This window comes from Rhodococcus sp. BH5, from assembly GCF_027583855.1.
GTDB classification, from domain to species: domain Bacteria; phylum Actinomycetota; class Actinomycetes; order Mycobacteriales; family Mycobacteriaceae; genus Rhodococcus_F; species Rhodococcus_F qingshengii.
The window spans coordinates 1-57,671 of sequence record NZ_JAJHVW010000001.1 but is presented as its reverse complement, the minus strand read 5'-3'; the positions used below and the strand labels follow the sequence as shown (position 1 = coordinate 57,671).

Genomic DNA, 57,671 nt, shown 5'->3' with positions numbered 1-57,671 from the left:
GACGCCGGTGGATTCTCGGAGACGAAGTGGGATCTGCGCACCACCGAGCACGACGGCGATCCGGTTACCGCGCTCGTCGACCTGGTCCACGACGCGGGTGTCGATCTCCTGATCGTCGGAACACGCCGGATGTCCCCCATCGGCAAGTTCCTCCTCGAACGCCCGCTGCAGCGTCTCCTACTCGAAGTGGAGGCTCCGATCCTCGTCGTCAAGGAACCCCTCCCCGCCGAGTGACCTCGGTCACATCACTTTCGGGTGCTCGTTTGTAGGCTGGCTCCATGACTGGAACCTCGCCCGCCCGAGAACTCGACATCATCGTCTACGGAGCGAGCGGCTTCGTCGGTAAGCTACTCGCCGACTACCTCGTCAAACATGCTCCCGAAGGCACGAAGATCGGCCTCGGTGGCCGCTCCCTCGAAAAGTTGGCAGCCACTCGCGCCGATCTGGGTACTGCCGCTGCCGATCTCCCCTTGATCATCGCCGACGCCGACGACGCAACCGCACTGAAGGCACTCGCCCAGCGAACCCGGGTCGTCGCCACCACGGTCGGCCCGTATGCCAAGTACGGCCACGCCCTTGTTCACGAATGCGCCTCCGCCGGAACTCATTACGTCGACCTGACCGGTGAGGTGCTGTTCCACCGCGAGAGCATCGACGACAACCATGAGCTGGCGGTCTCGACCGGTGCCAAGATCGTCCATTCCTGCGGATTCGATTCCATCCCTTCCGATCTCGGAGTTCACGTCCTGCACGAGAAGGTCGCCGCCGACGGCGCCGGCGAGCTCACCGACACCACCCTGGTGGTCACGGCCCTGCGCGGCGGCGTGAGCGGTGGCACCATCGATTCGCTTCGCAACCAAATCGACGTGTCGAAAGACGATGCGCGCCTGCGGAAACTTGCTGCCTCGCCGTACTCGCTGAGCCCCGATCGTGATCGGGAGCCCGAACTCGGACGCCAGAGCGACGTGAGCGTAATCGACGGCAAGAAGATCGATCCGTCGTTGAAGGGGTGGAAAGCGCCGTTCGTGATGGCGTCGTACAACACACGAGTCGTCCGTCGCAGCAATGCGCTCCGAGAGTGGGCGTACGGCAAGAAGTTCAAGTACAGCGAGGTGATGAGCGTCGGCTCATCGGTGGTGTCACCGGTGATTGCGGGCGGCGTGGCGGTCGGCCTCGGCGCGCTGGTCGCCGGACTCGCTCTACCTCCGACACGTTTCCTTCTCGACAAGGTCTTGCCGGCTCCCGGTGAAGGTCCGAGCGAGAGCACCCAGAAGAAGGGCCACTTCACGCTCGACGTGTTCACCACGACCACGACCGGCGCCCGATACACATCACGAGTGAAGGCGAAGGGCGACCCGGGATACAGCGCGACGGCGGTAATGCTCGGCGAATCTGCGTTGTCGTTGGCGAAGGACCAAAAGGCTCTTCCCCCGGCCACCGGCGTTTTGACTCCAGCGACAGCGCTCGGCGACGTCCTGGTCGAGCGTCTACGCGCGGCTGGTTTCGAGATTTCCGCGCGCAAACTCTAGACAGAACGAATTTCACTTGATCGTTTCAGCTCTTCGCGCCCGATTATCGCAGCTCAGGGCGCGGACAGCGGTGGGAATACTCCCAGGTAACATTGATGTTGGTTCATGGCATCCATATGTGATGCTCCGCTTTCGGAAAAGTGAGGCTATTCATGACTGAGCGCGTTCAGGTCGGCAGTCTTCAGGTTGCCAAGGTTCTCTACGACTTCGTGGTCGAGGAGGCTCTTCCCGGCACCGGTGTAGACGCCGAAACGTTCTGGGCCGGCGCCGACAAGGTCATCACCGAGCTCGCACCGAAGAACCGCGACTTGCTTGCCAAGCGTGACGATCTGCAGGCTCAGATCGATCAGTGGCATCGCGATCACGCCGGCGCTCCCATCGACGCCGCCGCGTACAAGGCGTTCCTGCAGGAAATCGGCTACCTCCTGCCGACGCCTGCCGAGTTCTCGGTCACCACCGCGAACGTCGACACCGAGATCACCTCGACGGCCGGCCCGCAGTTGGTCGTGCCGATCCTCAACGCGCGCTTCGCACTCAACGCGTCCAACGCCCGCTGGGGTTCGTTGTACGACGCGCTGTACGGCACCAACGCCATCTCCGAGGAGAACGGCGCCGAGAAGGGTTCCGGCTACAACAAGGTCCGCGGCGACAAAGTCATCGCCTGGGCGCGTGAATTCCTCGATGCGGCAGCACCTCTCGCGTCGGGATCGCATGCAGATTCAACCAAGTACGTTGTCGACGGCAGTGAACTGAAGATCACGTTGGCAGACGGTACTGTCACCACGCTCGCCCAGCCGGAGAAGTTCGTCGGCTACCTCGGCGAGAAGGACGCACCGACGAGCATCCTGCTGCTCAACAACGGATTGCACGCCGAGATCCAGATCGACGCCTCGTCCCCGATCGGCAGCACCGACGCCGCCGGCGTCAAGGACGTCGTTCTCGAATCCGCCGTCACCACGATCATGGACTTCGAGGACTCGGTCGCCGCTGTCGACGCCGACGACAAGGTTGTCGGCTACCGAAACTGGTTGGGTCTCAACCGCGGTGACCTGTCCGAGGAGATCAAGAAGGGCGCCAAGTCCTTCACCCGCACGCTCAACGGCGACCGTAAGTACACCGCAGTCGACGGCAGCGAACTCAGCCTGCACGGTCGTTCGCTCCTGTTCGTCCGCAACGTCGGTCACCTCATGACCAACCCCGCGATCCTCGACGCCGACGGCAACGAGGTCCCCGAGGGCATCCTCGACGCCTTGATCACCAGTGCCTGTGCAGTGCACGGCCTCTCGATCAGTGACGCCAACGGACCGCTCGACAACAGCCGCACCGGCTCGATCTACATCGTCAAGCCCAAGCAGCACGGTCCCGAGGAAGTTGCCTTCACCACCGAACTGTTCGGCCGTGTCGAGCAGGTCCTCGGGCTTCCGGAGAACACGCTCAAGGTCGGCATCATGGACGAGGAGCGTCGTACGACGGTCAACCTCGCCGCCTGCATCAAGGAAGCCGTCGACCGCGTCGTGTTCATCAACACCGGCTTCCTCGACCGCACCGGCGACGAGATCCACACCTCCATGGAAGCCGGCGCGATGGTGCGCAAGGCCGAGATGAAGAAGCAGAAGTGGATCGGTGCGTACGAGGACTGGAACGTCGACACCGGACTGGCCTGCGGCCTGCAGGGCAAGGCGCAGATCGGCAAGGGCATGTGGGCCATGACCGAGCTGATGGCAGACATGCTCGAGCAGAAGATCGGTCACCCCAAGGCCGGCGCCAACACCGCATGGGTACCTTCGCCGACCGGCGCAACGCTGCACGCGACGCACTACCACCGCGTCGACGTATTCGCAGTTCAGGACAGCCTGAAGGGCAAGCCTCGCGCGAGCGTCGACGACATCCTGACCATCCCGCTCGCTCCCAGCACCGACTGGACGGACGCGGAGAAGAAGGAAGAGCTCGACAACAACTGCCAGTCCATCCTCGGCTACGTGGTCCGTTGGATCGACGCGGGCGTCGGCTGCTCCAAGGTTCCCGACATCCACGATGTCGCGCTCATGGAGGATCGCGCCACGCTGCGCATCTCGAGCCAGCTGCTCGCCAACTGGCTGCGTCACGGCATCGTCAGCGAGAGCGACGTTGTCAGTGCACTCGAGCGCATGGCCCCGGTTGTCGACCGTCAGAACGAGGGCGACGCCGAGTACCGCAACATGGCACCTGATTTCGATTCCAACATCGCGTTCCAGGCTGCCAAGGAACTCATCCTCGAAGGCGCGAAGCAGCCCAGCGGATACACGGAGCCGATCCTGCATCGCCGCCGCCGCGAGTACAAGGCCGCCAACGCCTGATTTCACCTTCTTCGAACTCGAAGCTGAACCCGAACAGCCTCGGCACCGCTCCCGGTGTCGAGGCTGTTCGCGTAGGCCCCGAAGTTTCGTCACTAGACTGGCCGAGGACACAGTCCGTTCAACAGACATTCTTCGAGTGACCAAGGTAGGGCAAGGTACGTGGGCGAACATCGCGGCGGGTCAGGCGCCAGAGGTATCAGTAAGGGGCCGATTCTCGTCGTCGTGCTGATCGTCTTGATCGTGGCAGGCTTCTTCGGATGGAAGGCCCTCAGCAACCGGATCGACGATCAGGGACAGCAGGCAGCCGGTACGTGCGTCGAGGGCAACAAGACACTCGACGTCACCGCGGATCCGTCCATAGCCCCACAGGTCGAGGAACTGGCGAAGCGGTACACCCAGACCTCGCCGGTGGTGCGTGATCACTGCATCGCCGTCGTGGTGCACGGTGCGCCGTCCGCGTCGGTCTCGACGGCACTCGAAGCCGGTCCGGCGGCCCCCTGGGACGACGCAGCATTGGGACCGCGTCCCTCCCTGTGGATCCCGACGAGTTCGTTCGAACTCGCGCCACTGTCGGGCAAGGCCGTGATCAACGGTGATCCTCGCTCGCTCGCGAGTTCCCCGATCGTTCTGGCAGCCGGTCCCGAGACCGCGGCAGCATTGGCCGGCGCAGCATCGAGTTGGAAGTCTTTGCCTTCCGATCTGACGGTCGCCCTGCCGGTCGGAAGTACCGAAACCTCGATGGCTGCACAGGCGATCGCTGCCGACGTCGCCGATGCGGGTGCCGGCCCGGTCACGACGGATCAGGCGAAGTCCGCTCAGGTCAACGCTGCGCTCAGTGCACGGGCGTTGCAGTTCCAATCCTTGCCGACTCCCCCCTCGTCCACCGCCGAAGCCCTCGGAGCACTGAGCGCCGGAACACCGGATTCGGTGAAAGCCGTTCCGGCCACGGAACAGTCGATAGCGCAGAGCGCGAACGCGGCGATGACGACGTACTCCCCCGCCGGCGCAACGCCAGTCGCGGACTATCCGGCGGTCATCGTCTCGGGCAGCGGGATCGACGAAACCGCGTCGCGCGCAGCGGCACAGTTTGCCGATTTCATGCGTGAGCCGAATCAGTCACAGTTGTTCGTCGGCGCCGGTTTCCGGGTCGAGGGCCAAGACCTTCCCGATCTCGGGGCGGTGTCCCCGGCCAAGATCTCGTCCACGTTGAAACCGGCTTCGGCGGAGACCGCAGCGGCGCTCGGTGACATAGTCGCCAACCCGGTCTCGCCGCGTAGTGCCACCATCCTGATGGACACGTCGGCGTCGATGGGTACCGACGACGGTGGCACTACCCGCTTGGCGAACGTTGCCTCGGCGGTGAATACCCAATTGGGTCGCAGCCCTGACGCTTCGGACATCGGCCTTCGCGAGTTCAGCACGGGCACCGACGGAAAACCGTCCGAGCGCATCCTGGTTCCGGGCGGTTCACTGTCCGAGCCGAATCGGCGTGCCACGATCACCGATTTCCTCAACGGGCTTCGGGCCGGCGGAAAGACCTCCAAATACCCGGCGCTTGCCAGCTCCTACAAAGCCGCCGTGGACGGTTTCGACGCGGGGCGAGTCAACTCGGTGCTGCTGATCACCTCGAGTACGCCTGACGAATCCACCACGACGCGAGCCGAACTGCTCAGCGCGATCGCCGCTGCGGGCAATCCGTCGCGTCCGGTACAGGTCGACGTGATCGTCGTCGGTGCGGGCGACGACGTCTCCACACTCCAAGACGTCTCGGATCGGACGGGCGGCACATTGGTTCGGGTCGATTCGACGTCCGACCCCGCTCTCGCGGCCGCAGTGACCAAGATGCTGTCCTGATGGGGCGCGTCGCGGTTTTTGCAGTCCTTCTCGCCCTTCTGACCTGGTTCCTGCATCGCCGACTCGTTCGCGCCACCGGCATCCCGAGGCGATGGGCTCGTCTCGCCGACACTGCGCTTGTCGTCTTGGCGGTCTCGACGCTCATCGGGGTCGGCAGCGGCGAAGTCTTCTCGACGTCCTGGGCGCGACCGATCGGATTTGTCGGATGGGTCTGGCTGGCTTCGTGGCTGTATCTGATTCCCGGACTGCTCGTGATCGGCCTGTTCGCCGGGATCGGTCGACTACGTGCACGCCACACGGATACCACGACCGAAGTCGACCCAGCCAAGCGTCGTACGTTGCAGTTGGCTACGGCAGCAGTCTCTCTCGCGGCGATCGGCACCGCCGGCTACGGCGTCTACGAGGCGTCGGGCCCCAAGATTTCTCGCGTCCGGGTGCCGCTCGCTCGTCTACCTGAGGGCTTCAACGGATACCGGATCGCCTTGATCACCGACCTGCACGTGGGACCGGCCCGCGGGGTCGACTTCACCCGCAAGGTGGTCGATATCGTGAACTCGCAGAATGTCGATCTGATCGCGATCGGCGGCGACCTCGTGGACGGAACCGTCGCGAAAGTTGCTCCCGATCTTGCTCCGCTCGCCGATCTTCGGGCGCCCGACGGAATCTTCGGAGTCAGCGGAAACCACGAGTTCTACGCCGACGACGGCGGCAAATGGCTCGACGTGTGGGAGACATTGGGGATCACCACACTTCGCAACAGCCGCACCTCGATCCAGCATGGCGGCGATACCATCGACATCGTGGGCATCCACGACTACACGTCGCCGGCCCCGTACGAGCCGAACCTGACTGCCGCGCTCGCAGGTCGCGATCCGAATACTTTCGCCTTGCTTCTCGCGCACGAACCGCGTCAAGCGATCGAGGCATCCGAGATGGGTATCGATCTGCAACTGTCCGGGCACACTCACGGCGGTCAGATGTGGCCGCTGCGGTATCTCGTTCCGCTGCAGCAGCCTTCGGTGCAAGGCTTGGACAGGGTCGGAAACACAGTGCTGTACACGACGCGTGGCGCCGGGGCTTGGGGTCCGCCGGTACGCGTCGGCGCCCCGCCGGAGATCACCGTTCTCGAACTCGTACACGAGAGGTGATGATCTCCGGCGGGCACACGCCTTAGTTGCCTGCGAACGCTTCGATCGGCGGGCAGGAGCAGACCAGGTTGCGGTCGCCATGTGCACCGTCGATACGACGCACGGACGGCCACACCTTCGGGCGAGCCTTGCCACGCGGGAAGACGGCGATCTCACGCGAGTACGGGTGATCCCACTGCGCTGCAATGCTTCCCGCAGTGTGGGGAGCACCGCGTAGCGGGTTGTCCTCCACCGTCCACTCGCCCGCTCCGACGCGATCGATTTCGCCGCGAATGGCGATCATCGCCTCGCAGAACTCGTCGATCTCTTCGAGGTTCTCGCTCTCGGTGGGCTCGACCATCAGTGTGCCGACCACGGGGAAGCTCATGGTCGGAGCATGGAAACCGTAGTCGGCCAGACGCTTTGCCACGTCGTCGACGGTGACGCCGGTGTCCTTGGTCAACCCACGGAGGTCGAGGATGCACTCGTGCGCGACCATGCCGTTCTCGCCGGTGTAGAGAACCGGGAAGTACTCGTCGAGTCGACGCGCGATGTAGTTGGCCGACGCGATGGCGGTCAGGCTGGCGCGGCGCAGGCCCGCAGCACCCATCATCCGGATGTAGGTCCAGGTGATGGGCAGAATGGACGCACTGCCGTACGGCGCTGCCGAGATCGTTCCTCTACCACCGAGTTCGGGGGCCATCGGGTGTCCGGGTAAAAACGGCGTCAAGTGTGAGCGCACACCGATCGGGCCGACGCCGGGTCCGCCGCCGCCGTGCGGGATGCAGAAGGTCTTGTGCAGATTCAGGTGGCTGACGTCGCCGCCGAATCGGCCCGGACGGGCAAGGCCGACAAGCGCATTGAGGTTGGCGCCGTCGACGTACACCTGGCCACCGGCGTCGTGTACCGCTGCACAGATGTCGGAGATCTCGTGCTCGTAGACACCGTGTGTTGAAGGGTAGGTGATCATGATCGCGGCGAGACGCTCGGCGTGATCGGCGATCTTCGCGCGCAGATCGTCGACGTCGACGTCACCGTTGGGACGGCAGGCGACAACCTCGACGCGCATCCCGGCCATGACGGCAGAAGCCGCGTTGGTGCCGTGAGCACTCGACGGAATGAGGCAGGTGTCGCGGTGGTCGTCGCCCCGGCTGAGGTGGTAGTTGCGGATCGCGAGCAGGCCCGCGTATTCCCCCTGGCTGCCGGCGTTGGGTTGCAGGCTGACGTTGTCGTAGCCGGTGACCGCGACCAGCCAGTCTTCGAGATCCTTGATGATCTTCAGCAGACCGGGCGCATCCGATGTCGGCGCGAACGGATGGATCGCGTTGAACGCGGGCCAGGTGATGGATTCCATCTCGGCGGTCGCATTGAGCTTCATGGTGCACGAACCCAGCGGGATCATGCTGCGATCGAGGGCGATGTCCTTGTCGGACAGCGCGCGCAGGTAGCGAAGCATTGCCGTTTCCGTACGGTAACGGGTGAAGGCTTCGTGCTGCAGGTAGTCGGAGGTGCGCTCCTGAGCAGCCGGAACCGAATTGCCCTCGGCTTCGATGGCGACAACAGCATCCTCGATCCCGAACGCGTCGAGCACGGCAAGGACGTGGTCGGCGGTCGTGGCCTCGTCGCAGGAGATACCGACATGATCGGCATCGACCAGACGCAGGTTGATCCCGGATTCCTTGGCCGCAGCGACGACGTCGGCCGCCTTGCCCGGAACCTGAGCGAGCACGGTGTCGAAGAACGAATCGTGGACGACGGTCACGCCGCCTTCGCGCAGGCCGTTTGCCAACGCGTGTGCGCGGGCAGCGACGCGCAACGCAATCGCCTTGAGTCCCTCGGCGCCGTGGTAGCTCGCGTACATCGCAGCGAGGATGGCGAGGAGCACCTGAGCGGTACAGATGTTGGACGTCGCCTTCTCGCGGCGAATGTGCTGCTCACGTGTCTGCAGCGCCAGGCGGTACGCCTTGTCTCCGTCTGCGTCGATGGAGACGCCGACCAAGCGGCCGGGCAGCTGACGCGCATGCTTGGAGTGCACGGCCAGGTAACCGGCGTGCGGTCCGCCGTATCCCATGGGAACACCGAAACGCTGGGTGGTTCCGAAGCACGCATCCGCGCCGAGCTCACCGGGTGAGGTGATGAGCGTCATCGCGAGGAGGTCGGCGCCGACGGCAACCAGTGCGCCGCGCTCGTGAGCTTCCGCGATGATCGAGGTGTAATCGACGACTCGTCCCGAGGCACCTGGGATCTGGGCGATGACGCCGAAGAAGTCACCTTCCGGAAGACCAGCGGTGAGGTCCGCGGAGACGATCTCGATGCCGAGCGGCTCGGCGCGAGTCTCGATGACGGCGAGGGTCTGCGGGTAGAGATCGGCGTCGACGACAAATCGTGGGGACTTGCTGCGGTTCGCGCGGCGCAGGAGCGTCATGGCTTCGGCAGCGGCGGTGGCCTCGTCGAGCATCGACGAGTTTGCCAGTTCCATGCCGGAGAGATCGGCGACCATGGTCTGGAAGTTGAGGAGGGCTTCGAGACGGCCCTGGCTGATCTCCGGCTGATACGGGGTGTACGCGGTGTACCAGGCCGGGTTCTCGATGATGTTGCGCAACAACACCGGCGGCGTCAACGTGTCGAAGTAGCCGAGGCCGATCATCGACGTCGCGACGGTGTTCTGGGCTGCGAGTGCAGTCAGTTCGGCAAGTGCCTCGTGCTCTCCGACCGGAAGCGGCAGAGCGTCGAGTCCGGCAGCGATGCCGTTCGGGGCAGCGTCGAGGATGACGGAGGGAACGGCCTTGGTTGCCAGTTCGTCGAGTGAATCGACCCCGACGAGTTCGAGGATGCGCGCGAGTTCCGCGGCGTTCGGACCGACATGGCGGTCGGCAAATATACGGCTTGCAGCGTCGATCACGACAACTCCCAGACAGATCGGAGGATCAGGACACACACCGAACTGCGGTGTGTTCCTCCCCCTCTGTCGCATGCTCGATTCCCGAGCGCCTGAGAGATTCGGTAGTGATCCGCCGAAGGCGGAAGCCACAGCCTTTCCCCGTCGGCGGGTGGGTTGTCCCACCGCTTTCCAGAGGCGTCGGAGCCCGTACGGTCCTTGGTGCCTGAGAGATTGACGGGGAGGTATTGCTCCTTCGGCGCCCTGATCCCGCTCACGACTGACCTTTGAGACAAAGACTGAAACAAAGACAAGTTCGGTGAATCGGTATCCGAGGCTCTCCCGTACGCCGGCGACGCAGGCTCAGTCTAGTTGACCGAAACGCCTACCTGCACCGTGGCATCCTCCAAAGAGATGTGACGTACGTTATCCGGTTTTGCGGCTGGCGCGATTCTTGCGTCGCGAAGCCAACTCGTCTTCCGGGTTGGGATCACTTTCGCCGCCGTCGGCCCGCTCGGCGGGGAAGTCGGCGATCGTTCCGGTGAGTTCACGCATCGCGCCACTGACTGCGATGCCGAATACGCCCTGCCCACCCTGGAGGAGGTCGACGACCTCTTCGGGGGACGTGCATTCGTACACGGTGGTGCCGTCGGAGAACAGAGTGATGTTGGCAAGATCGCGGACGCCACGCTTACGGAGGTGATCGACGGCAACGCGGATGTTCTGCAGTGAGATGCCGGTATCGAGCAGACGCTTCACGATCTTCAGAACGAGAATGTCCTTGAAGGAGTACAGACGTTGGCTTCCGGATCCGGCAGCGCCACGGATCGACGGAACAACCAACGACGTCCGTGCCCAGTAGTCGAGTTGGCGGTACGTGATCCCGGCGATCTGGCACGCACTGGGTACTCGATATCCGACGAGGTCGTCGGGGATGGAATCGTCCGGGAACAAGCCCGGCTGCAGCTCTTCGGAAGACATTTCTGCAGTCGCGGCACTACCGGCTATGCCCGTCCCGCGCTCATTCGACTGTTCTTCCACTGCCGTCTCCCTCTCGCTTCGCCATCATGTAACCAACCTGTGCTATCAGCAGTCACGAGAATCCCGTGCCGACCGAACTTTCAGATGTGAATCCAAGGCAGGTAATTCCATGAGTGGACTTACCCAGAGTACGCCTCGATCGACAAGGCGAGAAGATCTCCACCGCACGCAACGGTAAGTCCAGGAGGGTGCATGGTCAACGCAACACGCCGACCGAAACTCAACCTCTACTTGAGAGTTGAAGACTAAAGTCCGCAACCAGTCAATTCAGGCTAACCATCAGTGGCTTTGAAATCGTCCGGCGAGATGGTGTCGAGGAATTCCTTGAACTTCTCGACCTCGTCTTCGCGCTCGTCGGGAATGACCAGACCGGCCTCGGCGAGAACAGCCTCCGACGCGAAGATCGGAACGCCGATGCGCAGGGCCAATGCAATCGAGTCCGACGGACGTGCCGAGACAGTGGTCTGCTCGTCGAAGACGAGATCCGCGTAGAAAGTGCCCTCTTGCAGGTCCACGATCCGAACTTCCTTGAGGCTCCGACCGAAAGATTCGATCAAGATCTTGATCAGGTCGTGAGTCAGCGGCCGCGCCGGCTCGACTCCCTGTTGTTCGAGAACAATCGCGGTAGCTTCGGTTTGCCCGATCCAGATCGGCAGGTACCGATCGCCGTCGGACTCTCGCAGCAACAGGACCGGCTGATTCTGAGGCTGCTCGACACGAACTCCGATCACACGCATTTCGCCCATCGAGCTTGCCTCCAACCTGACGTGATCCAGCCGACCGACTCCGATGCGGTCGTACTGAAATTCTATTCGAGTGTGCCCCGCTGATCGAGGAACTCAGCGATCGAGACTTCCCCGAACTGCCGATTTGACCAGACACGTGTGCAAAGTCAGTGACAGAGCGGCCAGCTCCCGCACCATTTCCTCGGCACGATCACGTGCTCCGGCGTCACGACCCTTGGCAACCGGTCCGGCGATCTGAGTCACCAGTCCCGCTTCGCGATCAGCAGCCAACTTGAACGCGCGCAGATGGCGAACCTCCAAGCCGTACTCGGACATCGCCTTAGCGGTGCGCGCCAACGTCACGGCATCCTCGTCGAAGAAGCCCGCCGCGCCGGGAACGACCAAACCGGTGCGGATCAGATCGGTCAGAAACCGATCGTCGATGTCGGCGCGCGCGAGAAGATCCTGACGACCGACTCGAACTTCGCGATCGACCCGGAACGCCTCGGGTGAGACATCGCCCGTAGCGATCGACAGGACGCGAGCACGACGAGGCGCAGGAACTTCTGCACTCACCGTCGCTGCGCCACTGTCGATCGCTTCGAGTTGTTCTTTGATCACTTTGAGCGGCAGGTACTGATCGCGTTGAGCGGTCAGCACGAAGCGAAGACGCTCGCAGTCCTCGACAGAGAATCTGCGGTATCCCGACGGTGTCCGTTGCGGGCTGATCAAGCCCTCGGACTCGAGGAAACGGATCTTCGAAATCGTCACGTCGGGAAAATCTGGACGCAACCGATCCAGCACGGAACCAATCGACATTCCGGGCTGGCTCTGCTGCCGCACTGCCGTCATTAGCTACCCGCACCTGCTGACGACTCGCCGACCTGCGAACCGCCGGCACGAGGGCCGGTGAGGAACACCAGACGGAACTTGCCGATCTGAACCTCGTCACCATTCGCGAGAACTGCCGAATCGACAGGCTCACGGTTGACGTAGGTGCCGTTGAGGCTTCCGACGTCGACGACGTGGAAATCTGCATCTTCCTGACGGAACTCGGCGTGACGACGGCTGACGGTCACGTCGTCCAGGAAGATGTCGCTGTCCGGGTGCCGACCTGCCGACGTCGTCGGCTGATCGAGCAAGAAGCGGGATCCTGCATTCGGTCCCCGCTTGACCACCAGAAGTGCGGCTCCGGCGGGAAGGCCTTCCACGCCCGAAACCGGCTGCTCGGCGGCCGGTGCTGCAGAGGAGGTGTTGTCGAGCTCATTGAGGAAGTCCGCGCGGAAAACCGAAGTGGTCTCCGCCGGCGACTCCCCATAGCCCGCGTCGTTACCGTTCTCGCTCACTGTTTCTCCTCCTGGGTCAATCATCCAGATCATGAATCACTGGACTACGCAGTGCACTTTCTTCACGAGCATCTTTCACAGTCACGTTCGATACGGCCCTGCGCCCCGACTCGGCACATGCGTACCTAACGACCGTACCCTGCGCAGACCGCCGTGTGCAGCGAGACAGGCCGCGACACAACACGAGTTGGCCGGTCCACGCGCAGGTTTTCTACTCGGACGTGAGTCCCTTGTATGCCTCCGCGTCCAGAGTTGCCGCGAGTGCGGCGTCGAGTGTGGCCTCGTCGGCAACCTCGAGTTCGACCAACCAACCCGTGTCGTACGGGTCGGTGTTGACGAGGTCGGGCTGTCCGTCCAATTCACCGTTCGCTGCAAGAACTTTCGCAGTGAACGGAGCAAAGATGTCGGAGACGCTCTTGGTCGACTCGACCTCACCGAGCGATTCACCGGCGGTCACGTCTTCGTCGACAGCGGGAAGCTGGACGAACACGACGTCACCGAGCTGCGACTGAGCAAAGTCGGTGATACCGACTCGAACTGAGGTCGGGCCGGTTCGCTTCACCCACTCGTGCTCCGCGGTGTAGCGCAGATCGGTAGGTGTATCGAGCTCACTCACAGTGGCTTCCTTTCACAGGCCGTCCGAAAGTCGGACGCAAAAAGATCAATTTCCGGGTTGAGCGTATTGGCGCGGATTCAATTGTCGCAAGACGGAGATCGTGACCTGCTGCGATTGCTCGACGGACGACGTTCCGCCATTGCGTGCGACATTGTCGAAGACGCCTCCGGGAATGTTCAACGCTGCCGCCAATGTCGGCGGATCTCCGATCGCGGTCATAGTGTACGGCTGCTCGATCCGGGTTCCGTCCAATTCGATCTCGCCGCCGCGCCCACTCACCCACGAGTTCACGCCGATACGAATGGGTTCGCCGTTCGCACCTGCGATCGAGATGGCTTCGGCACCGGCAGCACGCAGTTCCTGGATGAGATCGAGAATCACTTCCGATCCGACCCCGCCCGCCGGATCTGTCAGGGTCATCGTCACACCCGGTCCAGTGGCCGGAGCGGTCCCCACTTGAATGGAGAGTGAGGTCAGCCGCGCCCGCGCCTCGTCCAGCGCTGCTCCCGTGTTGCCACCGGCTTCCAAAGTGGCAAGCGATTCCTGAAGATTCGCGACTTCCTGCCTCAGCGCGGCTTCGCGCCGATTCAAATTGTCGAGAACCACCAGGAGGTCGGCAGGGCGCGCGGCGTCGAGTGAATCTCCGGCCACTGTGCTGCGTACCTGTGTGGCAATCGCAACGCCGAGCACGCCCAACAGCACAGCAGCGAGGATTGCGAAGACGACGTTGGTGCGGTGTTTGGACGGTGAACGCAACTCGTGACGACCTTCACCCGCAGTGGTGACGGGAGGTTCTTCTTCCGGTTCGGTCGTGGAATGTTCCGCCATGACTCACGCTCCGAACAGTCGGCGTCGCAATGCCGCTGCGTTGCCGAAGATCCGGATACCCAACACGACGACGATCGCCGTCGAGAGTTGAGTACCGACACCCAACTGATCACCGAGCCAGACGATCAACGACGCGACAAGCACGTTGAAGACGAAGGAAACCACGAACACCTTCGCGTCGAAGATTTCGTCCAGATACGCGCGTAGTCCACCGAAGACGGCGTCGAGCGCCGCAACGACAGCGATCGGAAGATAGGGCTGGATCACGTCGGGCACCTGCGGGCTGAAAACTACGCCCAGGACGATGCCGACGACCAGTGCTGCGAGTCCGTACAGGGCGGAACCGGCCTTCATCGAACTCCTTCTGTCACTTGGGTTCTGTGGGTTCTGTTGCCACTCGGACGGCGCGAGGCGCCGCAGGCGGCAGAGTCAACGAATCGTCTTCGGCCACCGCGAAACCGACTCCGTACAGTTGCGAGACGCTAGACATTCTCACGTAGGCGTCGCTGACGACGAATTTCCGCTGCAGTGCTCGCGTGTCTCCGATCGCCTCGACGAGGTACGGGGAGAAAACAGGTTGGTTGTCGACGAGCATCGCGCCGCCCGCCTGACGGATGGTCACCGTCGGCCCGATTCGCACGCCGCCGACGGCGATCGCCTCCGCTCCCCCAGCCCACAGGGCGTTTACGACGGTCTGCAGATCGCGATCGAGAACCACGGTCTTGCCGCCGACACTCCGTTGCGACGCATCCGAGAGGTTCGGGCGTCCGGCCGGGTCGGTCAACGTCACCACCAGTCCCTCCCCGTGAACAGCTTCGGCTCCTGCGCCGGATTCGACCGCTCGCAGTTGGTCGAGGACGGCGCTGCCGCGTGCATCGCCCTCGAGCGCCACGCCGCGCGCGGCGTCGACGGCGCCGCCGAGTGAATCGCGGGACGCGGCCAGTGAATCGATTCGATCCTCCGCATCACGGACCTTCGCCACCAACTCGCTTCGAACCTCTTCGGTGCCGGTCACCTGCTTCGTCGCCTGAACAGCCGAGACCGTGACGATGAACCCGATCAACAGTGCGCCGAGGGCCAGCCACGGCCCCGTCTTCGAGGATCTGTTCTTGGTGTGCTCGTGCTGGCGTTCGAATGCAGTTGCCTCGTAGCCCGGGTCGAGATGTTCGGTCATGAGTGACCGAAGCAGCGACGGTACCGGGTTACGACGGACGTCCTCCCCGGTCGACTTCATCGGGGCACGACCTCGTGGGTTCGCGCAACGTCAACGGCCTTGAGCACGTAGATCGCGGCAGTCCACACGTACAGGACGGTTCCCCAGATCAGGAAAGCGAAACCGAAGGCATGGGTGAACGGTCCGATGGCCCAGTCTCCGTGCCCGGCAAGAATCAACGGCAGCGCGAACATCAGTAGGAAGGTCGCAGCCTTGCCGAGATAAACCACCTCGGGCGGTGGCAGGCCACGCCTGCGGTAGATCGGCAGCGTCAACGCAAGCAGAAGATCACGGCCGATGAGTATCGCTGCGACCCACCAGGGAATGAAATCGCGGGCGACGAAGGTGACCAGTGTCGTCACGACGTACAGACGATCGACCAGCGGGTCGAGAAGCGCTCCCAGACGCGAGGTCTGTCCGAGCACTCTGGCCAGCTTGCCGTCGAGCCAGTCGGTGAACCCGCTGAGCATCAGCAGCGCCAATGCCCAGCCGTCCGAGTGCGTGACGAGCAGCAGGTAGGCGAACAGTGGCAGAGCGAGTAGACGCACGATACTGAGCACGTTGGGAACAGTGAGAATCCGGTCCGTGGGGATCGGTTCTTGTTCGCCAGAGTTCACTGCACACACCTCGCGTCGTTCGATTGCCGTGCGGCCAGCTTTCCACAGCACGACGGACTATTCCCCGAGGCGCCGTAGCCTGAACTGTCCCGAGCGTGTCGAGCTGCCCTTATCTCCAGGCGAACACCGGCTGCTCGAGCTTGTCGATGCGCGTGTGCCGTCCGTTCAGCACTTCGCGGAACTGATAGATGACGGCTCCGGTCGGCGCATGGATCAGGCTCGTTCGGAACGGCCATTGGATCACCGGGTTCGGTGACTCCTCGATGGTGACGAAGCGCGAGTCCACGTCGAGCTCCTCCGACGTGACGGCATACACCTGGGCCACCTCGTCGGGATTGGGTACCAGTCCCCCGATGTCCTCGCCCGACCACATGACGAACGGCCGGATCACGAATCCCGAACGAGTGACGTAGTCGTCGAGCCGGCCGATGATCTTCGACTCGGGAACGTCGACACCCAGCTCCTCGGAAAGTTCCCGAACCGCTGCCTGTTCGGACGACTCGCCCGGGTCGACGCTTCCGCCCGGCAACGCGAATTGACCGGGGTGGGCGCGCATCTTGCTCGGCCGCTTCGTCACCGGGAACACTGGTGTTCCGTCCGCAGTCCGCATGACGACGATGACCACCGACGCCGAGCGCCTTCCGTCCAATTCGACCGACCGAGGTTCGAAAGCGGCAAGTGAGGCGACCACGTGGTCCCGATTCAGTAAATCTCCGTTCACCATGGCTCGACAGTAGCGCCACGAGACTGAGACCCTCAGCCAGTCTGGTCCATTTTGGCCGCTTCGCCTGATTATCGGTCTGTATTCCTGTCATGCTGAACAGGCAGAATCCACCGTGCGGCATGGCGAGAAGAGAACCTCGATGGCTGAGCAGTCCCAGACCCCCACCCCGCAGACCGACCAGAGCGCGCCGGGCGCGTCGAATCGGGCCTCTCGCTTTGCTTCCGACACGCTGAGCGTCCTGCGGCGTGTGCCGTTCACCGCGAGCGTCGTGCTCACCATCACCGTCGTCGGGATCGCGACCGGCGCCCTGTGGAATCACGTCCGTACCTACTCGTGGTTCACCGACATCGCCTACGGAGTTCCTGCCTTGCAGGAAGGCAAGTGGTGGACTCTCGTCACGGGGTGGTTCTTCGGATTGACGCCGGGTCAGTATGTTTCGATCATCGTCGTTTTTGCCTTCGCGGTCGGCTGGTGCGAATGGCGCCTGGGAACCAAGAACGCGGCCATCGTCACGATCAGCGGTCAGTTGGCGGGCGAACTCGGTGCATCGCTCCTCCTCTGGGCGGGCAGCCACACCGACTGGGATTGGGCTCGCAACCTCGCCACCCACCGCGACGTCGGCGTGACTACCGCAATCATCGCCGCACTCGCCGCGACCACAGCAACACTCCGCTCGCCCTGGCGAATGCGAGTGCGCGCCATTCTGTGTGCGTACATTGCGATCGCGTTCCTCTTCGAAGGCCGCCTCGCCGACGTGCAGCACCTCATCGCGGTCGCGATATTCCTGCCGGTGGGCGAGAAGTTCTTCGGCGACGGAGAGCGCGGGTTCATCCCCCGAACGCGACGCGAGATCCGCCTGCTCGGATTCATCGGCCTGCTCCTGATCGGCGTGGTCGAGATCGCCGTCTGGCTGTTCCCCGGAAGCGGACCGTTCGGGCCGACGGAAGCCGAAACCGGTTCGGGCTGGACGGCATTGATCGACGTGGTCATCGTTGCCCTGATCGCGGACCAGTTGCGACGAGGTCGCCGCTGGGCCTGGTGGGTTGCCGTGGTGTTCGGTTCACTGACGGTTTTGGCCACCGCCCTCGTCCTCGTTTCGGTCATCTTCTTCGACTACGAGAGCGCCGGCGCCGTCACGGTCGGTACCGCGCTGCTCTGGCTTCTCGAACTCATCTTGTTGATCAAGGGCCGCCACGCTTTTCACGTACCGATGCGGCGCAAGATTCGAGGCGGGCCGTTGTCCGGGAACGATCCGCGCGCCGCCGCTCGGGACCTGCTCAAACGGCACGGCGGCGGAACCATGTCGTGGATGACGACGTGGGACGGCAACAGTTACTACTTCGGCGAGTCGGGTGAGAGCGTCGTTGCATTCCAACGGCATGTCGGTGTCGTCGTGGTCCTGGCCGATCCGATAGCGAACCCCGACCGACTCGCCGCAGCGGTGGACGAATTCACGACGATGTCCGAAGCCAACGGCCTCACTCCCTGCTTGTTCTCCGTGGGGAAGGAGACAGCCGACGCCGCCACCCGGCGTGGCTGGCGCACCGTTCAGGTCGCCGAAGACACGATCGTCGACCTACCAGAACTGCAGTTCACCGGTAAATCCTGGCAGGACATCCGCTCGGCGCTCAACAAGGCCAAGAAGGACGACATCACCTTCCGGATGACAACATTGGCCGACGAGCCGTTCTCCGTATTGGCTCAGGTGCGCGCCATCTCCGAGGAATGGGTGGGCGACAAGGGGCTACCCGAGATGGGGTTCACCCTCGGAAGCGTCGAGGAGGCGCTCGACCGCGACGTCCGGGTCGGCTTGGCCGTCGACCCGACCGGAAGCATTCACGGCGTCACCTCGTGGTTGCCGGTGTACGGCGAAGGCGGCGTGGTTCAGGGTTGGACACTCGATGTCATGCGTCGACGTCCCGACGGGTTCCGTCCGGTGGTCGAGTTCCTCATCGCATCGTCGGCCCTCGAGTTCAAAGAACAAGGTGCCCAATTCGTCTCACTGTCCGGAGCACCGCTCGCACGCAGCGACGACGGCGCCGACGCCGCATCGATGGACCGCCTGCTGGACATGCTCGGAGCCGCGATGGAACCGCTGTACGGCTTCCGGTCTCTTCACGCGTTCAAGAAGAAGTTCAAGCCGAGGTACGAACCCGTTTTCCTGTGTTTCCGCGACGAGGCCGACCTGCCTCGGATCGGAATCGCACTGACGCGTGCATACCTGCCCGACGCAACGGCTCCTCAGCTGATCAAGCTCGCCACCAGCAAGAGTTGACGCCGTGCGGTCCTGGTTCGAGCACACGGTCGTCGACACCGGCAGGCTCCCGCTGTTCTTCCTCCTACTCGCCTTTGTCCTGACGTTCCTGTTCATCCGCTTCAGCGTCCGGATGATCCGGGCCGAGGTCTCGTGGTGGCCAGGCAATGTCACGCCCGGTGGAATGCACATCCACCACATGGTTTTCGGTTTGATGATGATGCTCGTGTCCGGCTTCGCCTTCATCGCTCTGGCCGACTATCACACCCCGATCGCCAATTGTGTTCTCGCGTCGGTGTTCGGTATCGGCAGCGCGTTGGTCCTCGACGAGTACGCACTCGTGTTGCATCTGCGCGATGTCTACTGGGCCGAGGAAGGTCGCTCGTCCATCGACGCAGTGTTCGTTGCCATCGCGATCTCGTTCCTTTTCCTTCTCGGGGTCCACCCGATCGGGTTCGCGGGAGAGTTCGACCCGTACGAGGAGGACCGTAGCCTGGCGACGTTGATCGGCGTTGTCGTCGCGATCGTGATCCAACTCGGACTCGCCGTGATCACGTTGATGAAGGGCAAACTCTGGACCGGCTTGATCGGGCTGTTCTTCACCCCACTTCTGTTGATCGGAGCAATTCGGTTGAGTCGCCCGGGTGCGCCGTGGGCGCGCTCGCGTTACCGCGACAAGCCGGCGAAGATGAGCCGGGCAGTGGCCCGTGAACAGCGTTATCGCGAGCCGATGATCCACGCGAAGATCTACGTGCAGGAAACGGTGTCGGGAAGTTTCGGTTCCGCTCCCCCGCCCCCACCACCGCTCCCCGTCGTCGACACCACAACCCCCACGTCGAAGGTCGGATTGTCGCGGCGGCTCTCGGACAGAATTCGCTGGCGTCGAACTCGCCGACGACTACGAACAGTCCCCGTCTGGCGTCTCCCCGTGATCCTCGTCGTCCTGTCCGTCGTCACCGCGAACATCCTCGTCGGGATCGACGGAGACCTGGTCAGCGACGGCGACGTCGGTACCATTTCCGAGGGCGTCGACGCCGGGGCCACCGCGACGCTGCTCAGCGTCATCGCCGGCGGGATGATCACTCTCACCGGTCTGGTGTTCACCGCCATCACCCTCGCAATGCAGTTCGGCGCCTCGCAGATTTCGGTGCGGGTGGTCCCGATGCTTGCGCAACAGCGAGTGATGCGGTGGTCGATCGGCATGTTTCTGGCCACGTTCGTCTTCTCCTTGATCATTGCGCTCGATCTGGCGCTCGATTCGGAGAATTCCTCACCGACCATCTCCACGGCGATCGCACTGCTTCTGGCATTGGCCAGTGCGATCCTGTTCATCGCGTTGGTGGCGAAGGTCGGGTCGATTCTCAATTCCAGTCGGTTGCTGCGTTGGATAGCGGCCCAGGGCCGGAGCGCGACGATTCGTGCCTATCCGCTGTACGAGGACCTGCCCTCTGGCGCACCGAAACCCAGTCAGCCGCTCCCCCTACCCCAACCGCGCGAGTCCGAGAACTCCGAGAGCGCCGACGCACTGGTGATTCGCCTGCGCCACCTCTCACCCGACGGCCGGATTCTGCTGGCGATCGACCTCGCACGACTGCAGCGGTTGGCCGGCCGCTGGGACGTCTCGGTCGAAGTCGTCCCCAGCATCGGCGAGTTCGTCGCCCAGAACGCGCCCCTCTTCGAGGTACGCGGACCCTCGCTGAAGGTACGCCCGGACACTTTGATGTCGTGCTTGATCTTCGGTGACACGCACAGCCCGGTCGTCAGCCCCGGTGCAGCGCTTCAGTCGATCGTGGACATCGCGCTCAAGGCACTGTCACCCGCCATCAACGACCCGGGCCGAGCCGTCCAGGCTCTCGACCACATCGAAGATCTTCTGGTACTTCTCGCCCCGCGGGTCCGCTTCGACACGTCAACCTCGGATCTCACGCTGATCCGAGGGCAGCAACGCACCTGGACCGATTACGTGTCCGTCGCCACCGACGAGATCCGGCACTTCAGTACCAATTCCGCGCAGGTCCAGCGTCGTCTGCGCGCGGTATTCGCGACCTTGCTCGAAGCCTGCCCGCCGGACCAGCACCCTCCGCTACTCGAGCGCGTCGACGCACTCGATGCGCAATTGACCCGAGAATGGACCGGCGCACTCGACCTTCGGCTCGCGAGTGTGGCGGATCCGCAGGGATTGGGCTCCGAAGCCGGGGCGACCGGAAGAATTCACCCGCTGATCATCGGGTCTTCGGAACTTCCGGACGATCGTTCATCCGGGCAGACCGAGTCGCGTTCCCAGCCAACCTAATTGACTCGCCAATCCAGCCGACCACACCTGGAAGCTGTGCCCTCCGTCGACCTCGGCGTACTGGACGTCCATCCCTGCGGCCTTTGCGGCTTCGTAGAGCGTTTGAAGACCTGGGCGGTAGTCGTTGTCCTGTTTGCCGACCACGAACACCCCGGCGCTGTCGGGGAACTTCTTCTCCCGGAGCAGATCCTGCGGATTCACTGCCACGAACGCGGCGTCAATGCCGCCGAACGCTGCATCGACCGTCTGCTTGCGATCGCCGAGTGTGGGTTCGATCTGACCGGACAGATCCAGGAACGTCGGATATACCGCGGGGAAGTTCGTTGCCATCTGGAACGCGCAGGTGCCGCCGTAGGAAAGTCCCCCGATCGCCCACTTCCTCGGGTCGGGATCCACCTGGAGGTTCCCGCGCACCCAGTCGGGAACATCGCGCGAAAGGTACGTCGCGACGTTCCCGAGTTGGGAATCGACGCAGAGCGGATTCGCCAGTTCCGACCCGGTCCCGTCAGCAACGACGACAACGGGAGCCAAGCCCGAATGCGCAGCGGCGTAGGTGTCCATGGTCTGGACGAGACGTCCGCCCTGTAGCCAGTCCTCGGGCGCGCCTGGTTGGCCGGCTAGCAGGACCAACACGGGCAACTCCGGTCGTGGGTTGGTGAAATACGCGGGCGGTAGGTAGATCTCGGCGTCGCGGGCGCTGAATCCGGAGACCGTCCCCGCAATCGTGACCGTGCTGACCTTGCCCGCCGACGGCATGTCCGTGGGAGCCTTCCATTGCGAAACCGGTACCGCCCCGTCCTTGCCGTCGTCCAGGTCTGCGAGTGAAACCTTCTCCGCGTCCGAGAGTCCCAGCGCTGTTCCCAACGTCGGATACGACTGGAACTGCAGATTCACGTGAGCCGCGCTCGACACGACCACCAGGAGCACGGAGACCACGGTGAGCACGCGACCGTCGATCCGCGTCGCCGCAAATACCCGCGAAACACCCAGCAGCACGCCGAGAATGCCCAACCCGATCCACACGTAGACCGGACGGGCAATCGGATCGGGGAACGGGTGCCACACCTTCTCGATCAGCCAGTACAGCACGAGAGTGATCGCGATTGCCGCGACGATGCAGACCGGAATCGAGATCAGGACGTGACGCCTCGATCTCGAGAAGATCAGCCACAGAAGTGCCAGAATTCCGAGCACCGTCACCACGGGCGGAACCGGGCCCGTGACCAGCGACAGATCCGTGATCGTGTGCACGTCGTCTCCCGTCGCAGCCCTGTTTAGACAATATCCAAGAACAGGACATTTCGGAGCTGATGGCGTCAGATCACCGCGTTCGACGCCTGGGCACGTAGGTCTCGGGCCAGGTGATCCCGACGCTCGAGAACAAGCCTCCGCAGCGACGCGGGCGCCTCCGCATTGGCCTGGATCCAGGAATCGACAGCAGAGGTGTCTTCAGCTGCCGGGAAGAGTCCGTTCACCAACCGTCGGGCGATCTCGATGCTGCGTTCGGACCACCACTTCCCCAGGGACGAGAAGTACTCTGCCGCATATCCCTCGATCAACGACGGGTCCGTGCCCGAACGGAATCCGGCGATCGTCGCATCCAGGCGGTCGTTCGAGAGTGAGCCGTCAGTGGTCGCCGACGCCCAGGCAGCCGCCTTGGTCTCGGCATCGGGAATCGACGCCGCGGCGCGGACGTACGCCGTTCGACCCGCTGACGTGCTGTCCTTGCTCAGCTCACCGTCGAAGTCGCTCACACTCGCATGGCCGGTCGCCGACAGGGCGATCCACAATGCCCACCGCAGATCAGGATCGAGAGCCAGTCCGACCGGCCCCGGGCAGGTGCCGTCGAGTATCGACCGCACCTCGTCGGCGCGAGCATCGTTGACCGCTGCAGCGGCCGACAGAGCCCGTGCCCATGCCAGCTGTCTTCCGGACTCCGGTTCGGCTTCGAACACCGCCTTCCAGGTCGTTTCCAACCAGCCTGCACTTACATTGGGCCGCAAGCTTTTCGGAACGTAGTGAAGAACCGCGTATTGGGCATCGGTCAGGATCGAGCTGAGAATCGCAAGATCTGTCTCCGCGGGAGCGAATCGTTCCACCATGTCGAGGTACCGGAACACCGAGAGCTGCGCATCACGCACCGAGTTCCACAGCGACGACCAGATCACCCCGCGCGCAAGCGGATCGCTCACGCGGTCCAGGGATGCCTCGACAGTGGACAGAGATTCCGCGTCCAATCGCACCTTGGCGTAGGTGAGGTCTTCGTCGTTGAGCAGTGTGAGTGCTCCGGGCGGAAGGTCGACCGACGTGCGTGATTCGGTGATGTCGAGTTCGACGCGTTCGGTGCGAACAAGGTCTCCGGACTCGTTGTAGTCGTAGATTCCGACTGCGAGCCGATGCGGCCTCGGGTCCGTCTGGACCAGGTCTGTTCCGTCGAGCGACAGCGTGGACACTCCGGTGGTCTGCAACCAGATTCGGGCCCATTCGCGCACATCACGTCCGGAAGTCTCCGCGAGCACGTCGAGCAGATCAACCAGCGTGGTGTTCCCGAAGGCGTGGGCCTTGAAGTACCGTCGTGCCGCTTCGAAGAACGCGTCACCGCCGACGAACGCCACGAGTTGCTTGAGGACACTGGCGCCCTTGGCGTAGGTGATTCCGTCGAAGTTCAGCTTCGCAGCTTCGAGATCGACGATGTCGGCGACGATAGGATGCGTGGTCGGCAGCTGATCTTGGAGGTACGCCCACGCTTTTCGCTTGATGGCAAATGCTACCCAGGCATCGGTGAAGCGAGTAGCTTCGGCGCTGACCAGCGATCCTATGAAGTCGGCGAAGGATTCCTTGAGCCACAAGTCGTCCCACCAGACCATGGTCACGAGATCGCCGAACCACATGTGCGCCATTTCGTGCAGGATCGTGTTGGCGCGGCGCTGATGCTGCTCGTCGGTTGCGGAGCCGCGGAACACGTATGCCTCGGTGAAGGTCACCAGTCCCGGGTTCTCCATGGCGCCGAGGTTGTACTCGGGGACAAAGATCTGGTCGTACTTGCCGAACGGATACGGATAGTCGAAGTACTCGGCGTAGAAGTCCAACCCCTGACGGGTGATGTCGAAAACGTTGTCCGCATCGAGGTGTGGAGCCAACGACGCCCGGCACAGCGCACCCAACTCGACAGTGAGTTCGCCGCGACTCCACGACGACGCCACGCGGTGATACGGCCCGGCCGCGATCGCGGTGATGTAGGTCGAGATCGGCAGCGTCGGGGCGAAAGTGACGCGTTGTGCACCGTCCACGGAGAGAGTCTGGGTCGCGGGCTGATTCGACAGGACTTCCCAGCCGTCAGGTGCTGTCACCTCGAATGTGAAGGGCGCCTTGAGGTCCGGCTGCTCGAAGCAGGCGAAAACACGCCTGGCATCGGCAGGCTCGTATTGCGTGTACAGATACGTCTGATCGTCAGCGTCGTCGACAAATCGGTGCAGCCCTTCACCGGAACGGCTGTAGTGGCCGTGAGCTGCCACCCGAACGACGTTCGATCCGCCGAGTCCGCGCAGCCCGATCCGGGATCCGTCGTACTCCACCGGAATCGACGCACCGTCGACGTCCACGGAATCGACTGCAGCACCGATGAAATCGAGCCACGTGGACTCCACCGAGGACGTCAGATCAATTGTCGTGACCGTCGAAAAGGTCTTCACGGCGGAGTCGACCGCCGATCGCAGATCCAACTCCACCCGGTAACCGGCGACGGAGATGGCTCGAGATCGTTCGGCGACTTCGCTTCGATTCAGGTTCGCAGTACTCACGCACTCGATCCTGCCAGGCCGCGCGCGGCGATGTGAGCCGCCGTGCGCCTATCCCTTGAACGCGCCCTGCCAGACGGTGTCGAACGGCGTGTGTGCCGAGACGCGGCCTTCGATGCCCGCCGTGACGAACTTCTTTGCCAGAGCGACGGCTTCTCCCACGTCGGCGCCTTTTGCCAGCTCCGCGGTCACTGCGGCGGCCAGCGTGCAACCGGCACCCGAGACGCGCTCTTCGCCGACCTTGGGGGCGGAGAGAACAGTCACGTCGGTCCCGTCGAACAACACGTCGACGGCGTCGCCACCGGCGAGTTCGACACCGCCCTTTGCGAGCACGTACTTGGGTCCGAGGTCGTGGATACGACGTGCGGCCTCGATGAGGTCGTCGACGCTTTCGATGCTGTCCATTCCGGCGAGGGTGCGTGCCTCGAACAGGTTGGGTGTGACGACTGTGGCGAGCGGGAGGATCGAATCACGAAGTGCTGTATCGGTATCGAGAGCCGCGCCGGGCTCCTGGCCCTTGCAGATCAGGACCGGGTCGAGGACGACGTGGCGCCAGGACTGCCGACGCAGGCCCTCTGCCACAACCTCGATGGTGGCGGGCGTGCCCAACATGCCGATCTTGACGACGTCCAGATCGTGAGCCGCAGTCGCAGCCTCGATCTGATCAGCGATCACGTCAGGAGCGATCGGTACGAAGCGATGACCCCAGTTGTTCTTGGGATCGAACGAGACGATACATGTGGTGGTCGCTACGCCGTAGACGTCCAATGCCTGGAACGTCTTCAGGTCGACCTGCAGGCCGGCACCGCCAGTCGCTTCGGACCCAGCGATGACATAGGCGAGGTCAACCACAGCACAATCTCCTTCTTCGGACTTTCGAAACGTGCGTGGATGGCCACGAACGCGGGACCCAGTTTATCAACCGTTCCGACGTCTGGTTTTCGGCTATGCGGGCACCGGACTTCCCCACGCGACGTCGTTGTCCTCGTATCCGAACGGCGGACCGACGAACTCGCCGCCGCAGGTGATCAGCGCGAGGGTTTCGGGTCCGTCGAGGCTGTTCAATCGCTCGACCGGCAGCTCTCCGTCCTTGCCGTAGTGATCGACCGCATCGATACGGTAGTTCCAGGTCTGTCCCCCGGCGCCCGCCACGGTCACGACCGAGCCGATTTCCAGTGTCGAGAACTTCTTTCCGAAACCGTCACCCTGATAGATGTCGTTGATGTGTCCGGTGATCACCACGGTGCCCGCGCCGGAGCCGGGAAATGCCGAATCTGCCCACCATCCGATCTCACTGACATCCTCGGGCGGAATGAGCGAGCCGTCCGTCGTCGTCTTGATCGGCAGGATGTCAGCGGTGCTGTTGCCTGTGCGCAGCGTGGTCGGGACATCCGGACCGTCGACCACCGCGCGAATCTCTGGCGGCAAATCTTGTTGGCCGGTCGCGAGGACGCGGGTCGGCGAGTCACCGTCGTCGGAACATCCGCCGATCAAGAGCATCGTCGCCACTACTGCAGCGGCCCACGTTCGGCTGGCCGTGGATCCAGGTGCCGCTGTCACGGACGAGAAGTCGGGCCGGACGGAATCTGGGAAATTGGTACTCGGTTTCCGACGTCACGACCGGGAAGTGCGTCACCGGAATCCCCACCGTTCCCACCGGAACCGTCACCACCGCTGCCGTTTCCGCCACCGCTTCCATTCCCCCCGCCGCCGGGGCCGGGGCCGGGGCACTCACCTCCCGGATCGGTGGTGTCGCCTGCCAAGACAATCTTGACTGCCGAGAGGTTGACCGTCTGGTTCTGCGCGACTTGTCCAGGAGTTGTGACGTCGAATGCGAGCTTGGCACGTACGGGGATGACCGAACCGTCGTCAGCGTCGGTGACCGTTGACCCTGACCGGCCGAGATCTTGGGTCAACGTCATTCTGGAGATCAAATCCTGATCTCCGGTCAAGCCGGCGCCGTCGATCCGAAGGGTCCCTCGGACGGGACTTCCGTGGGCTCTGATCGTCACCGATGCGCGAAACTCGAGGATGTCTCCCGGCACTGTCCGCCACGCCTCGATCGAGTTGATTTTCGTTCCAGGCGATCCAGTCGAGATGTCGTACCAACCGTCGATCACGGCCGGATCGAGTGACATCGAATTTTCGTTGATTTCCGAGTTGCACGCGCGGGTGAGCGAAACGGGGGCAGCCGATCCCACTGCGGGGAGTGCTGTCGACACAACGGTCGCCAAGACGAAGGCCGTCGCGGTGATGCCCGCGGTACGCCTGCCGAAGATCGTCATTCTCTCGCTACCTTTTTCCGCGGACCGTAGCTTCCGGTCAATTCAGTCAAAATACCAGTACAGCTGGACAAATAGGTCGAATTCCGTGCCGAATTCCTCTTGTTTTCTGTGAACTTCGGTTACGAGCAATTTCTCCGCACACGCGTTCCGGCAAGGGGTACATCGGATCAACAGGGGTCAGAAGTTACATTTCGCCCGCACATCGGAGCAGATCGCACTGATTTCTCACCGCATTGGACAGGTATTTCCGTTTCATAGCGGTCAGCCGGTGGAACAACGATCACTACAACGAGCGTGCCGGGCACGTGTCCGGTCGCCCCCCACCGAATCAAGGGAAACCGTCATGTCGGATACAACATCAGTCAAGCAGGGTTTCGCGGTAGGAACATCGATCGGGGCAGCCGTCATCTTGGTGACGGTCGGCATCGTGCAGTTCTTCCAAGGACTCGCTGCCGTCGCCGAAAACGAAGTGTTCGTAGTCGGGATCGACTACGTCTATCAGTTCGACCTGACGACGTGGGGTTGGATCCATCTCGTGTTGGGCGCGCTCGTCGCTCTCGTCGGGCTTGCACTGTTCACCGGAGCGGCCTGGGCGCGGGTGTCGGCAGTGGTGATCTGCGCGATCTCGATCATCGCGAACTTCTTGTGGCTGCCGTACTACCCCTGGTGGTCGACTCTCATCATCGCGCTGAACATCGTCGTGATCTGGGCTGTGTCGACATGGAAGCCCACCCAGACGACGCACGCCGCTACGCATGCACCGTCAACGCCGACTCGATCTGCTTGAGTTGAAAGTATGTGTAGGTGGATGGCGTATTCCGGAGAGCCGATACTGGCCCATGACTTGCTGTTCAGGCCACAGCACTCGCTGATCGACCAGAGCCTGCATTCTCAACTCGGGGCCACGACGACAAATGGCGACGGCTTCGGAATCGGCTGGTACGGGGAAGGCCCCCAACCGGCAGTTTTCAAGAGCATCGAACCCGCGTGGAACGACTCGAACCTGCGCGAAGTCACCTCCCAATTGCGCACCCCTCTGCTGTTCGCTCACATCCGCGCCTCGACGGGAACTGCAGTGCAGCGCAGCAACTGTCACCCGTTCCGGCACCGGCAATGGTTGTGGATGCACAACGGTTCACTACACGGATTCCACGACATGAAACGGGAATTGGTGACTGCCATTGATCCGTCGCTCTTTCCGGATCTCGAAGGATCGACGGACTCGGAAACCTTGTTCTTCCTCGCGCTGACGTTCGGCCTGACCGACGATCCGTTCGAAGGTGTCGCGAGGGCCGTCGGATTCGTCGAGCACACGGCCCGCTCGCAGGGAATCGACAATCCGGTTCAGATGACCGTCGCCACGTCGGATGGCATCTCCACCTGGATCTTTCGCTATTCCAGCGAGCACCAGTCGAGGTCGTTGTTCTTCTCCACCGAGATTTCCACGTTGCGCAAGCTCCATCCTGAGGTGGATGCCCTGCACCATCTGAGTGAGGAGACCCGAATCGTCGTCTCCGAGCCACTACGTGACCTTCCCGGCGCCTGGAACGAGGTTCCCGAATCCGCCGCAGGCGTCATCCGGCCCGGACGGGACGAGATGCGGAGCTTTGTGCCGATCCCACCAGCCTGATTGGGTCATACAACCAGGCATAGCTATGAAATAGCTTGCATTCGAAGCGCTTTCACGAAAACTGAGAAAACGGAAACTCGGCACACTAGTCACGCGAGAGGATGAGCCGGAACGCCAAGCGAGCCTTCTCCGTATCCGGAGTGCCACCAGTGAGCAAATCGTTGTAGATGAACGACTCACCCACGCGAACCAGCAGATATGCCATGTCCTCGACGGGCAGGTCTGGCCGAATCTGCTCCGGTATTTCAGCTTCGATCAGCCTTCGCACGGATTCGACCATCGTGCCCTGAATCGGCCCCAGTCCAGTTGTGAGTATGCACAACGCCTTTTGCGGTTCCCGAGTCAAATACGTCCGGAAGAATTCGGTCTCGATTGTCGCCCGTGCATGGTAAGTGAGGACGTCGACAACCCTTGACGCTCCGCTTCCACCGCACTCCTCGAGGCCCATTCGCCACGTTCGGCGCGCCAGCGAATCGAGCACGTCACCGGTAATTGTGTCGCGATTCCCTGCACGCCGGAACAAGGTGGTCCGATCCACCCCCAACTCGGTGGCCAAAGCGTTCACATCGAGCGGTTTTCCGGCTGCGAACTGTCGTCGGGCGGCACTCAACGCTTCCGCGCGGATGTCACGTGTCTCGGCCATGGAGTGAATGTATCGCTGACGACGTGCTGGTCGGTAGCCGGAGGCGATCAGACGGCGCCATCGACGGCAATCGTTGCAACATTCATTGACTTTGTTGCAGGTGAGTGTTTATGGTTCCCCGGTACGTGATTCCAGTCACAACAGTTCAGTTGTTTACGGAGGAATGCGATGAACGATCACACGTGGACGACCCGACGATGAGCCCACTTCTGCAAGTACGAGACCTCACGGTTGACATTGGGACAGAAACGATTTCGAACAGACTCCTCGACCGAGTGAGCTTCGAGTTGGGGTCGGGCGAAATCACCGGCCTCGTAGGAGAGAGCGGGAGCGGAAAGACACTGACCGGACTCGCTCTGCTCGGTCTCTTGCCCCGTACGGCACCAACCAGCGGAAGCATCCGTTTGGAAGGACAGGAACTTGTGGGTCTGCCCGCCGCCAAGTTGAGGAAAATACGCGGTCGCGACGTCAGTATGGTCTTCCAGGACCCGAGTTCGGCTCTCAACCCCTCCGTCAGCATCGGTCGCCAGATCGTCGATGTGTTGAAGGCCCACCGCGACATCACGAAAGTCGATGCGGAGGACGTGGCTACAGATCTTCTCCACCAGGTCGGACTGGCCGACCCGAGCAGAACCTTGAAGTCGTTCGGGTACGAGCTTTCCGGCGGGATGTGTCAGCGGGTGATGATCGCGATGGCCCTGGCATGCGGTCCGAAGTTGCTGATCGCGGACGAACCGACAACAGCGCTCGACGTCACCATCCAAGCTCAGATTGTCGATCTCCTTCGAGAACTGGCCGAACAGCGCGATCTTGCCGTGTTGTTGATCAGTCACGACCTCGCGGTTGTCGCCGAGGTCGCGGATCGAGTCATCACCATGTTTCGCGGCGAGATCGTCGACGTCGCGCCACGAGACGTGCTGCTTCGGCGGCCCGCGCATCCCTACACGTTCAGCCTTCTCGAGGCGGCACGCTCGACATTCGAAGAAGTCTCCTCCCAATCACCCAAGGCGCGAGGCGATTTCACCACCAAAGCCCCTGCTGACGGCGTGGGTTGCCGATACGTCGCCCGGTGCAACTACTCCGAGGAGCTCTGCATATCCGATCATCCACTTCTGATCGGATCACCGGAATCGGCAACAAGATGTCACCGCAGCGACGAACTCGAGTTGCTCGGACTGGTGAGCTGATGAGCAACACCGACGTCATCGTCGACGTTAGGAATCTGGCAGTCGAGTACGGACGCGGACGCAAAGCTCTTCGCGCGGTCGACGACGTCAGCTTCTCCGTACAGAGGGGCGAAACCCTTGCGATAATCGGTGAATCAGGATCGGGAAAATCCTCGACGGCTCACGCTCTCGCGGGTCTGGTGGCTACGGCCGCAGGCTCCATCACTATGAATCTCGACGACCCGGCGTTCGGCAAGGGTGGATCTTCCCATCTCATTTTTCAAAACCCTACGTCGGCCTTGAACAATCGGATGGCCTCATGGGCTTGCGTAGCCGAGCCGATGGCGCCAGGGCGTCTGCGCATCCCACAGTCCTTGCGGCCGAAAGCCGTCGAGCTGTTGCGTCGGGTCGGTCTCGGCGCTGAGCTTGCCGACCGCCTCCCGACCCAGCTCTCCGGTGGCCAACGCCAACGCGTGACCATCGCTCGTGCACTTGCCTCCAAGGCGCCACTGATTCTCTGCGACGAACCTGTTGCCTCCCTGGATGTTTCGCTTCAGGAAGAGGTGTTGCAACTTCTTGCCGATCTCCGAGAAGAACATGACCTCACGTACATCTTCATTTCGCACGATTTGGGTTCGGTGGCACGGATCGCCGATCGCGTCGCGGTGATGTACCTCGGCCGAATCGTCGAGATCGGACCGGTTGCCACGGTCCTGAGGACTCCATCGCACCCCTACACGCAGGCGCTTCTCGCCGCGGCCCCGCACATCGAACTCGAGCGGCGCAGTCGTCGGAAAGCATTGGTGCGGGGCGAGTTACCCGACCCACGGAATCCACCCTCGGGTTGTCGATTCCGCACCCGCTGCCCGTTTGCGATGGATCGCTGTGCGTCGGAAGCGCCGTCACTTCGCGCGGCCTCGAATTCCGCACACAGCTCCGCCTGCCATCTATCGTCCCCGGCCACATCGACCGGAATCTCCAACCCGCCGCAGTAAATGCGTGCCGCGTCAGTCTCCCCCTTCCGAGAAGACCAAAGCGAAAGTCCACCATATGAATCCGCGTCTGTCTTTGCGATCCCGATATCCGATCACACGCTTCCAGAATCATGGGAAAAGTGGCCCACGTGTGCTGGTAGCTGCGTTTGCACTTTCTGCTCTTGTGCTCAGCGGCTGTTCGAGCAGCGCCACCGGTACCGCCGGCGATACCGGACCTGCCGATCCGAACGCCGAACTCAAGGTCGCGACATCGCACGTGCCCGCCTCGCTCGACCCGTGTGCGGGAAACATCGGATACGACATCGACTACTTACAGTTGATGTATGCACCACTGATCGATGCGGAACCTGCCACCCAGAAGTTGCGGCCCGGAATCGCCAGCGAGTGGGGCTTCTCCGGACCGGACAACCTGACGTTCGAGATGACGTTGCAGAACGGCTTGACCTTCCACGACGGTACAGCTGTCGATGCAGCAGCCGTCAAGGCAAGCATGGAACACTGCTTGAGTCTCGGAATCGTTTCCGTCCCGACGATCAAGAGCATCGAAGCAACGTCCCCAGATCACGTCACGATCTCGTTGAGTTCACCTACCTCCGGTTTACCAGGCTGGCTCAACGGCAGATTGGGAATGGTGGTCTCCCCCACTGCGCTGGCAGCAGCAGGGGCAGACTTCGCCAACAAGCCTGTAGGCGCAGGGCCGTACACATTCACCAGCGCAGTCCCGAACAGTTCATACACATTCAGTCGATTCGACGATTACAAACCGGCAGGTCCACCCAGCCCCCAGCTCGCCAAGATCCAGATCCAGGTGATCTCCAATCCCACAGCGCTGACAATTGCCCTGACATCGAACGCTGCGGATTTTGCATACGGGCTCACACCGTCGAGTGCTCCGATCCTCGAACGGAATCCCAACCTGAACGTCAGTCACGACCCGAGACTCGGAGTTGCGCTCGTCGTGATCAACAACAAGAACCCTGTGGTTAACGACGTCCGGGTTCGTCTGGCGATGCAGTATGCGCTCGACCGCAAGGCAATTGCGCGAGCCGCGCTGGACAGCTCGGAAGGAACTGCGGCGTTCGGTCAATATCCTCCCGGTTCGCAGTTCTACGACGAGGAAACCGAAGATGCATGGCCGTACGACCCGGAGAAGGCCAAATCGCTGCTAGCGGAGGCGGGGTATCCGAATGGGGTCACCGTGCGCGGACTAGCAGGCAACCTACCGCCGTACTCGACCAACGCGGTCCTTGTCGGAGAACAATGGGAGAAAGTCGGCATCAAGGTCGACTTCGTCGAAATGAGTGGACCTCAGGCGATTACGGAGTTCGTCGCACACAACAGCGCGGACGTCTTCAGCGTGGGATGGCCCACGCGAGCATCCGCACCGCTCAATTTCGAAGCCTCTCTGGGTTCGCGATCGTACTTCCGGCAGAATTCCGTCCCCAACGAGGAGTTGGAGAAGCTGATCGCACTGCTGAACAACACGTATGACGAAACCGCTCAGCTCGACATCGTCAAACAGATCAATCAAGTCGTGATCAAGTCCGCTGAGTACGTACCGTTGTACTTCACTCCCGACGTGGTCGCCTACACGAAGAACGTCCACGGGGCCGTTCCTGCACTGAACGGCTCCCCCAATCTGACGTACCTCTCGAAGTCATGACGACGACCGTTGTATCGCAAGAGAATTCGTTGGCCCCCGAGCCTGAGAGCGTTCCGACCCGAAACCCTCACCGATCGCCGGTGAATCCTTACATACGGATGATCGGCGTCCGGTTCGCACAGATAATTCCTACCGCGATCATCGCTAGTTTCATAACCTTTGCCCTTATCCGGATAATCCCCGGTGGACCAGCCGAGGCCCTTCTCGGTCCGAACGGCAGCGATGAATCGATCGCCGCACTCAACGAGCGCCTCGGATTGAATCAACCTCTGCTGGTCCAGTACTGGAACTGGGTGGTGTCGGCTCTGCACGGAGATCTGGGAACGTCGCTACAGAACAGCGCCCCCGTCGGCCCACAGATCCTTGCGCGCCTGCCGGCGAGCGCCGAGCTCGTTGTACTCGCACTGTTACTGTCCGCCGTCGTCGCTATACCGCTCGGTGTGTGGACCGCGACGCGGCAGGGACGACGCAGCGATGGTCTGACCCGCACGGTTTCGGGGATCGGACTCGCGGTACCGGACTTCTTCCTCGCTATCGTGCTGGTCGATGTCTTCGCCCTCGGTTTGGGAGTTCTACCGGTGCTCGGCTGGGTTCCTCTCGAGAACAGTGTGATCGACAACCTGAGCCATTTGGTCCTACCAGCAACGGCGCTCGCTGCCGGCGCAGCATCGATTGCGGTTCGGCAGACCAGGGCTGCGATGATCGAGACACTGTCAAGTGACTACGTACGAACTGCGCGTGCGATGGGTATCGACGAGCGGAAGATCGTGTGGCGCTACGCGCTACGAAACATCGTTCCCACGATTGTCACTGTCTATGGATTGCTCGCCGTGGCGATGCTGGGTGCGACGGTCATTCTCGAGCAGATCTTCGTGCTGCCGGGCCTCGGGAGCGCTCTCGTCATTGCGATCGACACGCGAGATTATCCGATGCTTCAAGGCATTGTGTTGCTGTTCGTCGTGATCGTGCTTCTCGTGAACATCCTGGTCGACGTCGTCAACAACATGATCAGCCCACAATTGAGGAAGGGAACGATCTCGTGAGCCAACTCGCGCTGACCACCGCAGGCGAGACCCGCTCCAAGTGGGCTCTCCCTCGACTGCACCCCGGATTATGGCTCAGCTACTGCTTTCTCGGCACGCTGATAGCGGCGTCCGTCTTGGCCTCGTTCGTGGCTCCGCACAGTCCGACCGATCAGAACCTGACCAACACGTTCGCCGGTCCGAGTGCACAGCACCTGCTTGGCACTGACGGCTTCGGTCGTGACGTGCTCAGTCGATTGATCTGGGGAGGACGCTCCGCCTTCTTCGGCGTCGCGATCGCTGTCGCCGTCAGTCTGCTGTTGGGAATTCCGTGGGGGTTGATCGCCGGATATTGGCCACGCTGGATCGGCGCGTCACTCCTCCGGGTGGCGGACGCATTGCTGGCATTCCCAGGTTTGGTTCTCGCAGTGGCTATTACCGGTGTTCTGGGGCCGAGCCTGATCACGTCGATGTCAGCGCTCGGAGTCGTCTATGCACCCACAATTGCAAGAATTCTGGCTGCCGGGGTCAGCGAAACGAGGAACCGAGACTTCGTTCTGAGCGCGCGACTCTCAGGATGCCCGCCGCACGTAGTGCTCCTGCGTCATCTTCTTCCGCACGCAATCGGGCCGGTTGTCGTTCAGGTGACCGTGCTCACCGGCCTGACTTTTCTCGCGCAGGCGGCACTCTCATTCCTGGGGTTGGGAATACAGCCCCCCACTCCGAGTTGGGGCGGTGACTTATCCGATGCGTACCTGCACATCTTGAGTGCACCACAACAGATTCTCCCCTCCGGCATTCTGATTTCATTGGTCGTCCTGGCCGTCTACCGAGTGGGTGATGCCGTCCGGGACCGCATGTATGTGAGAGGGAGATAGCCGGCGTAGAACAACCATCCGACTCGACTGTTCGAAGACCACACCACCAGCATGAAGGACTATCGATGACCTCGATCGCACCAGAAACCGCGCGCCGCGTCTTCCGTGGAGCCGAACCGATACACGGCATGATCTACTTCACCCCTTTCGGCGCGGAAGCATATGCCGCACTGGGCTTTACACACCCTCGAATGGGCTACTTCGCTTCGCGGTCTGCGCCCATGGGCGCAGTAGCGGCTGAAGTCACCATCGCTACGTTCTTCAACTTCAACCCCGAACTTGTACACGCGGTGCTGCCGGAAGCCTGGACAATCGCCACCCCCGAACAGATCCTCACTGCTCGACTCGATGCTGTCGACCGTTCGCTGCGCAAGGCCTGGGGAGAACATGTCGACGGCACCGAAGTTCGCGAAGCTGCCGAACTCGCACGTCGAGCCGCGGAACGCGCCTGCAACAGACCACAAGGGCGACCCCTGTTCGGTGGGCACGCATCATTGCCGTGGCCTGAGGAGCCTCATCTCGTGTTGTGGCATGCCCAATCCTTGCTCCGGGAGTTTCGCGGAGATTCTCATGTCGCACTTCTTCACGCCGAGGGACTCAACGGTGTCGAAGCGTTGGTAGTCCACGCCGCAACCGGTGATGTTCCTGCTGCTGCTCTGCAAATGAGCCGGGCATGGGACAACGATCAGTGGGCGGAAGGCGTCGAAAGTGTGCGGGCGCGTGGATGGCTCGAAGGCGGCCCCGAGCTTCACCTGAACGAGGTGGGTCGCGATCGCCGGAAGCGGGTTGAGCATCAGACCGATGTGCTGGGGTCGTACCCGTACGAGGCGATCGGAGAGACCGGATGCAGTCGACTGATCGAAATCTCGGAACGTCTCTCCGGTGAAGTGATCGATGCAGATCTCGGATTTCCGGCAGCACTGGCAGCACGTCGCCGATTGCGTGCGTGACAGCAGGTCGTGAGTGTCGAACGTGGCTGGTGGTGATACGACGAGGGTGTCACCACCAGCCCCTTCACACAATTATCGCCGAAGTCGGCTGCGCCCCCAATCTGCACAGTGAGAAGGCATCCGGATGAGACTGCCGTTGTGCCGAATTCTCCCGCGGGATGGGTCAAGATGGCTAGATGCGGAAACAGGCACTCGGGTTTTCTTTGTTCGGTGCGACCGTTGCCATCGTCACGGCGGCGCTGACACAGGGATCGGCACAGGCGTCCGCCACGATCACCCTCTTTTCGGGTGGCACCACAATCTCGGGCTTCGCGGGTGAATCGCAATGGACCTGGCCCATCGAGGCTGCGGTGATCGGCGCCCTTCTGGGCGCGCTGACCGGGTTCGTGCTCCGCCTCGCGGGCGTGCGAATCTCCGGAAGCCAAGACAATCGACTGGTTCGAACTGTGGTGGCAGGCATCGCAGGCGTCACGCTTGGGCTGACGCCCCTGTTGGTCTTGATCGGCATGGCATTCACCGGGTCGGTTGATATGGGATGGTCCCCGCTCCTGGTCTACGCCGTCAGCGGTCTTCTGGCCTATGGCCTTTCGGTCGCCGCCGTGTTCGGAGTTCTTCGCGCTGCCGGGGATCGACTTACTGTTCGCACGACGCGAGCGGTCGCGGCGATGCTTCCGGTAGGGGCGTTGGCGGCGACTGCTGCGGGTGTCGGTACTGCGTGGAAGCTGGGCTTTTCCACCGCCGCTCCCACCTGGATCGCGGTCGTACTGCTGGTGGTGCTCGTATTGGCCGTGACGTTCGTTGCGGCCCGGGCGTGGGCACTACGGATGCAGGCTCGTGACTTTCCAGAAGTGGCATAGGCGGTGGAACGATTGATTCCGACGGGCGCATCGAGATGCGGGGCGAGCGAATCTTCGTGGGACTCGTCGTCGGCCTTCTGCTCGGGCTGTTCGGCTATCTGCCGTTGGTACTCCTGTGGCAACATTTCGCAGATGTCCCGCAGCCGCAGCTTTATCCGAACCGTTCGTTCACGTCGTTCGGCCCCAACCCGCCACCGCTCACCTACTGGATAAGTTGGGCGGCGCCTGCCGCCGTGTTCGTCATTCTCGGACTTATGACTATTCCCAGCCGCACCGGCAGGCAATTCGCGTTGCCATTGGTGCTCGCGTTCCTTTCTGTGGCAGCAATGGTGGCGTGGTTCTGGATCTCGATGGAACTGTTCTTCAGCCCCGACTGATCACTCACTCGGCTGCGTATCGCGAACCCCACTGCGCGCACGCGCAATGGCGCCCTTGTTGCGCAATGCGATCCCCTGATGCACCGCAGCAAGTACCAATGCCAGCACTGCAGCAGGGAGGCTCCCCACCATCGACAGCAGAGAAGGCATACCAGAGCTGAAAGCGGTAAAGAAACCCAGTACTGCAGCGCAAAGCATTGTCGCCGAGACGATCCAGGAAACTAATGGTCGTGGGATCACGGCTGGAATAACGCACAGAGCCACCGGCAACGCCAGCACCAAGAAGAGCTCCCGCCCGAAATAGTCGTGAATCGAGCGGTAACAATCGGCAGAACTGAGCGGGCCGAGGCCTATTTCGCAATCGGTGATCTCGTACAGCGGCCACTGTGCCGTCGCGGATCCCAGAATCCCGGTGGCGACCGCCAATACAACCCACGCGATCCGAATCCCAATCATACGAAGAGATCATGCCAGTAGGCGAAATTGCGCTCCGGAGAAGAAAGCAATTACGACTCGAACTGCGTGGAAGGTCGATACCGTCAACGCTAATCAAAGAATGGATCAAACTATGTTGATCGCATGGGGAGCACTGGCGCTTGCCACTGGTGCCCATATCTATGGCGCTCGCCTCGCAACTCACGGCGACTACGGGCGGAGATTACCTCTCTCGGTAGGACCGACCTCCTCGCGAGCGGCACAACATGTCCGACGTGCTCAACTCACGGGCTGGGTATCGAGCTTGATCGGAGCATCTGCCATCGTCGACAACTATTGGGAGACAGCACCTCTCTTGAGTGCGGGTATCGCAGTCGCTGTACTCGGAGTAGTTAACGGCCTACCGAGTTTGATTGTCACCCTGATGCACAATCGACGGCCGCAACAGGGTTGAAGTTTTCGATTATGTTTTGTGGAAGGGTGCTTGCATGGCAACACAACCGCATGGCCAGTCCATAACCCCGGCGTGGAAAGTATTCACGGCCATCGGTTTTGCAGGTGTTGTGGGCGCTGCCGTGACGTACTTCCGAGACGGGTGCACTTTGGCGATCATTGGCGGGATGGTCATCCTCGCGATTGGTCTGCCGCTTACTGTCTGGTCCATCCTGCGAATGCTGCGTGAGAATCGAGGACATCGCCTTCATTGGTGGAGAACACCGCCGGTCAATCCGAGGAACGTCGACCTGTCTCGTGCTGTCGGCATTCCGACTACAATTTTCGGTGCACTGACCATCTGGCTGAATGCAGCAGGTTCGGCGCCGTGGTGGTTGGCAGCAATCTTTACCGCCATTCTGATCGCGCTCTTCGGAGTAACCGTTGCCGTTCACAATATTCGCCTCAGTCAGCGAACCTGAGCTAGCCTTCCGCGCATGCCGGTTTCCGCGAGTGTCCGTGCGCGCCTTCGCTCCCACTTGCATCCAGACGACGAGATCCACTACGCGTTTCCAGCAGACGTTCTGATGAGCGCGAAACCGAGTGTGTTTGTCGTGGTGAGCCGAAAGGCGATCACCGTCTTCTCGACGAGCTTTCGGTCCAGAAAAGTACCGAGGTCGATCCTCACCCAGTTTCCGAGAATGACCGTCCTCGGCCCGGTCGATACTGCGTCCACGCCGCACTTCACTGCGGCGGGCATAACGTACGAGATCGACGAAGAATATGTTGCAGTCGTGAACGCTGCCGACGCGGAGATCACGTCACCCCAGGACTTCCCGCATGATCCGTTGCCGAACCTTTGAAGGCACAAACAAAAAGGCAGTTTCTCATTTCTGAGAAACTGCCTTTTTGATCTAACTTCGGTCGGGCTGACAGGATTTGAACCTGCGACCACTTGACCCCCAGTCAAGTGCGCTACCAAGCTGCGCCACAGCCCGTCCCACGCCCTTGTTTCGGGCGCTTGGAAAGATTACATCAGGGACGGGCCGAAGTACCAATCGGCTGGTCAGAGCCGTTTCAGTACCGAATTGGACGCAGAATCAGCGGCCCTTACGGTCACGCTTCTCGCGCACTCGGACGGATACGCGGATCGGACTGCCGTCGAAGTTGAACTCTTCACGCAGACGCCGCTCGATGAAGCGGCGGTAGCCGGCCTCGAGGAAGCCCGTGGTGAAGAGAACGAATGTCGGCGGGCGCGTGCTTGCCTGCGTCGCGAACATGATGCGCGGAAGGCGACCACCACGCATCGGAGGCGGCGTTGCTGCCACAACTTCCTTGAGCCAGGTGTTCAGGCGACCTGTGGGGATGCGCTTGTCCCAGGACTCCAGAGCCGTGTCGAGAGCCGGCACGAGCTTCGCCACGGCGCGACCGGTGTGGGCGGAGATGTTGACTCGCTGAGCCCACGGAACGCGGACCAGATCGCGGTCCACTTCCTTGTCCAGCATGAGTCGACGGTCCTCGTCCACGAGGTCCCACTTGTTGAATGCGATCACCAATGCACGACCCGTGTCGGCCACCATGCTCAGAACACGCAGGTCCTGCTCGGTGATCGGCTCGTGCGCGTCGATCAGCAGGATCGCAACCTCAGCGGCCTCGATCGCGCTCTTCGTACGCAGCGACGCATAGAACTCCGCGCCGCTAGCATGGCTGACGCGCTTGCGCAGACCAGCCGTGTCGACGAAACGCCAAGGGCGCCCGCCGAGTTCGACGATGGAGTCGACCGGGTCGACGGTGGTGCCGGCAACATTGTGCACGACGGACCGCTCGTCACCGGACAGCTTGTTGAGCAAGCTGGACTTTCCGACGTTCGGCTTTCCGACGAGAGCAACACGACGCGGACCGCCGCCGGGGATACCTTCACGCGGGGTTTCCGGCAGCTTCTCGAGAACCTCGTCGAGCAGGTCGCCGGTACCGCGTCCGTGCGTCGCACTCACGGAGTACGGCTGACCGAGGCCCAAGGACCACAGTGCTGCAACCTCGGACTCGGTGCGTCCGTCGTCCACCTTGTTGGCAACGAGGATGACCGGAGTCTTCGAGCGGCGAAGCACGCGAGCGACCGCTTCGTCCGTCGCCGTAGCGCCGACAACAGCGTCGACGACCAGGAGAATGGCGTCAGCCGTTCCCATGGCCAACTCCGCCTGACGTGCGACCGCCTGCTGAAGACCCTTTGCGTCGGGCTCCCATCCGCCGGTGTCCTGGACTAGGAAGCGTCGTCCGGCCCAGTTCGCCTCGTACGAGACGCGGTCACGGGTAACGCCGGGGATGTCTTCGACTACCGCTTCACGACGGCCGATGATGCGGTTGACGAGCGTCGACTTGCCGACGTTCGGTCGACCGACAACAGCCAAGGTCGGGACGGCAATGTGCGCTTCGCCTTCGCCGTCCGCTTCGAGATCGGCGTAATCCCACTCCGATTCCTCGGACCAAGTTCCGTCACCGGCATATTCGGTTACCAGATCGTCGCTCACTGCACTGCTCCAGTTCTGTCGCTGACCACCAACAGCAACTTGGCGATCACATCTTCAATTCCCAATTCGCTCGTATCCACCAGAATGGAGTCGTCGGCAGGGCGCAACGGCGACACTGCCCGAGTCGAATCGAGATGGTCACGGCGCTGCACATCAGCCAGCACCGCTTCGTAATTGTCTTCACGGCCTTGGCCGATGTTCTGCGTATTGCGCCGTGCCGCACGGGTTTCCGCCGATGCGGTCAAGAAGATCTTGACGTCTGCATCGGGGAGTACGACGGTTCCGATGTCGCGACCTTCCACGACGATCCGCTCCGCACCGGCCGCCAACTCACGCTGAGTGGCGACCAGCAGGTCACGAACCTCGGGTACAGCCGACACCGCGGAGACAGCCTTGGTTACCGCGTCGCCGCGGATCTCCTCGCTAACGTCCGCGCCGTCGAGATGCACCTGCTCGCTGCTCGGATCGGTACCGATGGACCATGGCAACGCCGCAACGGCGGCCGTGATCGCGGCGGAATCCGCCAGATCGATTCCCTGACGCAGCACGTGCAGGGTCGCGATCCGGTAGATGGCTCCGGTGTCGAGGTAGCGAGCGCCCAAACGCTGCGCCAACGCGCGAGAGACGCTGGACTTGCCGGTTCCGGACGGTCCGTCCATAGCGACTACCAGCGGCATGGACGAATCGGTCACAGGCCGACCGCCTCGTACAGTCCACCGACCTCGCTACGTCCGAGGACGCGCTGCGTTCCCGGACGCTGATCGCCGAGAGCGACAACTCCGACGTTGGTGCGTACCAGGCGGACAACGGGGTGACCGACGGCATCGAGGAGGCGACGCACGATGTGCTTACGGCCCTCGTGCAGAACCAGCTTGACGAGCGTCTTGCCCTCGTTGATCTCGAGCACGGTGAACGCGTCCACCTTGGCCGGACCGTCGTCGAGGGTGACGCCGTCACGCAACTGCTTGCCGGTGCTGCGCTCGACAACTCCGTGAACCGTGGCGAGGTACGTCTTCGGAACCTCGAACGACGGGTGCATCAGGCGGTGAGCCAAGTCACCGTCGTTGGTGAAGAGGAGCAAGCCTTCGGTGTCGGCGTCGAGACGGCCGACGTGGAAGAGCCGCTGACCCGACTGAACGCGCTCGGAGACGATGTCACCGACGCACGGACGACCGAGATCGTCGGACATGGTGCACTGCCAGCCACGCGGCTTGTTCATCGCGAGGTAGACGAGGTCCTTCTGCACGACGACGCGGACGCCGTCGACACGAACCACTGCGTTCTCGGGGTCGACACGCAGACCCTGTTCGACCACGATGCGGCCGTCGACCTCGACGCGACCCTGATCGATCAGTTCTTCAGCAGCGCGGCGTGATGCGACGCCGGCCTGAGCCAGCACCTTCTGCAAGCGGACACCGTCGCCCTTCGGCGGGCCGTCGTGCTTGGTGATCTCGGCATGCTGATGACGCGCCGGCTTGGCGTTGGAGACCAACGGGTTCTGAGAGACGACGCGCTGCGGCTTCTCGGTCTTCGGCTTGCCACGCTTGTTGGTCGCCGGCGGTGTCGGGGCTGCCGGGCGCTTGCGCGGAGGTCCGTCGAACTTGGACCCACGAGGTGCGTTCGACCATGCGCCGCCGCGAGGAGCGTCGGGGTGTGCGCCGCGCTGATCGTCACTACGACGGTCAGCGCCGCCACGCGGTGCGCGACGGGCGTCGACGTGGGGGGTACGGCGGTCATCGCTGCGGGGTCCGCGGCGGTCGTCAGTGCGCGGTCCGCGACGGTCGTCGTTGTAGCCACCACGACGGTCGTCGGTACGTGCGGGGCGACGGTCATCGCTGCGCGGCGGGCGACGGTCATCACTGCGCGGCGGGCGACGGTCATCATTGAATCCACCGCGACGGTCGTCCGTGCGGGGACGGTCGGATCCGGCGTTGCGGTCGTATCCAGAGGTACTGCGGGAAGTGTTGCTGCGTCCACCACGGGGCGCTTCGCTACGTGCGCCGCGGGGGGCGTCGCTGCGACCACCACGGGGGGCATCGCTGCGTGCGCCGCGGCTGTCGCGGGAGTTGTTACGGTCCGGTGTGCCATCTCGGCGAGCGGGATTGTTCACTTTTTTCCTGTCAGTTTTCTACTGTTTCCCGAGCGTGGTCGGGTCTTTCTCGGTGCTGACGAGCGCCGGGATTCCGGTCAGTCGTCGACTTCGGTGTCCACTACGTCAGCGGGCACGTCTGCCTTGTTCATTCTCGCAAATCGCGGATCGGATTCCAGGCTTTCGCTGATGTCGTCGATGAGATCGACATCAGGCAAGAGCGGGGCCAACTCCGGGAGCTCGCTCAGCGAGGCCAGGCCGAGCCGTTCGAGGAACAGTTCGGTCGTGGAGTACCGTGTCGCGTTGGTGTCCGGGTCAGGCCCGGCTTCCGCGATCAGTCCGCGGGCAAGGAGGGTGCGTACCACCCCGTCCACGTTGACGCCTCGTACCGCACTGATCCGCGCACGAGTCAACGGTTGACGGTATGCGACTACGGCCAAAGTTTCCAATGCCGCCCTGGTCAATTTGGTGCGTGCGCCGTCCAATAGCAGCTTTTCCACGTACGGGGCAAACTCTTGTCGCGTATACAGACGCCACCCGTCGCCCGCGTAACGCAGGTCCATCCCGCTGCCGCGAGCGGTCAATGCGGCCGACATCGACGTCAGGCGTTCTTCGACTCGTTCCGGTGCGGTTCCGGTGACAGATGCGAGCTGGTTCACTTCGGCCGGTGAGTCCACGACAAGCAGAAGCGACTCCAGCACGGCGTCGAGTTTGTCGTCGTCGAGTTCGAAATCGGGGGCGGAATCTTCGGACTCCGAGGCGTGTTCGGTAGGCTCGATCATCTCGTCTAGCTGCGAAGATTCCGATTCCGTCGGCTCGGCGTTCATCCGTAGTCCTCCTCTGTGACCGGCGCGGCCGGGTCGTCTCCGGTCCAACTCACCATCAGCGGCCCGAGGGCTTCGGGTTGCTCGAACACGATGACCTGCCGGCGATACAGCTCGAGCAACGCGAGAAATCTTGCGACTATCTCGACGGTGATCTCACACTCGGCAACGAGGTCCCCGAAGGGTGTCCACTCCCCTATGCCTCGCTCGCGCAGCAACTCGAGAATTCGCTCAGCCTGCTCGGGTATCGAGATATTGGACACATGGAGGTGATCGAGGCCCACCGTCGGCACCGGACGCGGTGTGAACACCGTCGCCGCGATCTCCGCAAAACGCTGAGGATCGACGCCCAACAACACCTCGGGCAGGAGTTCGGTGAACTGATCCTCGACGGCAACCGAGCGCGGATAGCGCCGCAGCGCTGCTTCCTCCAACTCACCGAACAGCGCCGCAACTTGTTTGTACGCCCGGTACTGCAGCAGTCGCGCGAAGAGAAGGTCGCGGGCTTCGAGAAGCGCCAGATCCTCCGCGTCCTCGACCTGCCCGGCGGGCAACAGCCTTGCCGCTTTCAGGTCCAGAAGAGTGGCTGCGACGACCAGAAACTCTGTTGTCTGATCGAGGCCCATCGCACTGCCAAGTTCCTTGGTGTATGCGATGAAATCGTCAGTGACGGTGTGCAGGGCGACTTCGGTGACATCGAGCTGTCGTTGATTGATCAGGTTCAACAGCAGATCGAACGGGCCTTCGAAGTTCCGGAGAGTGACTCGGAAACCGGCAGCCTTGGCTGCGGTCTGAGCGTCGGTCGGCACGTTCGGGTCGATCGAATCCGGCTCGACTTCGACCGAATCTTCTTGCGATGCAATCAGTTCCACTAACGACCAGACCGGTGAATGACCTCGCGGGCCAATGCTCGATATGCCTCGGCCCCAGCCGATTTCGGCGCCCACGTCGTGATCGGCTCACCGGCGACGCTGGTTTCGGGGAATCGGACGGTGCGGTTGATCACCGTGTCGTAGACGACGTCGCCGAACACCTCGACGACTCGCGCCATCACCTCACGAGCGTGCAGAGTCCGGGCGTCGAACATCGTGACGACGATACCGGCCAACTCGAGCTTGGGATTGAGACGATCGTGCACCTTTTCGACGGTGTCGTTGAGGAGTGCCAGGCCGCGCAGGCTGAAGTACTCGCATTCCATCGGAATGATGACCGAATCGGCGCAGGCCAGTGCATTCACCGTGAGCAGGCCAAGCGACGGCTGGCAGTCGATGAGCACGTAGTCGTACCGATCGAGAACAGGGTGCAACACGCGTCCCAAGGTCTGCTCACGTCCGACCTCGGTGACCAATTGGATCTCGGCGGCCGAAAGGTCGATGTTGCTGGGCAGCAGGTCGAGGCCGTCGACCCGAGTTCGCATCAACACATCGTCGATGGACACACGCGGTTCGACCAGAAGGTTATGGACGGTCAGTTCCAGGTCGTGATGCTGGACGCCCAGTCCAGCAGACAACGCGCCTTGGGGATCGAGATCCACCAGGAGCACTCGGCGACCGTATTCGGCCAACGACGCACCCAGGTTGATGGTCGACGTCGTCTTGCCGACGCCGCCCTTCTGGTTGCACATCGCGATGATCATCGCGGGTCCGTGGTGCGCCAACGGTGTCGGTTGGGGTACGTCGCGGACCGGTCGACCTGTCGGGCCGAGTTCTTCCGCGGAAACGGTGAGGGTTTCCGCAGGTGGAGAGGCTACTGGCGTCGTATCTATTTCGAACATCGCCTCTGGTTCGGAGGGTACAGCTGGTGCTGATTCGTTCACGCGCTCGAAGAGTTGGGCATTGACATGCGGCGGCGCGGACTCCGCCGCTGGTGGCTGCGATGTCGACACGGTCCGATGCTCCCCTACTCTTTCGGCGGTTGCTCTCGGCGCCGGCAAACCCCCGAAACTGCGGTGGAGGCCGCTCGCGCTCCTTGAACGCTACCGCTTACATCACCGAATGGTCTCGCAGACACGCATGAGCCAACCAACCCCTAACGGGCACGCGGGTGTGCCTGAGCCCACACTTCGCGCAGCGCGGTGACGGTGACCAGCGTGTAGATCTGCGTCGTGGTTACCGAAGCGTGACCGAGAAGTTCCTGCACGACGCGTACGTCCGCGCCGCCGTCGAGCAGGTGTGTGGCAAACGAGTGCCTGAGCGTGTGGGGTGAGACGTCCGCCTTGATCCCGGCCGACGCCGCCGCATCCTGAAGTATCTGCCACGCGCTTTGACGCGAGAGGCGTCCACCGCGCGCGTTGAGAAAGAGGGCAGGAACACCGCGCGTCGCCAGGCTGGGGCGCCCGCGGACGAGATACGCGTCGACGGCGGCGATCGCCGGCCTGCCGACGGGGACGATCCGCTGCTTGCCGCCCTTGCCCTTGAGCAGCACGGAACGGGTTACGGTGTCGATGTCGTCGACGTCCAGATCGATCGCCTCGGTGATTCGCGCTCCGGTCGAGTACAGGAGCTCGAGCAGAGCGCGATCCCGCAGGTCGCGGGGCCCGTCACCGGCAGCACCGCCACCCGAAGCGTCGAGCAGGGCGATCACGTCGTCGAGAGGCAGGGCCTTGGGCAGCTTGCGTCCAGGCGTCGGCGGCTTGACCGTTCGGGCCACGTCGACACCGACCAGGCCCTCGGCGGCGGAGAACTTGTGGAATCCGCGGACCGCGATCAGGGTGCGTGCTGCCGAACTGGCCGCCAATGGTACGACGCCGGCATCTTTGTCACCCAGGCGCAGATGTGTCACGAATTCGGTGACGTCGTTCTCCGTCACGCCCGCGACGTCGTCGATGCCGCGTCCGTGCAGGTACTCCGCGTACCGATTCAGGTCGCGGCGATAGGAAAGTAGCGTATTGCGCGCAGATCCTCGCTCGACCGCTAGATGGTCGAGATACGAGTCCACCTGTCGGGCAAGCACTTCAGGCTCGCGACTTGCGTTCTCCGAATGCGCGAGGACGATCGGGCCACGGTGCGTCGGCGGGGCGCAGCGGCTTTCCCGTCGCGCGTGCGGTGGCGATCGCGAGAATGCCCGATACCGCTGTGGCATTGACGATGTCGCCGCGTAGCGCCATGTCGACGGCGTCGGCGAGCGGAACCCGCGAAATCTCGAGATCGGCTTCTTCGTGTTCGGGATCGTCGCGCTCCACCTCGTGCAGCCCCTCGGCGAGGAAGACGCGAACCGCCTCGTCCGTGAACCCGGGTGAGAGAGCGACATCGACCAGCACCGACCATCGATCGGCGCCGAGTCCGGTTTCTTCGCCCAGCTCGCGCGCTGCCGCCTCGACCGGGCTCTCCCCCGGAGCGTCGAGCAGACCGGCAGGGATTTCCCACAACCGGTGCCCGAGCGGGTGACGGTACTGGTGAATCAGCACCAGGTTGTCGTGCTCGTCCAGTGCCACGACGGCAACGGCGCCGTGATGCTCGACGACTTCCCGATCGGCACGCTGACCACCAGGCATCGCAACGGTGTCGACGCGCAACGCGATGATCGCGCCGGTGTAGACCGTCTTGGAGCCGAGGGTGTCGAATTCGTGCCGACCGGGATCGCTCATCTGTGGCTAGACCTTTTCCACGTTCTCGACTGCAGCGTCGAGCGCTGTCTCGGTGGCAGCGGTGTCGATCTTCTCGTCACCGTGGACGTCGACGGGCAGGCGCTCTTCGAGCTTGTACGTCAACGCTGCTTCGACGAAGGCCGCGAACAGCGGGTGCGGGCGCGTCGGACGGCTCTTGAGCTCCGGGTGTGCCTGGGTGGCAACGAAGAACGGATGCTGCTCACGCGGGTACTCGACGAACTCGACCAGGTGGCCGTCCGGCGAGGTTCCACTGAACTGCAAGCCGGACTTGGCAATCCGATCGCGGTAGGTGTTGTTGACCTCGTAGCGGTGACGGTGACGCTCGGAGACGTCCTCGGTTCCGTAGGCCTGAGCGACGACGGAACCCTTGGTCAGCACGGCCGGGTAAGCACCCAGACGCATGGTGCCACCGAGGTCGGCGTCACCGGCGATGACGTCTTCCTGATCAGCCATCGTGGAGATGACCGGGTGCTTGGTGTCCGGCTCGAACTCGGCCGAGTTGGCATCGTCGAGGCCGACGCTACGAGCAGCTTCGATGACGACGCACTGCAGACCCAGGCACAGACCCAGCAGCGGCAGCTTGCGCGAACGTGCGAAACGGATCGCGCCGAGCTTGCCTTCGATGCCGCGGATGCCGAAGCCGCCGGGGATCAGAACACCGTCGACGTCACCGAGAGCGGCCTGCGCTCCGGCTTCGGTCTCACAGGCGTCCGACGGGACCCAGGAGATCTCGACCTTGGACCGGTTCGCGAATCCACCGGCGCGCAGTGCCTCGGTGACGGAGAGGTATGCGTCGGGCAGGTCGACGTACTTGCCGACCAACGCGACCCGCACGGTCTCACGCGGCTGGTGAACACGATCGAGGAGGTTGCCCCACACGGTCCAGTCGACGTCGCGGAACGGGAGACCGAGCTGGCGAACGACGTAAGCGTCGAGGCCCTCACGGTGCAGAACCTTCGGGATGTCGTAGATCGAGGGAGCGTCGGGCGTCGAGATGCAGGCGTCGACGTCCACGTCGCACATGAGCGCGATCTTGTTCTTGAGGCCCTGCGGAACGTCACGATCGCAACGAAGGATCAGCGCGTCGGGCTGAATGCCGATGCTGCGCAACGACGCAACCGAGTGCTGCGTGGGCTTGGTCTTGAGTTCTCCGGAGGGGCCGAGGTACGGCACGAGGGAGACGTGCAGGAAGAAGACGTTGTCGCGGCCGACGTCGTGGCGGACCTGGCGAGCGGCTTCGAGGAAGGGCTGCGATTCGATGTCGCCGACGGTGCCACCGATTTCGGTGATCACGACGTCCGGGCGGTGTCCCTGCAGATCGGGGCCGCTCATCTCGAGGATGCGACGCTTGATCTCGTCGGTGATGTGCGGGATGACCTGAACGGTGTCGCCGAGGTACTCGCCGCGGCGTTCCTTGGCGATGACCGTCGAGTAAACCTGGCCGGTGGTGACGTTCGCCTGGCCGGAGAGGTCACGGTCGAGGAACCGCTCGTAGTGTCCGACGTCGAGGTCGGTCTCGGCACCGTCTTCGGTAACGAAGACCTCGCCGTGCTGGAAGGGGTTCATGGTGCCCGGATCCACATTGAGATAGGGATCGAGCTTCTGCATGGTCACGCGCATTCCCCGCGCGGTCAACAACTGTCCCAGGCTCGAGGCGGTCAAACCTTTGCCGAGCGAGGAAGCTACACCTCCGCTGACGAAGATGTGCTTGGTGGCGGTACGCGTGTTAGTGCGTGACTGTGGCAAAGGGGCTCCCGTGACGACTGTGCAGGGCTTGGTCTGATGAAGCATGCTGGGGCCTGCCGACCCACGGGATTTCACGGTAACACCTATCGGGGGTCGGTGCCTACAACGCGCCGACTTTCCGCCCCCGATGTGACCGGCGTATCAATACCGGGGTGTTCAGTTGGTGGGTGCGCCGACGGTGACCGCCGCCGCTCCCGGTCCCGTGCCGTAGCGGCCGGCGCCGCCGTTCAACTGTTCCTGCAGCGCCAACGGCGTGGTGATCTTGCCCGACTCCCGATCGATGTTGTCGATGGTCGTCAAGCCCGCTGAGAGCGCCGCGTCCGCACGAGCGACGGCAACCGGACCACTGCCCTCGGCCGAGCCAGGCCGGCCCGCGAGAATCGTTCCTGCGCCGCGTCCGTCGAGAGCACCGGCGAACCGGGCGATGACGGCGCCGCGGTTACCCGTGGCTGCGTCGGATTCACTCTTGTTGTCGCCGGTGAGAACCACGGCGAGTTGAGCCGGCTTGACCGCTCCGTCGTCGTAGCTGATGAAACCGGCGCTACGCAGCGAGTCGAGCGCGAGATTCATCTCGTCCGGAGTGCTCTGCGGTTCGCTGTTCTGCCCGTTGAGAAGCAGAACCGAACCGAGCAGATCACCCGCGAGACTGCCCTGATCGACCGCACCGGTCTTGAGGGTGATCCCCGCAGGGATGACATTGGTGACGACGGTCCGCAAGCGGTCACCACCGGTGGCGTCGACAAACGAATCGGTGAGCGAGACGCGTCCGGTCACGGCACCGCCGGCGGCAGTGACGAGTCGGTTGACACCGTCGAGATCACCGGGATCGGCGTCCGGTGCCGTGATGACGACGACGGTGCGACCAGCGAGACTGTCACGCACGACGCGACCGCCGACAGCGGCATCGAAGCCGTCCGCGGAATTGAGTTGCTGCTGAAGCTGATTGGACTGTTGATTGAGGTCTTCGATCTCGTTCTGCAGGTCCGCCTTGTCGTCGCGCAGACCCGAAAGCAATCCACTGGACAGCATTCCGGAACCGAGCACCACGCCGATCGCGAGTGCCAGGAAGATTGCCGCTATGGAAATTGCATGTTGACGCATCGAAATCACTTGAAGAGCCCCTGAACCCACAGCGCGAAGCTGTTCCACGTTGCGATTGCCCAGTCGAGAACTTCACTACCGGCATTGGACACGACCAGGGCGACGATCACTGCCACCAGGGCGGCGAGCACCAGGAGCGCGATCGCGCCGCCGGACACTCGACTTCGATACAGCGTTGCCACAGCCTTGGCGTCGACCAGTTTCGGCCCAACCTTGAGCCGTGTCATGAACGCCGACGGATTGCTTTCACGACGCCCACGGTCGAAGAACTCGTCCAAGGACACCACGTTGCCGACCGTCACGATCAGTGAAGCGCCGTGGTGATCGGCGAGCAGCAACGCAAGGTCGGTCGGTGAGCAGGTCGCCGGGAACGTCATCGCCCCGATGCCGAGATCCTGGATTCGGGAAAGCCCCGCCGCATGACCGTCCTGGTCTGCGGGCAGAACAACTTCCGCGCCGGACTTGAGGGTGGAACTGGTGATCTCTTCCGGGTCGCCCACGATCAGATCGGGGCGGTATCCGGCCTTGCTCAACACGTCCGCACCTGCGCCGACACCGATCAGGATCGGCGAATACTCCTTGATGAAGGGCTTGAGGTTCTTCAGATCGGCCTCGTGTTCGGGTCCGTCGGAGACGACCACGACGTGGCGATCCTTCAAGTCGATGTCGATGTCCGGAACACCGATTCCGTCGATCAGCAAAGGACTTTCGGTGCGGATGAACTCGATGGTGTTACCCGAGAACGCTTCCAGGTGATCGACCAGGCCGGTCTTGGCCTCGATCATCCGATCGGAGATCTCGGCCTCGGTCTGCTCTTCGCCCTTGACGAGGCTCTTCTCGCCGTTGAAGATCTCGCCCTCGTGCAGGCGGATCTTGCTGCCGTCCTTGACGTTCTTGAAGACGTCACCGTCGACGGCATCGATCAGAACGATGTCGTTGGCGACGATCACTTCCGGTCCGAGGTTGGGGTACCGCCCCGAAATCGACGGCGACGCGTTGACCACGGCCATGACTCCGGCTTTCACCAGAGCATCGGCGGTCCGGCGATCGATGTCGACTTCGTCGAGGATCACGATGTCTCCAGGACCGACGCGGCGTAGAAGCTTCGCCGTGTTCCGATCGGCCCTGGCGATGCCACTGATCCCAGGCAAGGATTCGGTGTTACGTGAGAGCAATCCGGGCATCTTCATGGCTTCGATGATGAACCTGAAACCGCGTTGACCGGTGGAGGCGCGCCGACAACTACCACATCAGTCACACCAACACCACAGAACCTTCAATCTGTGACGCGGGCCGCATTCGCGATCTCGAGCAGTTCTTCGGCGTGCGCACGACCGGTCTCGGTGTCGTCCAGCCCTGCCAACATACGGGCCAATTCGACCACCCGATCCGAATCCGACAAGGTCCGCACGCCACTGCTCACCACTCCGCCTTTGTCGTCGACCTTGTCCACCACGAGGTGGGTGTCGGCAAACGCAGCAACCTGCGGAAGGTGGGTGACGACGATAACCTGATGCGTACGAGCAAGTTTCGCCAATCGGCGGCCGATCTCGACAGCAGCGCGACCACCGACCCCCGCGTCCACTTCGTCGAAAACCATCGTCGCGCCGGTGTCGCTACCAGCGAGAACAACCTCGAGCGCCAGCATGACGCGTGACAGCTCGCCACCGGAAGCGCTCTTGCTGATCGGAAGTGACGGTGCCCCGCTGTGCGCAGACAGACGAAATTCCACCTCGTCGACGCCGGCAGACCCGGCATGAAGGTCTACTCCCCCGACGCTGAGCGGCGCCGAGTCCTGCGGGCCGGCAGGCTGCGAACGCACAGTCACCTCGAGACCCGCACGTCCCATCGCCAGACCGGCGAGTTCCGCGCTGACGGCTTTGGCGAGCTTTGCCGCTGCCTTGACTCGCGCGGCGCTCAGCTTTGTGGCGGCTTCCGCGGTGAGGCCAGCCGTCTCCTCGACCTGCTTGGCCAACAGCGACAACGCATCCGAGGACACGTCGAGTTTGGACAGACGAGCGCGAGCGGTATCTGCCCATTCGAGAACACCGTCGACATCGGCGGCGTACTTGCGAGTCAGAGTCTTCAGTTCCGATTGCCGCGACAGCAGCGAGTCCAGAGCACCCGGGTCTGCGGGCAGCCCGGACAGATAGGTGTTCAGGTCACCGGCAACATCGGTGACGACGGCAATAGCGTCGGCCAACCGGGAACCGAGGCCGTCCAGATCTGCGTCGGTGACCGACTCGATACGCGCCCGCGCTTCGGACATCAGGTCTAGCGCCGGCATGACCCCGACGTCGCCGCTTGCCATGTCGTCACTACCGGCGAGCGCAGCGTGCGCCTCTTCCGCAGCCGAGCGGAGCGAATCGAGTTCACTGAGTCGTCGAACTTCGGCAACTATCGCCGTGTCCTCGCCTGGCTCGGGTGCCACGCCGTCGATTTCGTTGAGCGCGAAGGTCAACTGATCTGCTTCTTGCGCCAGTTCACGAGCCTTCGACGTGCGTTCGATCAACTCCGAACGAGCATCGAGCCATTCACGACGGTGTTTGCGGTACCTCGTCAGCAGCGTTCCGATTGCCTTGTCCCCGAAGCGGTCCAGCGCATTGCGTTGCTGGTCGGGACGAAGCAATCGCAGCTGATCGTTCTGTCCGTGGACAGTCAGAAGTGGGTCCGTGAATTCGGAGAGAACTCCCGCCGGCACGCTTCGTCCGCCGAGATGAGCCCGTGAGCGGCCGTCGCTGCCGACTGTCCGGACGGCGATGATGGTCCCGTCCTCGTCGCGCTCGGCGCCGGACGATTCCAGGATTCGGACGATCTCACGCTCGGTGGCCGGTGAGACGTCGTCGGCGATGAATCGTCCTTCGACGACGGCTCGCGACGCGCCCAACCGCACCCGACCGGCATCGGCTCGCGCTCCGCTGAGGAGGTGCAAGCTGGTGACGACCATCGTTTTACCTGCGCCGGTTTCACCGGTCAGGACGGTCAGGCCCTCGTGGAACTGGGCGCTGGCCTCGGAGATCACACCAAGACTGTCGATACGGATCTCTGCGAGCACGATTAAGGCTTCCTTCCTCGCCATCCGGTAACCGGAAGCTCGAACTTGCGAACCATCCGATCAGCGAAGGGCGCAGAGTCCAACCGGACCCACTTGACGGGAGTGGCGCCGCGAACGATCTCGACGCGAGCGCCGGCAGGCAGTTCCAACGTACGACGCCCGTCGCAGAAGACCAGGCCGTCGTGGCTACCGGCGACGGTCTCCACCGCGATGATCGAATTCGGGCTGGTGACCAACGGCCGCGCGAACAGCGCATGCGCGTTGCTGGGTACGACGAGCAAAGCTTCGAGTTCGGGCCACACGACAGGGCCGCCTGCGGAAAATGCGTAAGCGGTCGAGCCTGTAGGAGTGGACACGAGAACACCGTCGCAACCGAAGGCAGACACCGGTCGGCCGTCGACTTCGAGGACAACTTCGAGAACTCCCAGACGCGAACGATTCTCGATACTGGCCTCGTTGAGCGCCCACCCGCGATCGATGATCTCGTCGTCCACCCGAATCACAACGTCGAGTGTCATACGGGACTCGACGCGATATTCCTTGCGAACTACCTGTGCGAGCGCCTCGTCGAGATGCTCGGCCTCGGTCTCTGCCAGAAATCCGATCCGTCCGAGGTTGATGCCCAGTACCGGAATGGACGCTTCTTGAGCGAGTTCGGCGGCGCGCAGAAATGTGCCGTCACCACCGAGAACCAGAACTAACTCGCATCCGACGGCAGCATCAGGGCCGGGATGAACAACCGTGACGTCGAGACCCGGCGCAGAGAAGCCCGCGGGTTCCGTCATTGCTTCGATGCGCGAGCTGTCTGCTTCGTCGACGAGGACTCGCAGCCCGATTCCCGCCCGTTCGAAAATCTTCCCGACTCGTTTGGCGGTTTCCGTGATGTCACGTCGACCAGGGTGTGCGACAAGAAGGATCTCGCGCGACTCGCCGTTCGTGACCGCGTTCACTGGGGCCCTTCCTCTACAGCCTTGCGAATCATGTCCTCCACCGAAGGAATTCCCTCGGTGTCCGGCTCGTGATCACCGGGCGAACCTGTCTTTCGAAGCCACAGGAAATACTCGACATTTCCCGACGGACCGGGCAATGGGCTGGCCACAACACCTAACGTCCGCAGACCTACCTTTGCAGCAGCCTCCGACACGTCGAGCACAGCCGAGATTCGCAATTCCGGATCTCGTACGACGCCACCGGCACCGACGCGGTCCTTGCCCACCTCGAACTGAGGCTTGACCATCGGAACCAGGTCCGCGCCGTCAGCAGTACAGGCGACAAACGCCCCGAGTACAAGTTTGAGAGAAATGAACGACAAGTCCGCGACAACGAGATCGACAGTTCCGCCGATGGTCTCTGCATCAATTGCACGAACATTGGTTCGGTCGATGACGTGCACCCGGTCATCGGACTGCAGGCGCCACACCAGTTGTCCGTAGCCGACGTCGACTGCGACAACTTCCTTCGCACCACGCGTCAGCAGAACATCGGTGAACCCACCGGTGGATGCGCCGGCGTCGAGGCAACGGCGACCTTCGACCGTCAATCCTTCGGCACCGAAGGCGTCGAGTGCGCCGATCAGTTTGTGAGCACCTCGCGACGCCCACGAAACTTCCTGCTCCACCTCGACGACCCGAAGTGGCGTTCCGGCTTCGATCGCCGTCGCAGGCTTGGTCGCAACGGCTCCCGAGATGAGAACTCGCCCGGCGGAAATCAGTTCTTGCGCATGATCTCGTGACCGTGCGAGTCCGCGACGGACAAGTTCGGCGTCCACCCGTGCTCTACGTGCCACGTCAAGCCCTGTCCACAGAGGCGAGTGCCTGGACGAGCACCTCGTGTGCCTGTTCCAAAATATGTGCCTTCTGCGGAATCACACCTGCTCCGTGCTGATCGTTCGGATCCTGTTCGATGCCACCGAGGCGCGCCAGCAAACCGTCGACGTCAGAACGTATGCGTTCCGGATCGACGGAAGGGCGTGGCCCGGGCAACGGAGATCCGTTACTCGTGTTTCCGGGGTGCGGTGTCGGCGTGCTCATCGGGCACAACGTTAGTGCATGACTCTCGGTTACGCATACACCCGCACCCCCGCGAGTCGAACACATTTGCGAGAGATCAGACGAGCCAGGATGCAAACAGATCCGCCACGCCGGCATCCGACGCTTCCAGGGTCCGGAACGACGGATTAGCCCATGCGACAGGCGCAACCGCGCGTAGAAGCGACATCTCGTCCCCGACAACCGGGCCGTCGACAACCAGCGCCGACCCGTTCACGGAGACAGACCACTTGGAGTCCGCACCGACCAGCGATTCGACGGCCGGCTGATTGAGCGAATCCAGAGTTGCTGCAATGTAGGTGGGGCGCTGCTCAACCGGAGCCCGCAGTACGTCACCCGGCGTGCTCACACCGGTGAGAACCAACAACGAGTCGATCGAAACAGCTTGTGCGCCTTCGATATCGGTGTCCAAACGATCACCGACCACCAGTGGACGCGAGCACCCGCTGCGAGCGAGCGCGTCCTCCATCAGCGGTGCAGCAGGCTTACCTGCCACCAACGGTTCCTGCTTGGTCGCAGCGCGTAGAGCTGCCACCATCGAGCCGTTGCCCAGCACCAAACCCCGCTCCGACGGCAGTGTTGTGTCCAGGTTTGCCGCTACCCACAGCGCACCGGCCCGGATCGCCAAGCACGCCTCGGCAAGGATCGACCAGTTGGTCTCCGTCGAATGTCCTTGAACGACAGCAACCGGAGAATCCGCGAATTCGCGCACCGGAAGCAACCCGACGCGCGTCACCTCGTCGGCCAATGCGTCGGTACCGACGACGAGCACAGCGGCACCGGGTTCGAGACGCTCCGACAGCAGACGCACTGCCGTCTGAGAACTGGTGACGACACGATCGTCTTCGGAATCGAATCCGAGTTCGGTCAGATGCGCCGACACTGCCGAAGGCGAGCGACTCGCATTGTTGGTCACGTAGTACAAGGCCTGCGTGCCCTGACCGAGAGCGGCCTGGGTGCCGGGAATCGCATGAGCTCCGGCGTACAGAGTGCCATCGAGATCGAGCAAAAGTACGTCGTACTGAGTACGAAGCACGGTCACTGATCTTCTCCGGTCAACTCGGCCACCCGTTCTTCAGCATCCGTGTCACCCTCGAGGTCAGCAGCTGCAGCGTTGAGGAACCATTTCAGTCCGTCTTCGACACGACCAGCTGCAACGAGGGCATCGGCGTAGGCGTAGAACAGCCGAGCCGCAGCTTCACCGGTACGCGCTGCGTCCAGATCCTTGGTCTGCAGTGTGACAACTGCCTGATCGAACTGACCGAGATCCATGCGGGCGCCCGCGACGACGATCCTCAACTCAGACGCCTCGTCGCCCGAAAGCAGGGCAGCCTCGTCGCTACGGCCGAGCTCGATCGCGCGTTCGGGGCGACCCAAACCGCGTTCGCAGTCGGCCATGACAGCGATCAGACCCGGTCCGCCAGCCATTCGACGGGCAGCACGAAGCTCGGAGAGAGCTTCAGCCCATTCACCGGCGTGGTACGCGGTGATTCCGGCAGCTTCACGAACGACCGCAATTCGGCCGGCGCGCTGACGGGCAGCGCGAGCGTGGAGCAGTGCGAGTTCCGGATCTTCGTCGACGAGCTTGCCCGCCATGACGAGGTGACGCGCAACTGTGTTGGCGTTGTCCTTGTCGAGGCTGAGCAGATCCCGACGAACGGCCGGGTCCAACTCCGTGGGCTCTACGTTGTCGGGCAAATCCGGTTCGTCAGGTCGTGCTTGCTGACGGTTGCGGTCGCCGTCGCGTCCACGAGGGGTGAACCCACCCTCGCCGCCGCGACGCTGTCCGCCGTTGAATCCGCCGCCGCGGTTACTGTTTCCAGCACCGCCACGGTTGTTGTCTCCGGCACCACCGCGGCGGTCTCCGCCTGCAGCGCCGCGTGATCCACGCCCGTCGTTGTCACGACGGGGGCCACCTGATCGAGGCGCTCCTCCCCCACGGAAGGACCGACGCTCGTCGCCATTCTCCGACACAGTCATTCCTCTCATACAACGCACGAAAGGGGACCCAATATGTTGGGTCCCCTTTCGGTTAACGGGTGTTCGGCGGTGTCCTACTCTCCCACACCCTGTCGAGTGCAGTACCATCGGCGCTGAAGGGCTTAGCTTCCGGGTTCGGAATGGGACCGGGCGTTTCCCCTTCGCTATGACCGCCGTAACTC

General features: G+C 62.7%; 54 protein-coding genes, 1 tRNA gene, 1 rRNA gene and 1 riboswitch (1 of these 57 running past the window's edge). Of the genes, 19 read left to right on the top strand and 37 right to left on the bottom strand.

Annotated elements, in window-relative coordinates; translation table 11 throughout:
- The 5 genes from RhoBH5_RS00280 to RhoBH5_RS00260 form a co-directional block, all read left to right on the top strand.
- Positions 1–234: the 3' portion of a universal stress protein gene (locus tag RhoBH5_RS00280; protein ID WP_003946198.1), read on the top strand. Its footprint begins 198 nt before the window's first position; the window shows 234 of its 432 coding nt (coding positions 199–432); its start codon lies beyond the left edge, outside the window; its stop codon occupies positions 232–234.
- 44 nt (positions 235–278) lie between these two features.
- Entirely contained in the window at positions 279–1,529 is a 1,251-nt protein-coding gene (locus RhoBH5_RS00275; RefSeq protein ID WP_042451005.1) for a saccharopine dehydrogenase family protein, read from the top strand.
- Positions 1,530–1,681: 152 nt separating this feature from the next.
- Positions 1,682–3,865: a malate synthase G gene (locus RhoBH5_RS00270; protein ID WP_064074336.1), complete on the top strand. Its 2,184-nt coding sequence runs from the start codon at positions 1,682–1,684 to the stop codon at positions 3,863–3,865.
- 159 nt (positions 3,866–4,024) lie between these two features.
- The gene (locus RhoBH5_RS00265; RefSeq protein ID WP_007732001.1) at positions 4,025–5,719 is read left to right on the top strand and encodes a VWA domain-containing protein; all 1,695 of its coding nucleotides are present in this window, start codon (positions 4,025–4,027) and stop codon (positions 5,717–5,719) included.
- Positions 5,719–6,867 carry a metallophosphoesterase gene (locus tag RhoBH5_RS00260; protein ID WP_270007840.1) on the top strand — a complete coding sequence of 383 codons (1,149 nt, stop codon included), beginning with the start codon at positions 5,719–5,721 and terminating at the stop codon, positions 6,865–6,867. Before RhoBH5_RS00265 ends, RhoBH5_RS00260 begins: the two co-directional genes overlap by 1 nt.
- Before the next feature lie 22 nt (positions 6,868–6,889).
- Here RhoBH5_RS00260 and gcvP read toward each other — a convergent pair whose 3' ends face one another.
- The 11 genes from gcvP to RhoBH5_RS00205 all read right to left on the bottom strand — a co-directional run bounded on the left by gcvP (position 6,890) and on the right by RhoBH5_RS00205 (position 16,834).
- A complete protein-coding gene (gene gcvP / locus RhoBH5_RS00255) occupies positions 6,890–9,748 on the bottom strand; it encodes an aminomethyl-transferring glycine dehydrogenase (protein WP_218694999.1) in 2,859 nt (952 codons plus the stop codon).
- 53 nt (positions 9,749–9,801) lie between these two features.
- Positions 9,802–9,930: riboswitch (glycine riboswitch) on the bottom strand.
- 220 nt (positions 9,931–10,150) lie between these two features.
- Entirely contained in the window at positions 10,151–10,705 is a 555-nt protein-coding gene (locus RhoBH5_RS00250; RefSeq protein ID WP_021344354.1) for a MerR family transcriptional regulator, read from the bottom strand.
- 332 nt (positions 10,706–11,037) lie between these two features.
- Positions 11,038–11,511, bottom strand: a complete 474-nt coding sequence (locus tag RhoBH5_RS00245) for a bifunctional nuclease family protein (RefSeq protein ID WP_003946194.1) — start codon at positions 11,509–11,511, stop codon at positions 11,038–11,040.
- Positions 11,512–11,604: 93 nt separating this feature from the next.
- Complete coding sequence (ftsR, locus tag RhoBH5_RS00240; RefSeq protein ID WP_003946161.1) at positions 11,605–12,342, bottom strand: transcriptional regulator FtsR; 738 nt, start codon at positions 12,340–12,342, stop codon at positions 11,605–11,607.
- Positions 12,342–12,836 (bottom strand): glycogen accumulation regulator GarA, encoded by a 495-nt coding sequence (garA, locus tag RhoBH5_RS00235; RefSeq protein ID WP_003946166.1) that lies wholly within the window; start codon positions 12,834–12,836, stop codon positions 12,342–12,344. Before garA ends, ftsR begins: the two co-directional genes overlap by 1 nt.
- A gap of 211 nt (positions 12,837–13,047) precedes the next feature.
- Entirely contained in the window at positions 13,048–13,452 is a 405-nt protein-coding gene (gene gcvH / locus RhoBH5_RS00230) for a glycine cleavage system protein GcvH (protein WP_003946160.1), read from the bottom strand.
- 45 nt (positions 13,453–13,497) lie between these two features.
- Complete coding sequence (locus tag RhoBH5_RS00225) at positions 13,498–14,280, bottom strand: DUF881 domain-containing protein (protein ID WP_270007839.1); 783 nt, start codon at positions 14,278–14,280, stop codon at positions 13,498–13,500.
- 3 nt (positions 14,281–14,283) lie between these two features.
- Positions 14,284–14,634, bottom strand: coding sequence for a small basic family protein (locus RhoBH5_RS00220; RefSeq protein WP_003946178.1), 351 nt, complete (start codon positions 14,632–14,634; stop codon positions 14,284–14,286).
- A gap of 13 nt (positions 14,635–14,647) precedes the next feature.
- A complete protein-coding gene (locus RhoBH5_RS00215) occupies positions 14,648–15,514 on the bottom strand; it encodes a DUF881 domain-containing protein (protein WP_003946177.1) in 867 nt (288 codons plus the stop codon).
- Complete coding sequence (locus RhoBH5_RS00210) at positions 15,511–16,110, bottom strand: CDP-alcohol phosphatidyltransferase family protein (protein WP_030537518.1); 600 nt, start codon at positions 16,108–16,110, stop codon at positions 15,511–15,513. The genes RhoBH5_RS00215 and RhoBH5_RS00210 overlap by 4 nt, the downstream gene beginning before the upstream one ends.
- Positions 16,111–16,219: 109 nt before the next feature.
- Positions 16,220–16,834, bottom strand: coding sequence for an NUDIX hydrolase (locus RhoBH5_RS00205; protein ID WP_003946186.1), 615 nt, complete (start codon positions 16,832–16,834; stop codon positions 16,220–16,222).
- Between the two features lie 139 nt (positions 16,835–16,973).
- Here RhoBH5_RS00205 and RhoBH5_RS00200 point away from each other — a divergent pair, with 139 nt between their 5' ends.
- Together RhoBH5_RS00200 and RhoBH5_RS00195 are read left to right on the top strand one after the other, a co-directional pair.
- Positions 16,974–19,109 carry a bifunctional lysylphosphatidylglycerol flippase/synthetase MprF gene (locus tag RhoBH5_RS00200; RefSeq protein WP_270007838.1) on the top strand — a complete coding sequence of 712 codons (2,136 nt, stop codon included), beginning with the start codon at positions 16,974–16,976 and terminating at the stop codon, positions 19,107–19,109.
- 4 nt (positions 19,110–19,113) lie between these two features.
- Positions 19,114–21,381, top strand: a complete 2,268-nt coding sequence (locus RhoBH5_RS00195) for a DUF2254 family protein (protein ID WP_050656168.1) — start codon at positions 19,114–19,116, stop codon at positions 21,379–21,381.
- Here RhoBH5_RS00195 and RhoBH5_RS00190 read toward each other — a convergent pair.
- From RhoBH5_RS00190 to RhoBH5_RS00170, 5 genes are all read right to left on the bottom strand, one after another.
- Complete coding sequence (locus RhoBH5_RS00190; RefSeq protein WP_050656167.1) at positions 21,343–22,632, bottom strand: alpha/beta hydrolase; 1,290 nt, start codon at positions 22,630–22,632, stop codon at positions 21,343–21,345. The two genes, RhoBH5_RS00195 and RhoBH5_RS00190, sit on opposite strands and share 39 nt — an antisense overlap.
- A 65-nt stretch (positions 22,633–22,697) precedes the next feature.
- Positions 22,698–25,181, bottom strand: coding sequence for an aminopeptidase N (gene pepN / locus RhoBH5_RS00185; protein WP_270007837.1), 2,484 nt, complete (start codon positions 25,179–25,181; stop codon positions 22,698–22,700).
- A gap of 48 nt (positions 25,182–25,229) precedes the next feature.
- Entirely contained in the window at positions 25,230–26,030 is an 801-nt protein-coding gene (thiD, locus tag RhoBH5_RS00180) for a bifunctional hydroxymethylpyrimidine kinase/phosphomethylpyrimidine kinase (RefSeq protein WP_003946192.1), read from the bottom strand.
- A 93-nt stretch (positions 26,031–26,123) separates the two neighbouring features.
- Positions 26,124–26,738: a class F sortase gene (locus RhoBH5_RS00175; RefSeq protein WP_235808411.1), complete on the bottom strand. Its 615-nt coding sequence runs from the start codon at positions 26,736–26,738 to the stop codon at positions 26,124–26,126.
- Positions 26,735–27,463 carry a hypothetical protein gene (locus RhoBH5_RS00170; protein ID WP_050656165.1) on the bottom strand — a complete coding sequence of 243 codons (729 nt, stop codon included), beginning with the start codon at positions 27,461–27,463 and terminating at the stop codon, positions 26,735–26,737. The genes RhoBH5_RS00175 and RhoBH5_RS00170 overlap by 4 nt, the downstream gene beginning before the upstream one ends.
- Positions 27,464–27,806: 343 nt before the next feature.
- Here RhoBH5_RS00170 and RhoBH5_RS00165 point away from each other — a divergent pair, with 343 nt between their 5' ends.
- A complete protein-coding gene (locus tag RhoBH5_RS00165; protein ID WP_042451026.1) occupies positions 27,807–28,250 on the top strand; it encodes a DUF7144 family membrane protein in 444 nt (147 codons plus the stop codon).
- Positions 28,251–28,271: 21 nt separating this feature from the next.
- Positions 28,272–29,093, top strand: a complete 822-nt coding sequence (locus tag RhoBH5_RS00160) for a class II glutamine amidotransferase (protein ID WP_031331541.1) — start codon at positions 28,272–28,274, stop codon at positions 29,091–29,093.
- Positions 29,094–29,178: 85 nt separating this feature from the next.
- On the opposite strand, the gene RhoBH5_RS00155 is transcribed toward RhoBH5_RS00160, so the two are convergent.
- On the bottom strand, positions 29,179–29,736 hold the full coding sequence (locus tag RhoBH5_RS00155; RefSeq protein WP_021333511.1) for a QsdR family transcriptional regulator: 558 nt from the start codon (positions 29,734–29,736) through the stop codon (positions 29,179–29,181).
- Between the two features lie 275 nt (positions 29,737–30,011).
- On the opposite strand from RhoBH5_RS00155, the gene RhoBH5_RS00150 reads away from it, so the two are divergent.
- From RhoBH5_RS00150 to RhoBH5_RS00115, 8 genes are all read left to right on the top strand, one after another.
- Entirely contained in the window at positions 30,012–30,923 is a 912-nt protein-coding gene (locus RhoBH5_RS00150; protein ID WP_270007836.1) for an ABC transporter ATP-binding protein, read from the top strand.
- Positions 30,923–31,897 (top strand): oligopeptide/dipeptide ABC transporter ATP-binding protein, encoded by a 975-nt coding sequence (locus RhoBH5_RS00145; RefSeq protein ID WP_021333513.1) that lies wholly within the window; start codon positions 30,923–30,925, stop codon positions 31,895–31,897. Before RhoBH5_RS00150 ends, RhoBH5_RS00145 begins: the two co-directional genes overlap by 1 nt.
- Positions 31,898–32,027: 130 nt before the next feature.
- Complete coding sequence (locus tag RhoBH5_RS00140) at positions 32,028–33,560, top strand: ABC transporter substrate-binding protein (protein WP_270007835.1); 1,533 nt, start codon at positions 32,028–32,030, stop codon at positions 33,558–33,560.
- 80 nt (positions 33,561–33,640) lie between these two features.
- Positions 33,641–34,603 (top strand): ABC transporter permease, encoded by a 963-nt coding sequence (locus RhoBH5_RS00135; protein ID WP_158171306.1) that lies wholly within the window; start codon positions 33,641–33,643, stop codon positions 34,601–34,603.
- The gene (locus RhoBH5_RS00130) at positions 34,600–35,460 is read left to right on the top strand and encodes an ABC transporter permease (protein ID WP_020969703.1); all 861 of its coding nucleotides are present in this window, start codon (positions 34,600–34,602) and stop codon (positions 35,458–35,460) included. Before RhoBH5_RS00135 ends, RhoBH5_RS00130 begins: the two co-directional genes overlap by 4 nt.
- Before the next feature lie 65 nt (positions 35,461–35,525).
- The gene (locus RhoBH5_RS00125) at positions 35,526–36,410 is read left to right on the top strand and encodes an SCO6745 family protein (RefSeq protein ID WP_021333517.1); all 885 of its coding nucleotides are present in this window, start codon (positions 35,526–35,528) and stop codon (positions 36,408–36,410) included.
- A 176-nt stretch (positions 36,411–36,586) separates the two neighbouring features.
- Entirely contained in the window at positions 36,587–37,267 is a 681-nt protein-coding gene (locus RhoBH5_RS00120; RefSeq protein WP_054187369.1) for a hypothetical protein, read from the top strand.
- A gap of 35 nt (positions 37,268–37,302) precedes the next feature.
- A complete protein-coding gene (locus RhoBH5_RS00115) occupies positions 37,303–37,644 on the top strand; it encodes a hypothetical protein (RefSeq protein ID WP_054187368.1) in 342 nt (113 codons plus the stop codon).
- Here the strand turns inward: RhoBH5_RS00115 and RhoBH5_RS00110 are convergent, their stop codons facing one another.
- A complete protein-coding gene (locus RhoBH5_RS00110) occupies positions 37,645–38,100 on the bottom strand; it encodes a hypothetical protein (protein WP_021333520.1) in 456 nt (151 codons plus the stop codon).
- Between the two features lie 467 nt (positions 38,101–38,567).
- On the opposite strand from RhoBH5_RS00110, the gene RhoBH5_RS00105 reads away from it, so the two are divergent.
- Together RhoBH5_RS00105 and RhoBH5_RS00100 are read left to right on the top strand one after the other, a co-directional pair.
- On the top strand, positions 38,568–38,993 hold the full coding sequence (locus RhoBH5_RS00105) for a hypothetical protein (RefSeq protein ID WP_054187367.1): 426 nt from the start codon (positions 38,568–38,570) through the stop codon (positions 38,991–38,993).
- A gap of 15 nt (positions 38,994–39,008) precedes the next feature.
- A complete protein-coding gene (locus tag RhoBH5_RS00100; RefSeq protein WP_054187366.1) occupies positions 39,009–39,374 on the top strand; it encodes a hypothetical protein in 366 nt (121 codons plus the stop codon).
- A gap of 61 nt (positions 39,375–39,435) precedes the next feature.
- On the opposite strand, the gene RhoBH5_RS00095 is transcribed toward RhoBH5_RS00100, so the two are convergent.
- The 19 genes from RhoBH5_RS00095 to rrf all read right to left on the bottom strand — a co-directional run bounded on the left by RhoBH5_RS00095 (position 39,436) and on the right by rrf (position 57,667).
- Positions 39,436–39,509, bottom strand: a tRNA-Pro gene (locus RhoBH5_RS00095).
- A 102-nt stretch (positions 39,510–39,611) separates the two neighbouring features.
- A complete protein-coding gene (der, locus tag RhoBH5_RS00090) occupies positions 39,612–41,039 on the bottom strand; it encodes a ribosome biogenesis GTPase Der (RefSeq protein WP_003946199.1) in 1,428 nt (475 codons plus the stop codon).
- Entirely contained in the window at positions 41,036–41,716 is a 681-nt protein-coding gene (gene cmk / locus RhoBH5_RS00085) for a (d)CMP kinase (protein ID WP_170320421.1), read from the bottom strand. Before cmk ends, der begins: the two co-directional genes overlap by 4 nt.
- A gap of 11 nt (positions 41,717–41,727) precedes the next feature.
- Positions 41,728–43,149 carry a pseudouridine synthase gene (locus RhoBH5_RS00080; RefSeq protein WP_270007834.1) on the bottom strand — a complete coding sequence of 474 codons (1,422 nt, stop codon included), beginning with the start codon at positions 43,147–43,149 and terminating at the stop codon, positions 41,728–41,730.
- Positions 43,150–43,226: 77 nt separating this feature from the next.
- Positions 43,227–43,910 (bottom strand): SMC-Scp complex subunit ScpB, encoded by a 684-nt coding sequence (gene scpB / locus RhoBH5_RS00075; protein ID WP_270008051.1) that lies wholly within the window; start codon positions 43,908–43,910, stop codon positions 43,227–43,229.
- A gap of 41 nt (positions 43,911–43,951) precedes the next feature.
- A complete protein-coding gene (locus tag RhoBH5_RS00070) occupies positions 43,952–44,773 on the bottom strand; it encodes a segregation and condensation protein A (protein WP_046379919.1) in 822 nt (273 codons plus the stop codon).
- A gap of 50 nt (positions 44,774–44,823) precedes the next feature.
- Positions 44,824–45,837 (bottom strand): ParA family protein, encoded by a 1,014-nt coding sequence (locus tag RhoBH5_RS00065; RefSeq protein ID WP_235169492.1) that lies wholly within the window; start codon positions 45,835–45,837, stop codon positions 44,824–44,826.
- 143 nt (positions 45,838–45,980) lie between these two features.
- Complete coding sequence (gene xerD / locus RhoBH5_RS00060) at positions 45,981–46,904, bottom strand: site-specific tyrosine recombinase XerD (RefSeq protein WP_270007833.1); 924 nt, start codon at positions 46,902–46,904, stop codon at positions 45,981–45,983.
- A 1-nt stretch (position 46,905) separates the two neighbouring features.
- Positions 46,906–47,538: an NUDIX domain-containing protein gene (locus RhoBH5_RS00055; RefSeq protein ID WP_047270484.1), complete on the bottom strand. Its 633-nt coding sequence runs from the start codon at positions 47,536–47,538 to the stop codon at positions 46,906–46,908.
- A 6-nt stretch (positions 47,539–47,544) separates the two neighbouring features.
- The gene (locus tag RhoBH5_RS00050; RefSeq protein ID WP_003946139.1) at positions 47,545–49,305 is read right to left on the bottom strand and encodes a CTP synthase; all 1,761 of its coding nucleotides are present in this window, start codon (positions 49,303–49,305) and stop codon (positions 47,545–47,547) included.
- Positions 49,306–49,461: 156 nt separating this feature from the next.
- Entirely contained in the window at positions 49,462–50,415 is a 954-nt protein-coding gene (locus RhoBH5_RS00045; RefSeq protein WP_007731900.1) for a copper transporter, read from the bottom strand.
- Positions 50,412–51,596 (bottom strand): putative cytokinetic ring protein SteA, encoded by a 1,185-nt coding sequence (gene steA / locus RhoBH5_RS00040; protein ID WP_007731902.1) that lies wholly within the window; start codon positions 51,594–51,596, stop codon positions 50,412–50,414. Before steA ends, RhoBH5_RS00045 begins: the two co-directional genes overlap by 4 nt.
- An 86-nt stretch (positions 51,597–51,682) precedes the next feature.
- Positions 51,683–53,461 (bottom strand): DNA repair protein RecN, encoded by a 1,779-nt coding sequence (gene recN / locus RhoBH5_RS00035; protein ID WP_003946143.1) that lies wholly within the window; start codon positions 53,459–53,461, stop codon positions 51,683–51,685.
- A gap of 2 nt (positions 53,462–53,463) precedes the next feature.
- Positions 53,464–54,411, bottom strand: a complete 948-nt coding sequence (locus RhoBH5_RS00030; protein WP_003946132.1) for an NAD kinase — start codon at positions 54,409–54,411, stop codon at positions 53,464–53,466.
- Positions 54,408–55,247 carry a TlyA family RNA methyltransferase gene (locus RhoBH5_RS00025; RefSeq protein ID WP_003946142.1) on the bottom strand — a complete coding sequence of 280 codons (840 nt, stop codon included), beginning with the start codon at positions 55,245–55,247 and terminating at the stop codon, positions 54,408–54,410. The genes RhoBH5_RS00030 and RhoBH5_RS00025 overlap by 4 nt, the downstream gene beginning before the upstream one ends.
- 1 nt (position 55,248) lies before the next feature.
- Positions 55,249–55,491, bottom strand: a complete 243-nt coding sequence (locus RhoBH5_RS00020) for a hypothetical protein (RefSeq protein WP_003946140.1) — start codon at positions 55,489–55,491, stop codon at positions 55,249–55,251.
- Between the two features lie 76 nt (positions 55,492–55,567).
- A complete protein-coding gene (locus tag RhoBH5_RS00015; protein ID WP_007731903.1) occupies positions 55,568–56,551 on the bottom strand; it encodes an HAD-IIA family hydrolase in 984 nt (327 codons plus the stop codon).
- Positions 56,548–57,489 (bottom strand): hypothetical protein, encoded by a 942-nt coding sequence (locus tag RhoBH5_RS00010; protein ID WP_073513327.1) that lies wholly within the window; start codon positions 57,487–57,489, stop codon positions 56,548–56,550. Before RhoBH5_RS00010 ends, RhoBH5_RS00015 begins: the two co-directional genes overlap by 4 nt.
- Positions 57,490–57,550: 61 nt before the next feature.
- Positions 57,551–57,667: ribosomal RNA gene (gene rrf, locus RhoBH5_RS00005) — 5S ribosomal RNA — on the bottom strand.
- Between the last annotated feature and the right edge of the window lie 4 nt (positions 57,668–57,671).

Coding starts and splice junctions, on each gene's coding strand:
- RhoBH5_RS00275 (WP_042451005.1), top strand. CDS start 279: ATGACTGGAACCTCGCCCGCCCGAGAACTCGACATCATCGTCTACGGA.
- RhoBH5_RS00270 (WP_064074336.1), top strand. CDS start 1,682: ATGACTGAGCGCGTTCAGGTCGGCAGTCTTCAGGTTGCCAAGGTTCTC.
- RhoBH5_RS00260 (WP_270007840.1), top strand. CDS start 5,719: ATGGGGCGCGTCGCGGTTTTTGCAGTCCTTCTCGCCCTTCTGACCTGG.
- RhoBH5_RS00250 (WP_021344354.1), bottom strand. CDS start 10,705: ATGTCTTCCGAAGAGCTGCAGCCGGGCTTGTTCCCGGACGATTCCATC.
- RhoBH5_RS00245 (WP_003946194.1), bottom strand. CDS start 11,511: ATGGGCGAAATGCGTGTGATCGGAGTTCGTGTCGAGCAGCCTCAGAAT.
- ftsR (WP_003946161.1), bottom strand. CDS start 12,342: ATGACGGCAGTGCGGCAGCAGAGCCAGCCCGGAATGTCGATTGGTTCC.
- RhoBH5_RS00225 (WP_270007839.1), bottom strand. CDS start 14,280: ATGGCGGAACATTCCACGACCGAACCGGAAGAAGAACCTCCCGTCACC.
- RhoBH5_RS00220 (WP_003946178.1), bottom strand. CDS start 14,634: ATGAAGGCCGGTTCCGCCCTGTACGGACTCGCAGCACTGGTCGTCGGC.
- RhoBH5_RS00215 (WP_003946177.1), bottom strand. CDS start 15,514: ATGAAGTCGACCGGGGAGGACGTCCGTCGTAACCCGGTACCGTCGCTG.
- RhoBH5_RS00205 (WP_003946186.1), bottom strand. CDS start 16,834: ATGGTGAACGGAGATTTACTGAATCGGGACCACGTGGTCGCCTCACTT.
- RhoBH5_RS00200 (WP_270007838.1), top strand. CDS start 16,974: ATGGCTGAGCAGTCCCAGACCCCCACCCCGCAGACCGACCAGAGCGCG.
- RhoBH5_RS00170 (WP_050656165.1), bottom strand. CDS start 27,463: ATGACGATCTTCGGCAGGCGTACCGCGGGCATCACCGCGACGGCCTTC.
- RhoBH5_RS00165 (WP_042451026.1), top strand. CDS start 27,807: ATGTCGGATACAACATCAGTCAAGCAGGGTTTCGCGGTAGGAACATCG.
- RhoBH5_RS00160 (WP_031331541.1), top strand. CDS start 28,272: ATGGCGTATTCCGGAGAGCCGATACTGGCCCATGACTTGCTGTTCAGG.
- RhoBH5_RS00155 (WP_021333511.1), bottom strand. CDS start 29,736: ATGGCCGAGACACGTGACATCCGCGCGGAAGCGTTGAGTGCCGCCCGA.
- RhoBH5_RS00145 (WP_021333513.1), top strand. CDS start 30,923: ATGAGCAACACCGACGTCATCGTCGACGTTAGGAATCTGGCAGTCGAG.
- RhoBH5_RS00125 (WP_021333517.1), top strand. CDS start 35,526: ATGACCTCGATCGCACCAGAAACCGCGCGCCGCGTCTTCCGTGGAGCC.
- RhoBH5_RS00120 (WP_054187369.1), top strand. CDS start 36,587: ATGCGGAAACAGGCACTCGGGTTTTCTTTGTTCGGTGCGACCGTTGCC.
- RhoBH5_RS00115 (WP_054187368.1), top strand. CDS start 37,303: ATGCGGGGCGAGCGAATCTTCGTGGGACTCGTCGTCGGCCTTCTGCTC.
- RhoBH5_RS00110 (WP_021333520.1), bottom strand. CDS start 38,100: ATGATTGGGATTCGGATCGCGTGGGTTGTATTGGCGGTCGCCACCGGG.
- RhoBH5_RS00105 (WP_054187367.1), top strand. CDS start 38,568: ATGGCAACACAACCGCATGGCCAGTCCATAACCCCGGCGTGGAAAGTA.
- RhoBH5_RS00100 (WP_054187366.1), top strand. CDS start 39,009: ATGCCGGTTTCCGCGAGTGTCCGTGCGCGCCTTCGCTCCCACTTGCAT.
- cmk (WP_170320421.1), bottom strand. CDS start 41,716: ATGCCGCTGGTAGTCGCTATGGACGGACCGTCCGGAACCGGCAAGTCC.
- scpB (WP_270008051.1), bottom strand. CDS start 43,910: ATGATCGAGCCTACCGAACACGCCTCGGAGTCCGAAGATTCCGCCCCC.
- RhoBH5_RS00055 (WP_047270484.1), bottom strand. CDS start 47,538: ATGAGCGATCCCGGTCGGCACGAATTCGACACCCTCGGCTCCAAGACG.
- steA (WP_007731902.1), bottom strand. CDS start 51,596: ATGAAGATGCCCGGATTGCTCTCACGTAACACCGAATCCTTGCCTGGG.
- RhoBH5_RS00020 (WP_003946140.1), bottom strand. CDS start 55,491: ATGAGCACGCCGACACCGCACCCCGGAAACACGAGTAACGGATCTCCG.
- RhoBH5_RS00010 (WP_073513327.1), bottom strand. CDS start 57,489: ATGACTGTGTCGGAGAATGGCGACGAGCGTCGGTCCTTCCGTGGGGGA.